At 58.3% G+C, this 57,671-nt stretch carries 51 protein-coding genes (2 of these 51 cut by a window edge); 33 read left to right on the forward strand and 18 right to left on the reverse strand.

Going from position 1 to position 57,671, the window contains the following annotated elements; genetic code table 11:
* From NKT35_RS06090 to NKT35_RS06100, 4 genes are all read right to left on the reverse strand, one after another.
* Positions 1-1,207 carry the 5' portion of a class I SAM-dependent DNA methyltransferase gene (locus NKT35_RS06090; protein ID WP_254299815.1) on the reverse strand. 569 nt of this gene lie to the left of the window's left edge, so the window shows 1,207 of its 1,776 coding nt (coding positions 1-1,207); the start codon lies at positions 1,205-1,207; its stop codon lies beyond the left edge, outside the window.
* A gap of 35 nt (positions 1,208-1,242) precedes the next feature.
* Entirely contained in the window at positions 1,243-3,660 is a 2,418-nt protein-coding gene (gene hsdR / locus NKT35_RS06095) for an EcoAI/FtnUII family type I restriction enzme subunit R (RefSeq protein WP_254299817.1), read from the reverse strand.
* 54 nt (positions 3,661-3,714) lie between these two features.
* Positions 3,715-4,101 (reverse strand): HVO_A0114 family putative DNA-binding protein, encoded by a 387-nt coding sequence (locus tag NKT35_RS24095; protein ID WP_371926453.1) that lies wholly within the window; start codon positions 4,099-4,101, stop codon positions 3,715-3,717.
* Positions 4,102-4,188: 87 nt separating this feature from the next.
* Positions 4,189-4,866, reverse strand: coding sequence for a DUF6933 domain-containing protein (locus NKT35_RS06100; RefSeq protein WP_254299820.1), 678 nt, complete (start codon positions 4,864-4,866; stop codon positions 4,189-4,191).
* A 326-nt stretch (positions 4,867-5,192) separates the two neighbouring features.
* Between NKT35_RS06100 and NKT35_RS06105 the strand changes: the two genes are divergently transcribed.
* The 4 genes from NKT35_RS06105 to NKT35_RS06120 all read left to right on the forward strand — a co-directional run bounded on the left by NKT35_RS06105 (position 5,193) and on the right by NKT35_RS06120 (position 11,206).
* Positions 5,193-8,033: a type VI secretion system Vgr family protein gene (locus NKT35_RS06105; protein ID WP_254299822.1), complete on the forward strand. Its 2,841-nt coding sequence runs from the start codon at positions 5,193-5,195 to the stop codon at positions 8,031-8,033.
* 5 nt (positions 8,034-8,038) lie between these two features.
* Positions 8,039-9,274, forward strand: coding sequence for a VRR-NUC domain-containing protein (locus tag NKT35_RS06110; protein WP_084194050.1), 1,236 nt, complete (start codon positions 8,039-8,041; stop codon positions 9,272-9,274).
* A gap of 22 nt (positions 9,275-9,296) precedes the next feature.
* Positions 9,297-10,493: a DUF3396 domain-containing protein gene (locus NKT35_RS06115; RefSeq protein WP_254299823.1), complete on the forward strand. Its 1,197-nt coding sequence runs from the start codon at positions 9,297-9,299 to the stop codon at positions 10,491-10,493.
* 215 nt (positions 10,494-10,708) lie between these two features.
* On the forward strand, positions 10,709-11,206 hold the full coding sequence (locus NKT35_RS06120; protein ID WP_254299824.1) for a hypothetical protein: 498 nt from the start codon (positions 10,709-10,711) through the stop codon (positions 11,204-11,206).
* Between the two features lie 54 nt (positions 11,207-11,260).
* Here the strand turns inward: NKT35_RS06120 and NKT35_RS06125 are convergent, their stop codons facing one another.
* Positions 11,261-12,256 (reverse strand): hypothetical protein, encoded by a 996-nt coding sequence (locus tag NKT35_RS06125; protein WP_254299825.1) that lies wholly within the window; start codon positions 12,254-12,256, stop codon positions 11,261-11,263.
* Between the two features lie 154 nt (positions 12,257-12,410).
* Between NKT35_RS06125 and NKT35_RS06130 the strand changes: the two genes are divergently transcribed.
* From NKT35_RS06130 to NKT35_RS06155, 6 genes are all read left to right on the forward strand, one after another.
* Complete coding sequence (locus NKT35_RS06130) at positions 12,411-12,725, forward strand: hypothetical protein (RefSeq protein ID WP_254299826.1); 315 nt, start codon at positions 12,411-12,413, stop codon at positions 12,723-12,725.
* A 317-nt stretch (positions 12,726-13,042) separates the two neighbouring features.
* Entirely contained in the window at positions 13,043-13,681 is a 639-nt protein-coding gene (locus NKT35_RS06135) for a TnsA endonuclease N-terminal domain-containing protein (protein ID WP_254299828.1), read from the forward strand.
* Positions 13,662-15,626 carry a TnsB C-terminal domain-containing protein gene (locus NKT35_RS06140; RefSeq protein ID WP_254299830.1) on the forward strand — a complete coding sequence of 655 codons (1,965 nt, stop codon included), beginning with the start codon at positions 13,662-13,664 and terminating at the stop codon, positions 15,624-15,626. Before NKT35_RS06135 ends, NKT35_RS06140 begins: the two co-directional genes overlap by 20 nt.
* Positions 15,626-16,672: a TniB family NTP-binding protein gene (locus NKT35_RS06145; RefSeq protein WP_254299832.1), complete on the forward strand. Its 1,047-nt coding sequence runs from the start codon at positions 15,626-15,628 to the stop codon at positions 16,670-16,672. The genes NKT35_RS06140 and NKT35_RS06145 overlap by 1 nt, the downstream gene beginning before the upstream one ends.
* The gene (locus NKT35_RS06150) at positions 16,665-18,641 is read left to right on the forward strand and encodes a helix-turn-helix domain-containing protein (RefSeq protein WP_254299834.1); all 1,977 of its coding nucleotides are present in this window, start codon (positions 16,665-16,667) and stop codon (positions 18,639-18,641) included. The genes NKT35_RS06145 and NKT35_RS06150 overlap by 8 nt, the downstream gene beginning before the upstream one ends.
* Before the next feature lie 569 nt (positions 18,642-19,210).
* Positions 19,211-20,296, forward strand: a complete 1,086-nt coding sequence (locus NKT35_RS06155; RefSeq protein WP_254299836.1) for an ImmA/IrrE family metallo-endopeptidase — start codon at positions 19,211-19,213, stop codon at positions 20,294-20,296.
* On the opposite strand, the gene NKT35_RS06160 is transcribed toward NKT35_RS06155, so the two are convergent.
* Genes NKT35_RS06160 through NKT35_RS06170 form a run of 3 tightly spaced genes read right to left on the reverse strand, consistent with a single transcriptional unit; the run spans position 20,286 to position 22,577 of the window.
* A complete protein-coding gene (locus tag NKT35_RS06160; protein ID WP_254299838.1) occupies positions 20,286-21,230 on the reverse strand; it encodes an alpha-glutamyl/putrescinyl thymine pyrophosphorylase clade 3 protein in 945 nt (314 codons plus the stop codon). The two genes, NKT35_RS06155 and NKT35_RS06160, sit on opposite strands and share 11 nt — an antisense overlap.
* Positions 21,220-22,266, reverse strand: a complete 1,047-nt coding sequence (locus NKT35_RS06165; protein ID WP_254299840.1) for a thymidylate synthase — start codon at positions 22,264-22,266, stop codon at positions 21,220-21,222. Before NKT35_RS06165 ends, NKT35_RS06160 begins: the two co-directional genes overlap by 11 nt.
* 11 nt (positions 22,267-22,277) lie before the next feature.
* On the reverse strand, positions 22,278-22,577 hold the full coding sequence (locus NKT35_RS06170) for a DUF4031 domain-containing protein (RefSeq protein WP_254299842.1): 300 nt from the start codon (positions 22,575-22,577) through the stop codon (positions 22,278-22,280).
* 1,165 nt (positions 22,578-23,742) lie between these two features.
* On the opposite strand from NKT35_RS06170, the gene NKT35_RS06175 reads away from it, so the two are divergent.
* The 7 genes from NKT35_RS06175 (at position 23,743) to NKT35_RS06205 (ending at position 33,362) form a co-directional block, all read left to right on the forward strand.
* Entirely contained in the window at positions 23,743-24,063 is a 321-nt protein-coding gene (locus NKT35_RS06175; protein WP_254299845.1) for a DUF1484 domain-containing protein, read from the forward strand.
* 274 nt (positions 24,064-24,337) lie between these two features.
* Entirely contained in the window at positions 24,338-24,721 is a 384-nt protein-coding gene (locus tag NKT35_RS06180) for a DUF1484 family protein (RefSeq protein WP_254299847.1), read from the forward strand.
* A 204-nt stretch (positions 24,722-24,925) separates the two neighbouring features.
* Positions 24,926-26,134 carry a M24 family metallopeptidase gene (locus NKT35_RS06185; RefSeq protein ID WP_254299849.1) on the forward strand — a complete coding sequence of 403 codons (1,209 nt, stop codon included), beginning with the start codon at positions 24,926-24,928 and terminating at the stop codon, positions 26,132-26,134.
* Positions 26,135-26,513: 379 nt separating this feature from the next.
* On the forward strand, positions 26,514-29,360 hold the full coding sequence (locus NKT35_RS06190; protein ID WP_254299852.1) for a carbohydrate-binding protein: 2,847 nt from the start codon (positions 26,514-26,516) through the stop codon (positions 29,358-29,360).
* A 575-nt stretch (positions 29,361-29,935) separates the two neighbouring features.
* The gene (locus tag NKT35_RS06195; RefSeq protein WP_254299854.1) at positions 29,936-31,246 is read left to right on the forward strand and encodes a hypothetical protein; all 1,311 of its coding nucleotides are present in this window, start codon (positions 29,936-29,938) and stop codon (positions 31,244-31,246) included.
* Between the two features lie 562 nt (positions 31,247-31,808).
* A complete protein-coding gene (locus NKT35_RS06200) occupies positions 31,809-32,594 on the forward strand; it encodes a hypothetical protein (RefSeq protein ID WP_254299856.1) in 786 nt (261 codons plus the stop codon).
* A gap of 144 nt (positions 32,595-32,738) precedes the next feature.
* On the forward strand, positions 32,739-33,362 hold the full coding sequence (locus tag NKT35_RS06205; protein ID WP_254299857.1) for an FMN-binding negative transcriptional regulator: 624 nt from the start codon (positions 32,739-32,741) through the stop codon (positions 33,360-33,362).
* A gap of 22 nt (positions 33,363-33,384) precedes the next feature.
* Here the strand turns inward: NKT35_RS06205 and NKT35_RS06210 are convergent, their stop codons facing one another.
* The 3 genes from NKT35_RS06210 to NKT35_RS06220 all read right to left on the reverse strand — a co-directional run bounded on the left by NKT35_RS06210 (position 33,385) and on the right by NKT35_RS06220 (position 34,723).
* On the reverse strand, positions 33,385-33,894 hold the full coding sequence (locus NKT35_RS06210; protein WP_254299860.1) for a DUF2867 domain-containing protein: 510 nt from the start codon (positions 33,892-33,894) through the stop codon (positions 33,385-33,387).
* Between the two features lie 159 nt (positions 33,895-34,053).
* The gene (locus NKT35_RS06215) at positions 34,054-34,230 is read right to left on the reverse strand and encodes a hypothetical protein (RefSeq protein WP_254299862.1); all 177 of its coding nucleotides are present in this window, start codon (positions 34,228-34,230) and stop codon (positions 34,054-34,056) included.
* 58 nt (positions 34,231-34,288) lie between these two features.
* Positions 34,289-34,723 carry a hypothetical protein gene (locus tag NKT35_RS06220; RefSeq protein WP_254299864.1) on the reverse strand — a complete coding sequence of 145 codons (435 nt, stop codon included), beginning with the start codon at positions 34,721-34,723 and terminating at the stop codon, positions 34,289-34,291.
* A 182-nt stretch (positions 34,724-34,905) separates the two neighbouring features.
* Here NKT35_RS06220 and NKT35_RS06225 point away from each other — a divergent pair, with 182 nt between their 5' ends.
* Positions 34,906-35,277, forward strand: a complete 372-nt coding sequence (locus NKT35_RS06225; protein ID WP_254299866.1) for a hypothetical protein — start codon at positions 34,906-34,908, stop codon at positions 35,275-35,277.
* Positions 35,278-35,316: 39 nt separating this feature from the next.
* Here NKT35_RS06225 and rng read toward each other — a convergent pair whose 3' ends face one another.
* Positions 35,317-36,813, reverse strand: coding sequence for a ribonuclease G (gene rng / locus NKT35_RS06230; protein WP_254299868.1), 1,497 nt, complete (start codon positions 36,811-36,813; stop codon positions 35,317-35,319).
* Between the two features lie 12 nt (positions 36,814-36,825).
* A complete protein-coding gene (locus NKT35_RS06235) occupies positions 36,826-37,422 on the reverse strand; it encodes a Maf family protein (RefSeq protein WP_254299870.1) in 597 nt (198 codons plus the stop codon).
* 245 nt (positions 37,423-37,667) lie between these two features.
* Between NKT35_RS06235 and NKT35_RS06240 the strand changes: the two genes are divergently transcribed.
* The 6 genes from NKT35_RS06240 (at position 37,668) to NKT35_RS06265 (ending at position 43,108) form a co-directional block, all read left to right on the forward strand.
* The gene (locus tag NKT35_RS06240) at positions 37,668-38,822 is read left to right on the forward strand and encodes a multidrug effflux MFS transporter (protein ID WP_254299872.1); all 1,155 of its coding nucleotides are present in this window, start codon (positions 37,668-37,670) and stop codon (positions 38,820-38,822) included.
* Between the two features lie 75 nt (positions 38,823-38,897).
* Positions 38,898-39,686, forward strand: coding sequence for a 16S rRNA (adenine(1518)-N(6)/adenine(1519)-N(6))-dimethyltransferase RsmA (gene rsmA, locus NKT35_RS06245; RefSeq protein ID WP_254299874.1), 789 nt, complete (start codon positions 38,898-38,900; stop codon positions 39,684-39,686).
* Positions 39,687-39,894: 208 nt separating this feature from the next.
* Positions 39,895-40,803, forward strand: coding sequence for a glutamate/aspartate ABC transporter substrate-binding protein (locus tag NKT35_RS06250; protein WP_254299876.1), 909 nt, complete (start codon positions 39,895-39,897; stop codon positions 40,801-40,803).
* A gap of 159 nt (positions 40,804-40,962) precedes the next feature.
* Positions 40,963-41,703, forward strand: a complete 741-nt coding sequence (locus NKT35_RS06255; protein WP_254301354.1) for an amino acid ABC transporter permease — start codon at positions 40,963-40,965, stop codon at positions 41,701-41,703.
* Complete coding sequence (locus NKT35_RS06260) at positions 41,703-42,368, forward strand: amino acid ABC transporter permease (RefSeq protein ID WP_371926494.1); 666 nt, start codon at positions 41,703-41,705, stop codon at positions 42,366-42,368. The genes NKT35_RS06255 and NKT35_RS06260 overlap by 1 nt, the downstream gene beginning before the upstream one ends.
* A 5-nt stretch (positions 42,369-42,373) precedes the next feature.
* On the forward strand, positions 42,374-43,108 hold the full coding sequence (locus NKT35_RS06265) for an amino acid ABC transporter ATP-binding protein (protein WP_254301355.1): 735 nt from the start codon (positions 42,374-42,376) through the stop codon (positions 43,106-43,108).
* A gap of 72 nt (positions 43,109-43,180) precedes the next feature.
* On the opposite strand, the gene NKT35_RS06270 is transcribed toward NKT35_RS06265, so the two are convergent.
* On the reverse strand, positions 43,181-43,435 hold the full coding sequence (locus tag NKT35_RS06270) for a hypothetical protein (protein WP_254299885.1): 255 nt from the start codon (positions 43,433-43,435) through the stop codon (positions 43,181-43,183).
* Between the two features lie 251 nt (positions 43,436-43,686).
* On the opposite strand from NKT35_RS06270, the gene NKT35_RS06275 reads away from it, so the two are divergent.
* From NKT35_RS06275 to NKT35_RS06295, 5 genes are all read left to right on the forward strand, one after another.
* A complete protein-coding gene (locus NKT35_RS06275; protein ID WP_254299886.1) occupies positions 43,687-44,463 on the forward strand; it encodes a substrate-binding periplasmic protein in 777 nt (258 codons plus the stop codon).
* A gap of 78 nt (positions 44,464-44,541) precedes the next feature.
* Entirely contained in the window at positions 44,542-45,921 is a 1,380-nt protein-coding gene (gene argH / locus NKT35_RS06280) for an argininosuccinate lyase (RefSeq protein WP_254299887.1), read from the forward strand.
* Positions 45,922-46,005: 84 nt separating this feature from the next.
* A complete protein-coding gene (locus NKT35_RS06285; RefSeq protein ID WP_254299889.1) occupies positions 46,006-47,550 on the forward strand; it encodes an EAL domain-containing protein in 1,545 nt (514 codons plus the stop codon).
* 124 nt (positions 47,551-47,674) lie between these two features.
* Positions 47,675-49,228, forward strand: coding sequence for an EAL domain-containing protein (locus NKT35_RS06290; protein ID WP_254299891.1), 1,554 nt, complete (start codon positions 47,675-47,677; stop codon positions 49,226-49,228).
* A 63-nt stretch (positions 49,229-49,291) separates the two neighbouring features.
* Positions 49,292-49,987 (forward strand): aspartate/glutamate racemase family protein, encoded by a 696-nt coding sequence (locus tag NKT35_RS06295; protein ID WP_254299892.1) that lies wholly within the window; start codon positions 49,292-49,294, stop codon positions 49,985-49,987.
* Here the strand turns inward: NKT35_RS06295 and NKT35_RS06300 are convergent.
* Complete coding sequence (locus tag NKT35_RS06300) at positions 49,984-50,895, reverse strand: AraC family transcriptional regulator (protein ID WP_254299893.1); 912 nt, start codon at positions 50,893-50,895, stop codon at positions 49,984-49,986. The genes NKT35_RS06295 and NKT35_RS06300 overlap by 4 nt on opposite strands.
* 103 nt (positions 50,896-50,998) lie before the next feature.
* On the opposite strand from NKT35_RS06300, the gene NKT35_RS06305 reads away from it, so the two are divergent.
* Together NKT35_RS06305 and NKT35_RS06310 are read left to right on the forward strand one after the other, a co-directional pair.
* On the forward strand, positions 50,999-52,009 hold the full coding sequence (locus NKT35_RS06305; protein ID WP_254299894.1) for a zinc-dependent alcohol dehydrogenase family protein: 1,011 nt from the start codon (positions 50,999-51,001) through the stop codon (positions 52,007-52,009).
* 140 nt (positions 52,010-52,149) lie between these two features.
* On the forward strand, positions 52,150-52,917 hold the full coding sequence (locus NKT35_RS06310) for a DeoR/GlpR family DNA-binding transcription regulator (RefSeq protein WP_254299895.1): 768 nt from the start codon (positions 52,150-52,152) through the stop codon (positions 52,915-52,917).
* Between the two features lie 129 nt (positions 52,918-53,046).
* On the opposite strand, the gene NKT35_RS06315 is transcribed toward NKT35_RS06310, so the two are convergent.
* Positions 53,047-53,931, reverse strand: coding sequence for a LysR family transcriptional regulator (locus NKT35_RS06315; RefSeq protein ID WP_254299897.1), 885 nt, complete (start codon positions 53,929-53,931; stop codon positions 53,047-53,049).
* 110 nt (positions 53,932-54,041) lie between these two features.
* Between NKT35_RS06315 and NKT35_RS06320 the strand changes: the two genes are divergently transcribed.
* Together NKT35_RS06320 and NKT35_RS06325 are read left to right on the forward strand one after the other, a co-directional pair.
* The gene (locus tag NKT35_RS06320) at positions 54,042-55,223 is read left to right on the forward strand and encodes a serine hydrolase domain-containing protein (RefSeq protein ID WP_254299899.1); all 1,182 of its coding nucleotides are present in this window, start codon (positions 54,042-54,044) and stop codon (positions 55,221-55,223) included.
* Positions 55,223-56,395 carry an MFS transporter gene (locus NKT35_RS06325; protein ID WP_254299901.1) on the forward strand — a complete coding sequence of 391 codons (1,173 nt, stop codon included), beginning with the start codon at positions 55,223-55,225 and terminating at the stop codon, positions 56,393-56,395. Before NKT35_RS06320 ends, NKT35_RS06325 begins: the two co-directional genes overlap by 1 nt.
* 233 nt (positions 56,396-56,628) lie before the next feature.
* Here the strand turns inward: NKT35_RS06325 and NKT35_RS06330 are convergent, their stop codons facing one another.
* Both NKT35_RS06330 and NKT35_RS06335 read right to left on the reverse strand, forming a co-directional pair.
* Positions 56,629-57,330 carry a hypothetical protein gene (locus NKT35_RS06330; RefSeq protein ID WP_254299902.1) on the reverse strand — a complete coding sequence of 234 codons (702 nt, stop codon included), beginning with the start codon at positions 57,328-57,330 and terminating at the stop codon, positions 56,629-56,631.
* A 334-nt stretch (positions 57,331-57,664) separates the two neighbouring features.
* On the reverse strand, positions 57,665-57,671 hold the 3' end of the coding sequence (locus tag NKT35_RS06335) for an EAL domain-containing protein (protein ID WP_254299903.1). The gene runs 773 nt beyond the window's last position; the window shows 7 of its 780 coding nt (coding positions 774-780); its start codon lies beyond the right edge, outside the window — the gene reads right to left on this strand; it ends in the stop codon at positions 57,665-57,667.

The raw sequence follows: 57,671 nt of genomic DNA on the forward strand, positions 1-57,671 counted from the left end.
CGTAGAACCAGATGGTGTCAGTGTGAAAGTGATCGCTGCCATCATCCACCGTACTGCCCTTGGTGAAGAACAACAGGTTGGTTTTGATGGTGGTGTACGGGGCGAATACGCCTTTGGGCAGCCGGATGATGGTGTGCAGCTTGCAGTCGCGCAGCAGCAGTTTTTTCAGCGTGCCTTTGATGCCATCGCCAAACAGAAAGCCATCGGGCAGCACCACGGCAGCACGGCCTTTTTCTTTCAGCAGTTTTTTGATGATGAGCGCCATGAACATGTCGGCGGTTTCGCGCGTGCGCAGGTCGACCGGGTAGTCGCTGCCTACACCGTCATCTTCGTAACCGCCAAAGGGCGGATTGGTAATGATGCAATCGACCTTGTCGGTGGCATTCCATTCGTTCCAGCCAATACCCAGCGTATTTTTGTGCTCAATCTGGCTGGGCACGTCGATCCCGTGCAGCAGCATGTTGGTAGTGCACAGCAGGTGGGGCAGCTGCTTTTTCTCGATGCCGTGGATCAGGTCTTCAATGGCACGCTTGTCTTCGGCACTGGACTTGGTGGTGAGCTGATTGCGGAAGTGGTCAATGGCAGCGGTCAAGAAGCCACCGGTGCCACAGGCCGGATCCATCACGGTTTCGCGTTTATCCAAGCGCGGGTTGACACGATCAGCCATAAAGGCAGTGATAGCGCGTGGGGTGTAGAACTCGCCCGCATTGCCCGCACCGCGAAGATCATTGAGCATTTTCTCGTAAACATCGCCTAGATTGGCCCGCGTTTTGAAGTCGTGGAAGTTGATGGCATCTTCCAGCTTCTCAATGACAGCCAACATTTGCGTGCCGGACTTCATAAAGTTATTTGCGTCTTGAAAAACGCCACGAATCACGGCCTGAACGGCGCCATCACTGGCGTCAATTTCTCGCAAATGTGGAAAAAGCTCATTGTTAACAAAAGCAATCAGTTCACTTGGCGCTATTTGCGGCTTCTTTTTCCCTTGCTGGTCAGAAATAAAAGCTGCCCAATTTCGCCAACGGTAAGGTTCATCGATAGGCGACAAATAACTCGCATCATCGTCCTCCCATTCTTCCTCTCGCTGGTCAAATACTTTGAGAAAAAGCATCCAGGTGAGCTGACCCAGGCGTTGGGCATCGCCGTCGACACCATCATCCTTACGCATGATGTCCTGAATGGACTTGATGGTACTGCTGAGATTCATGTATTTCTTCTCGATGCTTGGGGCCTAATGCAAGATCAAGCCTGTTTCAATTCGTTTTGGTCGTAGAGTGCCTTTTCAAGCTCTTGTACGGCCTGGGTATATTGCTCGACGCTGCCGAAAATGCCACGCCGGATCTGGGTCTTGCTGCCGAATTGGTCAAAGGGCGGTAGTTCTAACACCTTGGCGTCTTCAATATCTTGCACGCCATGGTCGGCAAATTTATCCAGCAGGGCTTCAAGCACGGCACGGGCCTGCTCACCGTATTTGCCGAACACATCGCGTTTCTTGACGTTGTTTGCGCGTTCGCGGCGGGTGAGCGGCTTTTGGTCAAAGGCAACGTGTGCAACCAGATCGAACACATCCAACTCGCTGCCATTGGCCACCGCCTGTTGCAGGATATCGAGTGGTACACCGTGTTCGGCAAGTTCTTCCAATACGGCCTGCTTGCGCTCGGCACTGTTCCAGCGGCGCAGGAAGTCGGACATGCTACCAAATTCGGCCTGCAATGTTTTCTTGATGTCGTCCTTCAGCAGAACGCGATAGTCTTCGGTGATGAGCTTGCCATCTGCATCGAGGTATTGCGAACGCTCCACCGCCACGCACACACTGACATCGTCGATGACGTACTTGACACGGCCTTCGCCGGCTCCTGCCGTATGACCGTCAGGTGGCATGTCATCACCACCCCTCGGGCCAGGGGTATAGGGTGGCGGCTCGGGTTCGTCAGGGATTCCAGGCGGCACCACCGGGTCGTCAGGCTGGGGCTCATAAATCTCCACCGGTTCGCCATCAAAGTCAGGATCGGCGAACAGGCGTGTAGCGCCCTTGAAATCCATAATCGTGAAATAGAGCTTTTGGTAATCCTCGCGCAGGCGGGTTCCACGGCCGATGATTTGTTTGAACTCAGACATCGAGTTGATGCTCTGGTCCAATACAATGAGCTTGCAAGTTTTGGCATCCACCCCCGTGGTCAGCAGCTTGGAGGTGGTAGCAATAACGGGGTAGCGTTCGTCGTTGTCTATGAAGTAAGAGAGCTGCGCTTTACCTTCGTTATCGTCGCCGGTGATGCGCATGACGTAGCGGCGGTTGCTAGCAGCCGCGGGGATGAGTTTGACCAGCTCTTGTCGCATCCGCTCTGCATGGTCTTGGTCATCGCAGAAAACGATGGTCTTGGCCATCGGGTCGGTTGCTTTGAGATATTCCCAGACCTTGCGGGCGACAAGCTTGGTACGTTTTTCTAGCACCAGATTTCGGTCGAAATCCTTGGTGTTGTACTGACGTTGTTCGACCAGCTGCCCAAGCTTGTCGAGCTTGCCTTTCTCTGGCGTGTAGCCCACTGCATCAACGTCGGTGGAGATGCGAATCACCTTGTAGGGTGCAAGGAAACCATCTTCGATACCCTGCTTCAATGAGTAGGTATAAACCGGTTCACCGAAATAAGTGATGTTGCTGATATCCCTGGTTTCCTTCGGTGTCGCGGTCAGACCCAAGTGCGTAGCACTACCGAAATAGTCGAGCACGTCGCGCCATGCAGAATCATCAGCGGCGCTGCCGCGATGACATTCGTCGATCACCACCAAGTCGAAAAAATCCGCTGGAAACTGGCGGTAAATCTGCTTCCATTCCTCACGGCCTGTCACCGCTTGATAGAGCGCCAGATAAATTTCGTAGTTTTTCTTGGCCTCGCGGTTGCTGACCTTGTGCATGACGTCGCCAAAGGGGGCAAAATCCTGCTGCATGGTTTGGTCAACCAGGATGTTGCGGTCTGCCAGAAACAGAATCCGCTCCTTGGCCTTGGCCTTCCACAAGCGCCAAATGATCTGGAATGCGGTATAGGTCTTACCGGTACCGGTGGCCATGACCAGTAGTATGCGTCGCTGTCCTTTTGCAATGGACTCAATGGCACGATTGATGGCGACGCGCTGGTAGTAGCGTGGTTCCTTGCCGCTGCCATCCGTATAAAACGGTTGCTCGATGAGTTTGACAGCAGATGCTTCAATCAAGCCTTTCCACTGCTGGTAGAGCGGCCACAGCTCATTCAAGGAAGGGAAGGCAGTGAGCGGAAGTTCACGTTCAATGGGTTGTGTCAGACCGGTGCGGTCGTGCAACAGAAAACCATCACCATTGCTGCTGATGGCAAATGGGGCGTCAAGCATTTCAGCATAGGTCAGCGCTTGCTGCATGCCATGACCAACCGAGAAGCGAGCCTGTTTGGCCTCGACTACTGCGATAGGTATATTGGGACGGGCATAGAGAACAAAGTCAGCGCGCTTTGGGCCTCCTTTGACCTCGGGATTTTTAATACGTGCAGCGAGGTTGCCACGCACCATGACACGCCCATCCGTGAGCGGTACTTCCTCGCGGAATTGATGCTGAAGCCAACCCGCCTGCACGATGGCCGGCGTGATGAACTTGGTGCAGATATCTCTCTCGCTGAGTTGGTATTTGTCCATCTCAGCGCCCCAAAATGTTCTTTTCAATATATCGTGGCTGCATACTTCTGCCCCTCAACCCAGAAGGACGAGAAATTCAGTTGAGAGTGCCTCAGGACGAACCGCGCGAGTATCCGCACTTCTGTGCATGCGAACCAGGCCGTGTCCTTCCAGGTTCCGCAGGGTGCGAGAGAGGTTACTGGCTGCTCTGCCAGACAGCTGTGACAGCTCCGCAACCGTACGTGGTTGGCTATCACGTATCAGCCGTAGTAGTTCTCGGTTTTCGTCAGATAAGACGCCTGCAAGTTGACGCCAAGAGTCAAACCAGACTGTAGGCATATTACCTGCGGTCATACTCTCGATTGAGCTATATTTTGACGAACGAATGCCAATGATGGTCCGCATGCAAGACTCCCTGTGATCGGGTGATACTATCACACGGACACAACAATCTTCGGACATCTGCTTTTAGGGGCAGAATTGCCGCAAGAGCGCCAAAACTCTGGTGAGCCTGTCGCGTTCAAACCAGTGTAAATTACGCCTTAAGGGTCAGCCCTTTGTCTCTACATACTGTAGCAAGGTCTGTTTAAAGTTCTGTTTTCTGGCTTCTCTCATCTGCTCCTGAACATTTCGCAACTGCGACTCGTGGAAGCCGGCAAAGTCACGTAGGCAGGCACGCAGTAGAGCTTCATCGGGATAGAAGTAATCGCCACCATGGGCGCTACGAATCATTCTGTTGAGATATTGCTCAAAGCCCGCAGCTTCCTCGTAGTTGTCTGGTAAGCATCCGTTATCAGCCACCGCATTACGACAACACTGCACGACTTCATTGATATGCGCCTGCACGCTGCGGTCGCTGTTCGCATGGAAGCGAAAAGCATGGTGAGTGGTCATCAGACGGTTGAACATCGTTTCGCAACTAGACTCGTCTAGCGCTCCAGTATCCTCTGCTAGCCAAAACAGGTGGTTGGCTAGACGTTCAAAAAATAGCCGCAGCAAGGTTTCGCCATCCCCCTTTTTCATCCCCCAGAACACCATGGCAAAGCGCGAGTCAGCATGCATTGCCACAAGGACGGTCTGGCGCATGATTTTGACGGCATGTAGTTGCCATATCCATGGGGTGTCACCCTCTGGCAGAGGCTGATCGTTTACCCAAGAATGGGTCACGCCGTTACGCTTGCTACTCAGCGCTGTACTGGCATCTTTAGTGCAATGGAACAGCAACATCCGAACTATCCTTTTGATTGCCTGACGGGCTCTGACTCAAAGTCGCTCACTCGATCCGTAAGGCATGAATCTTCACCAAGACGGTATCTTAGCGTATCAATGAGCGTGATGGAGGTGGCCCCCTGCACCCGTGCTGTTGCTGGCCGTGACAGTCTATCGCGACAATTTCGGATACCACCTTGAAATTGGCACTGTACTTTAGTGCAAGTCTGTCGACTTTCTGACGAGACCAGCTTGTTGACGCTTTCATGAAATCATAAAATCCCCGACTCCTTTCAGTTCAATGACATACCCTCGCCATGAGGGTATTTTTATTTGGGAATCGGATGGATTTGAACGCACTGTTGGCCAGTTTCGCCTCCGCCTTTGGCCAAGATCGACGGGTATTGACTTTGCGGCTGGGCACCGGGCAGATCTCAGCCGAGCAGCTGCTGCCGCTGAGTCTGCAGGCCGAAGAAGGTCTGTCCCAACCTTACCGCTATACGCTGACCTGCTTGTCGCCGGACACCCATATCGAACTGAAGTCGCTGCTGGGCCAGCCGGCGCGCATCGGCATCGAGGATGCATCAGGCGGCGAGTCCATCCGTTGCGGCGTGGTGAGCGAGGCCAGGCTGGCCGGTGCGGATGGCGGCTTCGCCAAGTACGAGCTGACGATCGAACCGCCGTTCGCGCTGCTGCGCCACCGCCGCACATCGCGCGTGTTCCAGGACATCACGGTGCCGGACATCATCCAGCAGATCCTCTCCGAACATCAGCAGAGCAACCCGGCCTTCGCTCGCGTGCAGACGCTGTCCATCCAGGTGCAGCCGGCCCGGCCGCGCAGCTACTGCCTGCAATATCGCGAGAGCGATTACGAATTCATCGTCCGGCTGCTGCACGAAGAAGGCTACGCCTGGCGTTTCCTCCATCAAGACGACGATGGCCCACAGGTACAGCTGGCGGTGTTTGACGATCCGCATAGCCTGCCGGCTGCCCCCTTGAGCCGCGTGCGTTTCCACCGCGCCGACGCCACCGAAGACGAAGACGGCCTGACCGAATGGCAGGCCACCCGCCAGATCGTGCCCAGCAGCGTGGCGCTGGCCAGCTACGACTACAAACCGGTCGCCACCCAGCACAGCGAAGACGGCAGCCGCATCGAACAAGGCCAAGCCGGCCAGGCGCTGCAAAGCAGCCTCACGCAATACGACGCGCCGGGCCTGTATTACGCCGGCGACGATGAACAGCTGGGCCGCTACGCCCAGCTGCGCCAGCAGGCGCATGACCTGCAGGCCAAGTCCTTCCGCGCCAGCGGCACCGTGCGCGGCTTGCAGCCGGGCGAATGGTTCCGCCTGGACGACCATCCGGCGCACGAAACAGACAGCCCGCAACACCGCGAATTCGTGGTCACCGGCCAAAGCTTCCAGGTGCGCAACAACCTGCCCAAGGATCTGGCCCAGCACGTTGGCGCCCCCAGCGACGCCGCGCCGTTCACCACCTCGCTGCAGACCCAGCGCCGCGGCATTCCGTTGACGCCGGCCTATGCCGACACGCCACTGGCCAAGCCCAAATCGCGCGGCGTGCAAACCGCCACCGTGGTCGGCCCGGCCGAGCCGACAGACCAAGTCGCCGACGAGATCTACACTGATGCCCAAGGCCGCATCAAGGTGCAATTCCATTGGCAACGGCCAGAGGAGCACGTCCAGTTCGGCGCCAATCTCGACGACAAATCCAGCTGCTGGCTGCGCGTGGCCATGCCCAGCGCCGGCGCCGGCTTCGGCCACCAGTTCATCCCGCGCATCGGCCAGGAAGTGCTGGTCAGCTTCATCGAAGGCGACATCGACCGTCCCGTAATAACAGGCGTCTTGTACAACGGTAGCCACCCTACGCCCGACTTCAGCGGCGCCGGCAGTCTGCCCGCCAACAAGACGCTGTCCGGCATCAAGAGTAAAGAACACCAGGGCGGCGGCTACAACGAGCTGCTGTTCGATGACACGCCCGGCGAAGTGCGCGCCAAGCTCAGCTCCGAATCCGGCAAGACCCAGCTCAACCAGGGCTTCCTCACCCACCCGCGCAGCAACGGCAAAGCCCAGCCGCGCGGCGAAGGCTTCGAGCTGCGCACCGACCAGCACGGCGCCATCCGCGCCGCGCACGGCCTGCTGTTGTCCACCGAAGCGCAGAATGGCGCAGGCGGCAAACAGCTGGCGCGCGAGCATGCTCAATCGCAGCTGGATGCCGCATTGAGTCTGAGCCAAGCCCTGGCCGAAACCGCCGCCGGCCAGCTTGCCGACACCATGGAAACTGGGCCGGATGAGATTGGCGACGACAACGCCAAGAGCGGGAAGAAGGACACCGGCCATCTCCAGCACCAGCTCGACGCGCTGGCGGCGTGGGAAGCCGGCAGCAATACCGACAAAGACGGCAAGACGGCGAAAGATCAGGCTGGCCAGCAACCGCAACTGGTTTTGTCAGGCCCTGCCGGTATCGCCAGCGTCACCGAGCAAAGCCAAACCTTGACTGCCGGTACTAACCTGAACCTCGTCGCCCAGCGCGACGCCAACCATTCCACGGGCCGACGCTGGATTCACAACGTGGGCAAGAGCATCAGCCTGTTCGTGGCCGGCGTGAAGGATAAGATCGGCATGAAGCTGATTGCGGCCAAGGGCAAAGTACAGGTTCAGGCGCAGAGCGATACGATGGAGCTGACGGCGGATAAGGACGTCACCATCACCTCCTGCAAGGACAGCATCACTATCGCGGCCAAGGAAGAAATCCTGCTCAACGTGGGCGGCGGCGCTTATATCCGCCTCGCCGGCGGCAATATCGAGGTACATTGTCCCGGCACGGTCAGCGTTAAAGGTTCTCAGCACAACTTGAGCGGGCCGGCCAGCCTGAACTACAGGATGCCCACCTTCGGCAAAGTCTATAGCGGTCGCTTCCAACTGCAAAACCAGAAAACTGGCGAGCCGTTGATTGGTCGGGCATACGCCATCAAGCAAGCCGGTGGCCGCACCATCAGCGGTTACACCGACCAGCAAGGCTGGACGATGACCGCCATGAGTCGGCAACCCGAAGGCATGAACTTGCAGGTCCTAGAAAAGGCTCCGGCCAAAACCGAAACCTTGCACCTGGCAGGCGGCGGTCCGCATGAGCTGGAGCTTGAAATGCGCGATGACGCTCAGCAAGGATAAATCGCATGACCACCCTGACACCTAAAATGGCCGGCAACGGCGTCACGCGTTTGGAAGAGGACCGGCAGTTTGCCAAACTGCCCGTCTCGGAAAACAAGCCCTACCTGCAACCCAAGGCTGAGGCCGCAATCAAGGCACCCAGCGTTCGCACCGGGGTAAGCAAGTCAGGCAGGACGATTACCATCAATGCGCGCCAAGTGGTGATGAGCGGTTTGATCATTGCCGATGAATGGCTGCACGAGTTCTTGTGGTACTACAAAGCCGAGGTCTGCTTTGACATGCCGGTCGATCCGAAAGGCGTGCCCAAACCTTTTCTCAGCACCACCCAAGGCAACGATCCAAACCGCCGGCATTCGTTGACGCCTTTCCCGAAAGGCATGCGCAAGGGCTGGTTGCGCCGACCGGACTTGATCATTGTGAAAGACAAGGCGGTGCGTTGGCCTGGGCGCGCAACGGCGGATCATGATGGCGTCGCGCATGGGGATAACTTACATCGCGTGGTCGAAGTGAAATTTCCCGGTGACAGCCTGAGTGATAGCCAGGCCAAAGCTTATGAGAAAATCGCAGGTGGACGTGATCGTTTCACGCTATTGCACGTGATTCCCCCAGGCGAGAAGCAGAGGCAGACTCAGCCCGTTACCAAGCCTACCCCTGTGCTCGTGCCTAGGGCCGACGGCATTCCTCGTGGCGAGAACCGTCGGGTGCCAGTGTATGGCCCACAGCCTTTGCCAGATCCGGCCTTTTACGAAACCTGGTTGGACGAGGCCAAGCAGTTGGTACACAGCTTGGCAGAAGATGGAAAAACTCTCGCTAAAGACTTGCGGCAAGCGGTTGGCCAATTGTCAGAGAAAGTGCAGAAAGAGTTGAGGCAGCATGCGCCGTGGTTGTTTACCGCGGGCCATTGGCTGCAGGACAAGGCCAGTGAATCGTGGCACTTCGTCAATGAGCAGGGACAGCGTATCGCCAGTTGGACGAATGCCCAGTTGCGCGCAGCCTGGGCGGAGATTCAACGCTGTACCGACCTGACCTTGGAAACCTTACGGCAAATAGACTGGACGCAGGTCCTGCTGGACATTGGTAAGGGCCTGCTCGCCCTGGCGGCCATCGTCGCCGGGGTTGTGGTAGTGTTCATTCTCGGTGGCTGGCTGGTGGCGGCATTGGCCGCGTTGGTCGAAATGGGGGCGGCTGCCTGGGCAGCCGTTGCCGCGATGCTGGGTGGCGGCGCACTGGTTGCCGCCTGACAGCAAAATGGAATAATAAATAATGAGCGTTCAAGAATATCCACGCATGCAGGCTTATGCGCGCATTGCCAGCCAAGCAGACTTCATCGATGGCGTGACCCCGGAGGGTCTGGTGCTGGCCAAGCTGGGACTGATTTGCACCGTATACTTCCGAAATGGTGGCCAGCGGGAAACCGGCTATAAGGTCCTAGGCTGCTTTGACCGATTCGTCGAGCAATTCGGCGAGCATCTGCAAGGCCAGTTCCATGACTTTAGTGGCCGCGGTTTTACCTCCTTGCGCAAAGACAGCATCGCCAAGGCCAAAGAAAAGCTATCTGGATCCGTAGATGAGGGTTTGGCTGTTTTCTGGGTTCTGCAAAGTGAGAAAAACGGCGAAGTCGCTGCCGAGTATTCCATTTCAGCGCTGACCTCCAATGCAGAGAGCGATCCCTATGGCGCCATGTCTTGCGTCAAGATCATGCTGCCATGGCAATTGCTAGCCGACGCGGACGGCGAGCAGAAATTCAGAGAGTGGGCAAACTACTTCTGCGAAACACTGGATGTTGACCATGGCTATGCGGGTCTGGCCTGCAATCTCCCCTATGATCGCCATCAATTCCAACCCTACGAATTTCAAATAGCGCAGCGCTATAGCGGACTGATGGTCGACTCGTCCGCGCTGATTGATGGGGATAACCTGTCAGACCACATCAAAGGCGTCAGCTGGCTGACATTGCTTGGGCCGCGCTACGTCGAGCAGCTTGGCGGTATGGACGTGCTCAAGCAGCAGCTTCAATTGCCCGACGTCAGCGTACAAGAAACCAACAACGGTAGGCTGATCATTCAGGCTGGTATATTGCCGGATGTCGGAGCACCGGAAAACGGCCACCCACCCGCCTATGTGGAGGTTAACCGGGTACTCAAGCCGATCCGCGTACCGAATCCAGAACAATTGCACAGCTGCATGGATGACGCGGAAGGTTTCACCAAAACCAACACGCTCGAGTGGTATGCACGTTTTGATGATGCCGAGCCCGTACCAACAATGCCAGCCGAGGCACCTGCCAGTGGGCTGCGCTGCGAAGGTGGAAACGCATGTCCTGAAGGCGGAGTCTGGTGGACACCGGCTCAGACCGATTCACGTCAGTCGTTTAAGAAAGGGGACATCATGCCGGCCTTTCACGACTCCAGCTACGGCGCGACAATCTGGTATAAAGAAACAAATCAATCGGTTTCATGAGGCGAGTTGCAATGAGCCAACCCGATCATCGAGTAACGGTGTCTGCAGGAGCCAACCTCGTTCATAATCATCTGGTATCAGATTGTGGAGACCAGGTTACAGCTTAACCGCAGCGACTGCTTCAAGTTTGAGTTAGTTACCACCACCATGATCTGTACAAGCCGGTTCGATACCTATCTATCGGCATACAATGCATATCAGCATAACGTGTACATATGCTTTTATTCCTCGACACCGAATACACCGGCCAATTCCAGACTGCTCCCTTATTGATTTCTCTAGCTCTGGTTGCAGAAGATGGTCGCCGCGAATGGTATGCTGAACTTACCGATAACTGGGAGAATGCAGACTGCACTGGATTCGTCCGCCGAGAAGTACTACCACACCTTCACGGCCCCCGCATGACATGGGCGGAGGCACAGACTTCACTTCAGGCATGGATGGCATCCTCACCACGCCACTGTATTGCTGCTTGTGACGCCGAACAGGATTTCCAGTATTTGCTACAGCTCTTAGGCAAACGCCCTGAAAATCTGGATCCGAAGCGGCTGGATTTGGCCCCACTGATCAGCACGGGCGTCTATCATCATGCAGTAGAAAAATACCATAGCAAGCCTGGGCACCCTTGGCACCATGCGTTGCATGATGCTCGCTCATATCGACTCGGTTGGCTTGCTTACCAGGCAACCTCAGCAAAGAACAAGCAGAAATGATCATGATGGATGTCACTGCAGACATGGCCGCACCTGCACCTAGCAGTAATAAGCTCACCACAAAACACTCTCAACTTCAATATCAGCTTCAAGGTCCTGCCACAAATCATCGAAAGGAAATTTCCCGATGGTTTGGTTTGCTAAGTGGGTCCAGCCCCACAACCACTGCAGAAGCTTAAGCATGCCATCCTGCTGTTGCCCTCGTGTTGGAGGACCGACTCGCCAGTCAGGCACAATGGGGATGCCGAGTCCGAACAGACAATCGTAGCCCTTCCTCCCGTAGATGAGGCTCTTCTTCACCCTGTCTATCGCCTTCTGGGATTGTAATTTCCCCTCATCCCTGACCGTGGTGACCGCATGGTTTAGCCGGTCTACGCCCTGGGCAAACATTTCGGCATCCAAAATACACCGGCCATTCTCCCAGATAGTGCGACTGAAAACCTTTGCGTTCAATACCCCAAAGAACTCCGCCAGTAAGCCCCTGGCCTTGAACGTATCCCCGACGACCAGCATGCAGCGGTATATCAGCTCCGCCGCGGTTCGCATGCCGTCACTACGCGCTTGATGCCGGTAAATCTCCCATATCAGGACCAAGGCCGCCAAGGCATCAAGATTCCCGGCGCCGACCAGCGTGCGGCCCTGGCTATACCACAGCAGGTTGCGCGTCCCTGCCACCTCGGCTCTTCTCCAGTTAGCTATAGCCCTGCGCAGATCTGACTCCAACTGATCGATATACCGCGGAGCCTTCCGCAGCGATATCTCATCCTCGAGCAGGACTGACCAGAGCACGCTTCCCAACTCCTTCGATGACCCGGGAGCCTCTGCCTCGACCGCCATAACCAGTTTGGACTGCGGTACCCGTCTCCCATTCTTGTAACGTGGCCACTTCTTGGTTGATCCCAATTTTGAATCATCCTGATCAGACTGTTTGCGATCAAACCTCTTCTCCAAGCCGAAAGCCGACGCTTCTCCCAACTGCCGGCGCACACCCTCGTACCAATAGCGCACCCTCAGCTCTTTAATCGACGACGGTAGGAAATATTTTTTCATGAGGCCATGCCGAAAATTCGATGTGTGAATTTCAAAAATACTACTCAATACATTGAAAATAAAGATGCATTTCAAAATTTGTGGAAATTAAGTACGCTTTTTTGTCCACCTATGATAAGGCCAATCGATGGCATAGGATTAAGCAGTCCTGGAATTGAAAGAGCGTGACGTGGCGAAACAAGCGGATATAGAGCATTTAACTGGCGAACTAAGAGATAGCCTGACCAAGCTGTATGGCCCTTTATTGCCCAGTCGCGAGCTCTGGAAGATCTTTGGTTACGCCTCGCCGGCGGCGTACCGCCGAGCACGCGCGCGCAAATTGCTTCCTGTTGGAGAATTCGAGATTGAAGGCCGCCGGGGCTACTTTGCGCTCACGCACGACGTGGCCCGCTGGCTCGCGACGCAGAGTAGTCCACGCGTGCCATCACGGTCGGAGGAGGACCAAGAGGTCCATGCTGACAAGGAATGAAAGGCCTATGGAACGAAGGGCTGGCCAGGAGGCACACCCTGAGTCGGATCCAGATCAACCAAAGCGAGAAGGAGAAGCTGAAATGTAAAAGGGTAACCAGACGGCTACCCCTTTGATGCAAAAGACGAATCTTTTGCCCTCGACAAGCAAAGTATCGTCTCGCGCATCCTAGCGGTCAAGCCATTCCCCACTGTTTTCGACCCAAAACGGTCAGTTTCCAACTGAACGGCGGATTTTCACGTCCTTTTTGGGCCAACTTTCCAACAGATGCGTGACTGCGCAGGGAGAGGTCTTGCCGGCGCAGCCGGGAGAATACGATGCGAGTACGACGAGTCGTCACCCGTAGGGGTAGGCACATCCGTGGCTATTTCCCCTCCAAAAAAATGAAGCGAATGGTGGCATGGGAGTCGCTGCTGGAACGCGATGCCCTGCTGTTGCTGGAGCTATCACCTGGCGTGGTGGCCTACCAGGAGCAACCCGAAGAATTGGCCTATTGGGACGGGGAGGCCATCCGTGCCCATATCCCGGATCTGTGGGCCTCGCTACACGATGAACGGACGCTGTTCATTGAGATCAAGCCCTCGTCCGAACTAACCCGCCCCAGGGTCAAAACGAAGTACAGCCAGATTGCCGAGCAGATGCAGGCGCAAGGTCTGGACTACCGTCTGCTAACCGATACAGCAATCCGGCAGGTCCCCCTGTTCCGCACCCTGCAAACACTGCTGTATCACTACAACCATCCCGCGAGCCCCCTCCCAACCCGCAGCCAGCTTGCTGCGGCCTTCTATCTGACCGAATCCCTCCCCTTGGCGCAATGCCTGGAGCGGTTCGGTCCCGACGTCACCTACAGCCTGATCGCGCAAGCTCGACTCTATGTCGACCTGACACAGCCCCTCGCGCCGGCCTCCCTCGTTCAACTACCTGCGGGAGAGCGCCATGCAACGATTTACTTTTAAACACGGCCTGGGCTTCCTGCAGGGACAGACTCGCTGGGAGCTCGACCGCCGGCTAGCCAGCGGCAAGCTGCAACTGCTCTCAGGCGAAGGCGAGGTTCTGACACTGACCTCCGCGGAAATCTTGCAACGCTGGCAGTCCCAAGAGTGGATCATCGACGAGGCGTCATTGGCCAACCTCGGCGAGGCGATCTATCTCGTGACGCCGCGCGATCTGTCGACCTATCCACTCAAACTCCAGGCCATTGCCCGGCGCCGCCTGCATTATCTGCAGGGCATCGATCCCGACCACACACCGTACAACAGGTCGGCCTGGGAGACGCGCATCAGTCAGCTAGCCGGCGAGATCGATGACAAGTACCCACCTTGCGCATCGACCGTATCGGACTGGTGGCGGCGTTACCGAACCACCCGCTCCATTCTGAAGCTGATTCCCTGGAATCGACCGGCGTCAGTCCATCAGCACAAACCAGGCTACCAACTGTTCGAGCAGGTCATTGCCGAGGTCTATCTCACCGACAACAAGCTGCCGAAAGTGGCGGTCTACCAGCGGATGAAAGCGCGTACCGAGGCCATCAACCAGACGTTATCCCCTGAGGAGCAGATGAGATGCCCCGGCCGCTCCACGGTATACCGCTGGCTGGAGGCGCTACAGCAGGACCTGGTCGATCTGGCTCGCGAAGGTGCCGAGGCTGTGCGCATGAAATACCGCGTCGCGATCGGCCGTGTGGAGACCCAGGCCATTTTGGAACGGATCGAGATCGACCATACCCCGCTGGATATCATCATCATCGACCTCGTGACAGGGCTAGCACTGGGCAGGCCGTGGATTACCGTGGCGATCGACCAATACTCCCGGATGATCATGGGTTTCTATATCAGCATTGGTGCCCCTTCCGCCAACTCGCTGTTGCAGTGCCTGCGGCGCGCCATCTTGCCCAAGGAGGATCTGCTCAATCAGTGGGCCGATATCAAGCACCCGTGGCCAGCCTACGGCATTCCGCAGTTGGTTGCCGTCGACAATGGCCCGGATCTGCACAGCACCGGTTTTGAACAGGCCTGCCTGGAGATGAGCATCGTGATGCTGTTCTGCGGCTCGAAAGTCTCGTGGGAAAAAGGCGCGATTGAACGGTTTATCCGGACGATGAGCGTGGACCTTATCCACACCCTGCCAGGCACCACGTTTTCTAATCCGAAGGAGCGCGGCGACTACCCGGCAGAAAAACAGGCCTGCCTGGACATGGCCACGCTGACGCGTTTGTTGGTGCGCTGGATTGTCGATGTCTACAACGTCACGCCGCACCGCGGCATTAAGGGGCGGCCGCTGGACCGCTGGCAGGAATCGGCCAATCGGACGCCGATTGCGCTGCCAACCGATCCACAGCAGTTGGAGCTGATCGCCGGCATTCCGGCGAGCCGGACGCTGTTCCACTACGGCATCGAGTTCGAAGGCCTGCATTACAACGACCATCACGTGCAGTTGATCCGCCGGCGCTTCGGCAAAAACGTTCCCGTGGAGATCAAAACCTACGAGGATGATGTCGGCCACATTCATGTACTGGATCCGGACAGCAAGGCGTATCTGCGCGTTCCGGCGCGGGACATGGAATACGCCGAGGGGCTGCCTCGGGAAATGCACCGCACCATCCGCGCCCATGCCCGCAAGCGCTTCGGCGAGCTGTGCAACACCCCGGATTTGCTGGAGGCGAAACGCGAGATCCAAGAACTGGCGCAGGCGGCGCTGCAGCACAAGAAGATGGGCTACCGGAAGTCCGGCGCGCGCCAATTCAACCTCAACAGCGAAGCGGTGCTGGAAAAACAGGATCCGCTGGTCGCCGCCAGAAAACCCGTCAAAACCCGCAAAGTCGCCGTTCCAGACACCTTGCCGGACGGACTGCAGGATGAGCTGCCGGAGCTGTCGGTGTCAGCCAAGAAGGGAGGCGCGTGATGGATCCGCTCGACCTGATGCGGCAGTTCGCCCCGAACGCCGGCTACACGTCCGACAAGGTGCTGGGCTACAAGCTGCAGTTGGAACCCATCTACCACCAACGCTTTCGCCACGCGCTGTTCCAGATCGCCGAACTGCATCACCGTCGCCGCGCGCATGGCGTGGGCGGCGGCGTGCTATTGATCGGCCCCTCCGGTGCCGGCAAAAGCACCGTCCTCCGGGCGTATGAAGCGCAGTCACCACGCAGTTTTGAGACGCAGCGCACTCGGATTCCGGTCCTCATCGTGCGAGTGCCGTCGTCGCCGACGGTACGCAGTCTCGCGGGCGCCATCCTGGAGGCCATGGGGGACCGGAAGTCGCACCGCGGCACCGCCCCCGAGAAAACCACCCGGCTGGTCGACTTCTTCTCGCAATGCGGTGTGGAGTTGCTGCTGATCGATGAGTTCCAGCATCTGTTCTATACCCCCAGCGCGACGGCATTTCGGGATGTCACCGATTGGCTGAAGAACCTGCTGGAGAGTACCGGCGTAGGCATGGTGGCGTGCGGGCTGTCGGCAGCCGAGCTGGTGATCCGCAGCAACGAGCAGTTGTCGCGCCGGTTCTCGCAGTGCATCCCCATGGATCCGTTCCAGCTCGACGATGAGGCGGATTTCTTGGAATACCGGGGGCTGCTCAAAGGCATCGCCCCCTGCCTGCCGCTGGGCTGCGAGATTCCCTTGCATGAGGCCAACCTGGCGCGGCGCATTCATACCGCCAGTTTCGGCCTGCTCGACTACACCATCAAGCTGCTGGAGGGCGCGGTTTGCGCCGCCAACCTGGCCGGCCTCAACACGCTATCGCTGGATGTGCTGGCCGCCAGCTTTCGCGAGCGGATCTGGAAAGACGTGCCCGACACGCTGAATCCCTTCCATCCCGAGTCGTTGCTACGCCCGCTCACTCGCCCCGGCGAGATGTTCTACCCACATACCCGCAAGGACCCAGTCGGCTCGCCGGTAGCCATCAAGCTGGGCCTGCATCAGAGCAAAGGAGGCGTGATCCATGCATGACAGCACCATCCCCTGGCAAGATGCCCCCAGCTTGCTGATCCGGCCTCACCCAACCCGAACCGAGGGGCCTATCGGCTACCTGTTCCGACTGGCCGAGGCTAACTTCATGAGCCTGCGAGACCTAGAACAGCTCGGCATCGCCTTCACCCCGGAGGCCTTGCGGCAGCAACAGCTGCTGCCCCCTGACCCGCTTTATCCAGAGCTGCACAGCCATGTTCGCCACGTGGCCGAGTTGGTGCGACATCAGCCCAGCATTTGGAACCGACGCTTCGCCCGGCACTGCCCGTACTGCCTGGCGGAGGAAGCTAGGTGGCGGATCGGCTGGGAGCTGCTGTTTTTCGACACCTGCCCCAGACACGGCACCTGGCTGGTGGACCATTGCTCCAGTTGCGGCGAGTCGCTGACCTGGCACCGGGACAGCCTGCTCCGTTGCAACTGCGGCGCCGATCTGCGTCAGGAGATCCCGGAAGAAGCGCCTGTGGCCGCCATTCTGCTGGCAGAAACGCTGGAACAGATGCTGTTACAGCAAATGGTCCCACAAGCGCATGGCTATCCTTTCCAAGGACTTACTCTGGGGCAGGTACAGCGCCTAATCCGCTACCTGGGTACTTATCTGAATCCGGTTGCCACGCTCAAACCACTCAAAATCATGAATGCGGGCTTGCTGGAAGTGTCCTGGCCCATCACCTCATTGGCTGCGGAGATGCTGGTTTTCTGGCCCGACAAGTTCCACGCCGCCCTCGACGCCCTGCAAACGTCCAGCGGGGATCCACAGATCAGCCTGAACACCGTGTTTGAGGAGGCTTATCGCTACCTTTACGATGGCGGACTGCGCGATGGCGTTTACCACCCAGTTCGCGAAGCTTTCGAGCAATGGGTGACGCAACGTTGGAAAGGCGGCGTAGCGAGACGGAATCGCCGGTTCACCCTCGAGGTCCTGGAAAACATCCAGTGGATTCCAGGCAAGGCCGCCGCCAACCGACTTGGCATCTCCATGGCGCGGCTGCGCTACCTGATCCGATCCGGACAACTGGAGGGGCAGGAAACCATCAGCAGTAAAGGCCGCCGCTTCCTGATGGTACGCAAAGACCGGCTGATCCAGGTGGAGGAAGAGCTCGCCGGGGAAATCACCATGACCAAGGCTATGGAGGTACTGGGCCTGGGCAAAGTGCGGATGCGACGGATCCTGAAGCTGCTGTTCCCCTCCGCCCGCCGGGTCAACGATCAGACCTTGCTGCCGTGGTGCATTTCAAGCTCGGAGGTCTACCAGTTGGCCGAGTTCGGCGAGGAACTGCCGCGGATTTACTCCCTCGACGAAGATGAAACTTCGCTGGCCGACGTGCTGCACTATTGGCAGTGGAATGCCGACGAAGTCGTGTCGCTGGTTGAGGAGGTCCAGGCCGGCAAACTGGCCGTCTGCGCCACTCTCATCGGCAAGACCGGGATCACGCGCTGGGTGTTCAAGCGCAAGGCCCTGCAGCAGTGGCGAGCCAGTCTCCCCACGGATCGAGCCAACTGGGTCACCATCCCGGAATTAGCCGAAGTGTTGGGCGTGAAGCAGCAGGTGGCGTACTGGCTGACGCAGAACGATTACATCCGCTCGCACAAGCTGGGCAACCAGAAGCACCAAGGCTCCAGGGTGCGCAAAGCGGATGTCGACCGCTTCCTGCGGCAGTACATCTTCGGCACCGAGATCGCAGACCTGACCGGCCGCTCTCCCAGAAAAGTGATGAACATGCTCAAACACTTAGCCATCTACCCGCTGCGCGGCACCAGCATCGAAGCTTGCCGCCAACTGGTATATACTCGCACCGATGCGCTTGGGCGTTTTATAGAAAGGTACCAGGTGGGGGACCCGATCAAGTGGCGGGACACGGTGCAGCGGCGACTGAAGGCCTGGGAGAGGATAATCCAGGAAGATGGGACGCCCGTACCGCCTCCGTCCCACTTTCGTCTAGAACCCCGTTGATCTGCCGTGGGGCTCATCTAGAGGAAGATGGGATCCTACAAATTTTACCCTATTAGGTTATATTTAAAAGATTAACTTCCACAATATTTGCTTGCTTAATAAACAGCTACCGTATGGTGGCTGTTTCTCCATTGGCATTTGATTTTAATTTAGACTGTCAATGCGTGAGACTTTGTTAACCTCAGTAGATTTAATGCATTAAAGTATTTTTCTTTATCTAATCGTATCACTAACTGATATATTTTTTAAAAGAAGATAACTTTGGAAATTTCATTTAAGAGTCTACGACTAAAGGCCATATGCGAAGACAAGCAGCAAGCATTAAAAAGTTACTCTGAGCCAATAGTTTCAGCGTTAATAAATCGCGTCAATGATTTACGAGCTGCAAAAAGAGTCTCTGACTTACCCTCTCCACTCTTTTTGCCGACGTCGACCCCCCTTAAAAAAAGAATTTATCTTCATCAGCCATACTTCTTAGAAATTGAGTCAGGCCATTTAGCTGATAGCATACCGCCACACTCCTGGGATGAAATCATTCGAATTAGGCTCATCAGAGTAAAGGATATAAAATGAGCGAAAGTAGTGAATTCAATCCACACTGGACCTCCTCACCAGGAGCCACTATCACGGACTTAATCAATATCAAAAATATTGAAAAGACTGAGTTAGCTAACTTTATCAATTTAGGGCTACGCGAAACTGATCAACTACTGAGAGGTGATGTTGTCATTACTGTGAGAATTGCAGAACTACTGTCTAAGCACCTTGGTGGTAGCTCTGATTTTTGGCTAATACGAGAAAGTAATTATCGAGAAGATTTGATAAAAATTGAACAACTAAAAGAAAAGGAATCCCTAACTCAATGGGCAAAAAAATTCCCAGTTCGAGAAATGAGAAAAAGAGGATGGCTAGATGATAAGCTAGACTCTCTTGAAAGCATCTTATCCTTCTTTTCAGCACGCTCAGCAGAAGAATGGGAAAATATCTACAGTAGAAAAATCGCTGCCAGTGCATTTCGGGCTTCAAAAAAACTAGATGAAGATATTTACTCAACAATTGCTTGGATAAGGCAAGGTGAAGTTTGTGCAGAAAAAATTACATGCCGCCCTTGGAGTAAGGAAATTCTTAACGATAGCATTTCACGGTTACGGAATCTAACAATTATAAAAGATCCACTAGCTTACCTACCCATCGTTCAAAAGATACTTGCCGAATGCGGCGTTGCATTCGTCATTGAAAAAACAATTACCGGCTGTCGCGTCAGTGGCGTCACTACTTTTTTAAGTAATAATAAAGCCATGATCCTACAAAGCGGCCGCTATGGAACCAATGATCACTTTTGGTTCACGCTTTTTCATGAAATCGGACATCTCATCTTGCATAGTTCTAAGTCAACATTCTTAGATTATGACTCACTTTCAAATCAACACCACCCTCACGAAATAGAAGCTAATATCTTTTCTCAAAACACCTTGATACCGCCACACTATCAAGAACAACTTATAAACTTACAGCCAAATTATAGATCCATATTAAAGTTTGCAAAAAAGATTAATATAGCACCAGGCATTATTGTAGGACAACTTCAATATCGTGGCCTTTTACCAAGACATCATTTAAATAAACTGAAAGAAAAAATCAGTATTAACCTCTGAATGCAATAAACTCACTTGGCGATTTTTGCCAATTGCATAGTGCGTCTTCCAATGGCTGCATTCCGACTTTTATATATTGATCTAATAAAATTGATTTCTCATCAACATCACTTACCTTAATAGTGGACAATGTTGAATTTTCAAACAACAATCGAGCCCCTTTTAATGGTCCAGTTGCATTACTCAAGTACATTGAACCAGCCTTTACATCCACAAGTTTTAAATTCCCAAGCAGGGACAAATAATCAAATTTACCTAATCGTCCAAATCTTTTTACACATGACAATGAGCTGTAAAAAAAATGAAATAGCTCTTCAGGGGAAGAAAGGCCTACATCCCTAGTGGAGTCCAGCATGGCTTGATGATTACCATATCCAATAATCCAATCAATGTATGATTGAATAACAAAAAAGGTGCTATTTTCTTTAGCAACATCGAGAGATTCATATTTTCTATGATTCCCAAACCCATAATTTATGCGACTATGATTCGCAATTAACCATTCTTTTAACTGAACAACATTATTGCATGTATTTCTCCATGTCCAATTATGCTCTGGACCATTTCCATAGTAGAAAAATCTAAGCGTTTTCCAACCATTTATTCGATGTTTACCAAAGTGAGTGGCTAAAAAAACTAGCCAAAATGCTTCTTCTATATTTCCCTCATCTCGAAAAAAAACCGCAGCTCTCTCCGGATCAAAAAGAGTGCTATCTGGATCCCTTCTCATTCCACACGCTTTTCTCTCTGATATAGCCTTTATATATCGACCACGCCTCAAACTTTCGACTAGTTGGCAACTAAGAACATGCCGTCGGTCTTGCTGCTCAATTCCCAACAGTGGAAATTCATATCTTTCAAACTTATCAAATCCAGCCATTATATTTTCATAATAAACTAATTCCTTATCTTTTAAATCAAATCTAAATTTCATTTTTTTCACCATTTATAAAATCAAAGAAATCCAACTCTGGCTGATCTAAAGTATTTATTTTTTTACTATCTTTTCTCTTCCGCGTCTCCAAATAAATATTATATACTTCAGGAAAGCTGATAGTACTAATTATACTTTCAGCCATCTCTACATTTCTCTTTGTTCTTCTTTTAGCTTTCGAGTTTGAGTAAAATAACAATACCCTGACTAGATCTGACCAATATCGGTCCAGATCATCTGGTATTAGAATCCGCTCTCCTCTACGTATTTTCTCTTCTAAATCTAAAACTTTTTTTATGCTCGGCCAAGGATCTCCTACAGGCATTATTGGCATTGGCATATTGGACTGATACCCCTCTTCAATATACCTTTTTGCAGATTGAAAATTTTTATCATATAAATGCAAGCTACCTGCCATATGGCGATATGTTCCAATATCGCACCCAATAGATCTAGCCATAACTTCCTGTATCATCGTAAATGCGAAAATATCATGTGGAAGCCCCATGAATGCATCACTAGATCGCATAAACACAATCAAATCTAATTTCGAGTTTCTCACAAAAAACTGTAAGCAACATGTACAGGGAACATCCTTGTAAGACCTCAGTAGATCCTTAGCATCGAATATTTGTATAACAGCTTTTCTAGTACCATCATGAGATTTAAGCTTATTTCTAACAATATCAAACTGATTTTGTGGGCCACGGAAAATTCTTGGCCCATATGCGCCATGAATTACCAAATTTTCCTCTGCAAATTGACTGTACTTTTCAATATAATATTCGATAAATTCTAACTGATCTTCTCCAGCTAAATACCATAGCAGCTCCCCTAAGCAACTAAATATAGTACCTTTAGTTTCTGACCTGCTAACTCTTGCGCGTGGATCTTTAAGATGTAATGTTGCTCCTAGTATTTCTCTATTCTCTCCCTTTGTAGCCTTAACGCTATTGACAAATTCAGCTTTCTTACTTAGGAGTTTTTTATAAGTCTTAATTAATAAATCATCTAGGCTCTCACCTACTATGTTCATTTATTTCTCCACTAAAAAAGAGTCAACTGCCTCTCCTTTTCAAACATGATAAAACTTTGCTCAGCTTTTAATATCTTACCGCATTTAATAATATCTGAGCGTTTACCTTCGAGAGCCCCTAATTGCAATGCAATTTCGCGACGCTCGATAGTAATATCATAATGAGGATATGATGCATTACATTGAAACCACGCTTTTTTTAATCCTATAGAGACAGCAAACCTATGCAGCTCATCTAAGCTATCTGCAACCAAATGGCACCATTGACGCCCCCGCCACTTGATTCTTACGTTATCGACATAAACCGTCATATCGATCCAAGATAAAGATAATAATGATTAATTATATTTTGCAGAGATCACTATGTCTACATTCAAATAAATTAATATATTTTGATTGGAATCACTGATGCATAATTTTCTATCTAATCAACAACACATCACTAATTTGGATCGCATAATTACTTCATCCTTCTCTACTAATCCTAAAATTGACATGGCACTATCCTGTGTTAAAACAACTTGCTGCCAAAGTGGATCAAACTTGTTGTAAGTTGCTTCATCCTCTAGATGAGTTATCTGAAACTAACCGCGCTCAATACGATCCACTAGGTATTGAGGCCTTTACAATTCTTTCATTTTCACACTGACCCAAATCATAATAATCATATTTTTCACCAGAACTACCAATAAAAATAAATACTGCCGCAGTTTATTTAGAGGTGCAATTTAACTTTTACCACTTCCACCATATATACCTGCAGTCTCCTTTTACTGTATTAGTTTTACCCACGACAAAACAAGGCTTAACCAACAATTCTGCTGTTGGATTTCTTCCACTTATATTCAATTGAAACTATACAAACCAGTACATTTATCCTGGTCGAATTGATCCTTAGGTTAAGTTGCACACCCATTACTATGACATAAGCAACACTTACAATTCCAGATCAATGTCAAACCTCAGTACTTATCGGTTATTCTTTACTCACCATCAAATTCATGACTATTCATTCGCTCAACGCATAACTCTCTTATTTTCATTGCACACTACACAATGAAGAAGCATGGTGAAATTGACATAGCCCATTGAATTCTCTCTATTTTTTTAATTTCCTACTTGCTTATTAGCTTGCCAGCAGTCCCTTCTCACTAGATAATGGATTCCGTGCCGTTCAATATCGGCACCGGGATTGGCGTCCCGAAGAATCTCGGCGGACTGCAGCGAAAGCTCCAGTCCTCACACCATTGCTACGTGCAATTTATGGCGGGCCTTGGTGGGAGCATCCTAGATGCGCCGGTTCCGAGATTCCGGTAACGCCAATCCCGCCATGAGCCTGCCACCCACCGATTGGCGTCGGAGATGCAGGCGAGCACCTAAATCTCGGAGAATCTTGCCATGACAAGCATTTCCCGCAGTGCGTCTCACCTTGCCGTATCCCCCAGCCCTTTGCTCCGTTCCGGGGCGTCTGCCTCTTTGTCTCAGCCCAGCCTGCTGGCCATGCATAGGCTGCATGATGCCTTTGCCGCCTTGCAGGACCAGCTAGCCCGCAAACCGCAGGCCTGCGCCCGCGTGCCGGCGGCGCAGCTGGCGCATCTGTGCCGCGACATTGAGGACGCGGTGGTGGAAACCATCTGCCACCTGGCCCACGGCCAGCTGGGCGTGCAGGCCTTGATCGATCTGCTGACTTGCCTGGGCGACGACGTGCGCCTGCCGTCCAGCCGCTTGATCGAACTGTTGCGCCCGCTGGACAAGCGGATGGAAGCGTCGCTCAGCCGGCTGACCGGCGTGCTGTAAGCCGCAGCCGCCGCGGCCCATCCGGGCACGGCGGCCGCTGAGAACCCCGTGTAGGGGTGGGCAGCGGCGTGGCGGCACCTTGGGGGCGCACTCACCCTTCGCGCTCCGCGCCGCCTGCGCATCAGGCACCTTCCGCCCTCGCCGCTTTCTCCGCTCCCGCACGGGACGCACTGACTTGCCGCTCGCCCGCGCGCCTTGGCCTTTTACCCGGCCGCTGGCCGGACTGGCGCTGGCTCGCGCCCGGGCGGGCGGACTTTCTCGCTGGAGGATACGCATGCCTCATTCCACCCACCAGACGCCCCCGGCGCCGCGCCGTGGCCCGTTTACTGCTTCTCGCGGCGGTAAAGCCGCCCGCGCCGCATCGTTAACCGCCTTGAAGCTGGCCCTTGCCCAGCTGCAAAGCCGGCTAGGCCCCGCCCGCCATGCCGATTTGCGGCTGCCGCTAGCGCAGCTGGCCCACCAGTGCGCGGACATTGAGCACGCTCTTGCCCAGCAACAGCGCGCCTTGGCCGTCAGTTGCGCCAGTTTGCAATCGCTGCTGGACCTGCTGCGGCTGGCGGACAGCACACCCTTGTCGTCCCGCCAGCTGTTTAGCCTGCTTTACCCGCTGCACCAGCATTTTGCGCAGTGCCAGCGCCAGCTGGAGGCGCTGCGGTAAACACTGTGGTTTTGGCAACACGATGCGGCCCGGTGGCCTGGCCCTTTGGCCAGTTTGTCTAGCCTGCCGCCCAGGCCGGGCCGCTTGCGCCGCCGCGGGCCGCATCGCCGCTTTTTCCGTCTCTATGCTCAATTCATGGAGGCCCACTCCGCCACGCCGCCCGCGCGGGCGGTGCCAGTGGCGCATTCAACAGGAGGCAGCAAGATGATTTACGACACGGCGCACTTTCAGGAAATGTCCCGACGCGACCACGCCTTGCGCCAGCAACTGCGCGAGGCGGGCATCAGCCATTACCTGGCCTGCGGCGCGGACAGTTTGTATTACCTGGCCGGCTTGAGCTTTGAGCCGCTGGAGCGGCCTTTTTTTCTGCTGCTGGAGGTGGATAGCGGCCGCCGCCATCTGCTGGTGCCGCAGCTGGAATACGCCCACTTGCAATCGGCCTGGGGCGTGGAGTGGCCGGACATTCACAGCTACCGCGAATACCCGGCCCCCAAGGGCCAGGACTGGCAAACCAAGCTGCAGCCGCTGTTGCCGGCGGACTTTGCCTTTGACCCCAGCGCCAGCTGGCAGCTGGCGGCGGTACTGCAAGAGCTGGGCGGCCGCGCCTGCGCCGCGCTGGAGCGGGTGCGGCTGGTGAAATCAGACTGGGAGATTGCCCGGCTGGAACGCGCCGCCGCCTACGCGGCGCAAGGGGTGAACCGGCTGCTGGCCCGCGCGTACGACGGCATGTCCGTGGCGGAAGGCTATGCCCTGGGCTCGCGCCTGCTGCGCGGCATCATCCAGCATGAGCATCACTTTGACCCGCTGTGCACCAAGGTGCTGCTGGCGCCGTGGCCGGCGCCGCTCAGCGCCCAGCCCCACGCCATCCCCCGCCTGACGCAAAAGCTGGAGGGCGGCCCGCATGTGGTGATTTGCGTGGTGCGGCTGGACGGCTACACCGCCGAGTGCGAGCGCACCTTCTTTACCCGCCCGCCCACGCAAGAAAGCCAGGAGCGCTTCACCCTGATGTGCCGCGCCCGCAGCCTGGCGGAATCGCTGCTGCGCCCCGGCACGCCCTGCGCGGTGATCGATCAGGCGGTGAACCGCTTTCTATCCGAGCAAGGCTTTGCCGACTGGCGCATCCGCCTGCACCGCACCGGCCACGGCCTAGGCCTGTCCAACCACGAAGGCCCGTGGCTGGCCGAAGGCAGCGACGACGTGCTGCAAGCCGGCATGGCGGTATCGATAGAACCCGGCCTGTATATCGAAAAAGAAGGCGGCTACCGCCATTCCGACACCTACGTCATCACGGCCGGCGGCGCCCGCTGCCTGACCCTGGACGCCGCCACCAGCCTGAAAGCCCTCACCCTCCACGCCCCCCGCCCGCTCTCCCGCGCCCAAGGCTACTTCGTCCGCAAAGCCGTATCCGCCTAAGCCGCGTCCATGCAAAACCGCCCACCCGGCCTGTGCCGGGTGGGCGGGAATCCCGCCGTAGCGCGGTTTGGCCGCAGGCCATACCCGCGACCCTATTGCTCGCGCTTGGCAAGTAGATAACCGCTCCCGCTCAACCCATGCCCCTCGCTCGATGAGAAGCGAGAGGTGTCCCCGACGTATTTTCACAGGTGGCGGCACTTCCAGTGATCCATGCAGCGCCGCTTTGCCAGCTGACTTTCTGCCTCAGCCAGGCCACGTCCAAACTGCACTTTTGACCACGCCCACATTTCGACCAGAAGCCTAGCGGCTCACCTTGCTTTTACCATTCCCCACGCAGCACATACCAAAAGCATGCATCCTATTCGCTCAGGAGCTCACCATGCACCATTCAAGCAAGCGTTTCACGCGAGCGGTTTCAGCATTGGTTTTATTGCTTATTGCCCATGCAGCCACCGCGCAAGACTGCCCCAACTGGCAGCCCAATACCCTTTATCAGCAAGGAGCGCAGGTTCTGTATCTGTCGCGCAGCTTTACCGCCTTGCGCAACCACCAAGCGCCGGCCGGCGCAAATTGGAACCCTGTCGACGCGCCTTCTCTGTGGCGCCATGGCGGACAATGCGCCAATGCAGCGCCCCAGCCTTGCGGCGCAAGCTGGCAAGAAGGGCGGATCTATCTGGCAGGTGAAATCGCTACATATCAAAACCTTCAATACACCGCGCTAACCAATCATTTAGCGCGTAGTGGAGCCAACTGGAACCCGGCGCAAGCACCATCACTCTGGAAAAAGGGAGGCATCTGCCAGCCCGTAGTTTTGACTTTGGAAGAGTTGGCTAGCCCCGCGAGCCTTTACAGCGTTCACCTCCAGGATGGCGATACGCCGCAAAAAGTTGAACAGGTATCAGGCCCGGCTTTGCAATCGCTCACCTTGCTCGGCAACAAGGTCAATGTGATAACTGGTATGGATACCGGCAGCCAGGAGCAAATCCAATTAATGATACAAGGTCGCAAACAGCGCTATCTTGCCAAGTTCAGTCAGCTCACCTTGGCTGGGGCAAACCATGGCGCTATGCAAGAGCCAGACGAAACCGGCAAGCTGGGCGGGATTTCAGACCTCACCCTTAAGTCTTCAGAGACTACGCTGGGTACCATACTTTCTGATCAGGCCGGCCCACAAACCATTGCGTTTTACTCTCCTAGCAATCGTCGCCTGCATTCTTTGCAGGCCACGCTAGACAATGGCTCAAATGCGTTCAATCTGAAAGATCAAATCACCCTGCAGAGCAATGGCCAAATCACGCTGCATACAGACAAAATCCGCTCGCAACTACAGCCATTGCAGCGCCATGAGCTTTATCTATTCGGCTATGACAGCCAAGGTGATAGCTTCAATCTTTCGTTTTACTTTTACTATGCCAACAATCGAATCCACGGTCAGCTTAAGCAGAATAACGCACAAATAGCGGCAGAATTAAAGGGGGCAGTAGTGGCGCTGAGAGGATTTGGTAATCGATTAAGCTGGGTCAGCCAACTATCCAGTGACGGAAAGTTTGATTTTGGCACAGTCCCAATTGACAACTACTTGGTTGAATTGATAGACCCCAATGAACGTCATGCGGCCAATGCCATGTTTTTAGTTACCACGCCAGGGAAGACCATTTTTGTTCCATTGGAACTTACACAGCCAGGTAGTGCTATGAAGAGCATGATTATTCCTCTAGGCCTAGACAGTTCCACTTACAAACGACCGCAACGTCATAAACATACGCAAGCCAAACCATCTCAGCCTCAACATCGAGCAGAGGAAATCGGTTCAGTGAATGTAATTGGTGGTCAACAAAATGTCACCATGCAACAGGAAAGAGAGGTGTTCATCCCTACAGGAATAAACAGAATCAACATTCTAACCAAGATTGACACAAAAGAATATCCTGGTTATAGCACAGATCCAAACAATAAGTTCAACGATTCTTGGAGTTACTGGTGGACATGCGCCGGACAGCAAAAAAATCAGGCAGGACAAGTTAACAATACTCATAGTCATACCGGCGAACTGACATATAGCCATGGCATTACGCTAGACCCTAAACGAACCTCTCCAATACAATGCCGAATTGGCGCGTCAACTGTAAATATTGGAGACAGCTCTCTGCCCACCAGTGTTGACATCCAAATTCTGGGCGCGGTTTTTTCCATAGAGAAATTCGAATACAAAAATGGATTGTGGTTAGATGACTCAAATGGTGGCAATAAAAATTACAACATCAGCCTGCCAACCAAAATGGGACAGCCATTTGGAGTAAATCGACCGTGGGAGATGGACATCACATTTAGCCCTATCAACGTGGACATCCGTAAAGTAGCACTTTACCTCAGCTATCAAAATAAACAATCATTACTCACGGAAAATGCGCCGTTTTCATTATTGCGTCCAGGATTGATACGAGTCAAATATGCAATCACTGACCCTTTACTTCTCAATCCAGCTCCAGGCCTAGCTCAGTTGCAAGCAACTCTTTTCACAGAAAAAGATGGAGTAACGCAAAGTTCTCAGCTTCAGCCTATGACCTTCCCGCTCACAAAAAAGGATACATTTCAGCCTCTATTTGAAATACGAAATGTATCCAACATGCCAGAAAACCGACGCTATGGTTCTCGTGATGATGCAACAGGTGGCGATGGCTGGCTGCGTAACGATATGCTGGCCATATTAAACTCCACAACTTTACCCTTGCTCGGCGATATATCAGGCCAGCATGCTTGGCAAAATGCCGCAGGCCGATCCATGGGTGTGCACAGCACGCACAAGGGTGGTTATGATGCTGACTTGCGTTATTGGGATGAAAACGGCCGCTGGGATAGTCCAATGAGAGGAGACAATGATGGAGCGGAAATCATACGCGTAGTGAATGCCGCCAGAGCGGAAGTGAAAAGTGGCTCAAGCACCCAGCCGAATCTTAATCGCTTGATTAACTGGATTCGCGCAAACCGTGCCGCACTCAGCGCCCTAGAAAGCCAATTAGCCATGAGATTACGAAAAATATACATAGGAGATAAAGCTTGGTTTAACAAACCATTGATAGAGGGGCGCTTTCCTGATGGCGTCAACATCCCACTACCTGGCATCAATCCTCCCAATAATCTTCTTGGTCCCTGGGTGAACAAGTCAGCCAAAATTGTACCGATGGTCAATCATAACCATCACTTCCATATTCGGCTCGTCCCTTAGCATGATACATGCCTGGAGAGAATTTAGCGTAACCTGTAAATCCCACAAGCAATGAAACATTTCACACTCATCATATTTTGCGTAATAATTAAGTAACCAAACCGGCTGCCTTACAATGTAGGGCCGCCGGTTAATCGCCCCCTGCAAACGGGATCAGCCAAGTCAAGCGCCACACACAATAGCAGATATCAAACCTGTCCTAAATGACAGTCACTTCCTCTAAATCACTAACTCTCACCCAGCTTCCCGCTCCGAATCATAAGCGGCGCTTAGGCAGGGCAGCCGCGCCTTGCCGTGATTCCCACTTGCTATTTCACATAACGAACAGTATCAAAAAGAACTAATTTCCTTATGAAGCAATAAGAGATTCACCTTGGCATATCTAAAATCGTGAACCACACTCAATCGTGCCCTGGCAGCATCTTGCAATTCAACCACCCGGGCATGGCAAACTCACACCTGCACGATTTCACCGCGGTGTGAGTTTTCCTTTCTCTTATCTGATTGACGTCACGCAGGAATGCGCTTTCAACAAACGACATTCCATGTATTGATTAACAGAGGAAAGGATTGACATGGGCAACAATGTTTACCAGCAGCCATTTTATGTTCCGCCGCGCACTTCCACGCCGTTTACCGGAAGCTGCCAGCCTGGCCAAATCATTCTGTTCAAGGACAATAACTGGAACAGCCCTTCTCTGGTTATCGATACCAATAGCCCGCAATATCCAGCCAGCAATTTCTTTTCATTTTCCGGCACATCCATGCAGGACAATGCCACCTGGATTGTTTTCAATCTGCCTGAAAATGTGGTTTGCACTCTCTGCAACAATGTCGTGCAAAACGCCAACCCCTATGACTTCTCCGGCGCCGGCGTGTGCGTTGACTTAATCGGCAACGGGCAAGTGCAAACAATAGACTTGGTAGCCTACGGCGCTAACGACTGCCTTAGCGGCGGCGTGTGGCGTAATGTCGATTCGAGCCAGGGCTGGTTCCAGCTGTTCTACGACACCGGCGAACGCGGCACTTTCGCCACCCTGTTCCTGTCCGAATGGCCGATCGGCACGCCGGTCTCCATCGCCAAATGGTGGCTGCAGGACCAAGGCTCCTCAATCAATTTCCCCAGCCTCACGCCGCCGCAATTACTGAAACTCTCAGACAATTCCGACGGCAGCGGCCAATCGGTATCCGTAGGCGCCAGCAACCCGTTTGGCACCTACAGCAAACCCGCCGTGCTGGATCTCACCGACAGAGGCATGAACGACAAGGTCAGCTCCTTTTCCTACAGCCTGATCTCGCCGGTGAAAACCGTGGTGTCGTCGGTCACCGTCAATGTGGATGCGTCCATCCAACCGGGCCAAACTTTTACCGAAACCATCCAGGGCACCAATGCCTCATCCGAAGTGCTGACCGTGACCGATACCGTCGCGGTGGGCAAGACGGTGGAAATCTCCAACACCACCTCGCAGCAATACGAGACCACCGCGGCCATTTCGGCCACCATCACCGCCACGGAGGGCATTCCGGACGTCGACTCCATCCAGGCCAGCCTGACCGCATCGTTCTCGGTGACATCCACCTCTTCGTCGTCTCAAACGACAACGAATACCAACACCCTGAATCTGCAACAGGAAATTACCTTCAACGTGCCGGCGCAATCCAGCTATACCGGCATCGCCAAAATCTCGATCGGCCAGGTGCCGCCCACCACCATCACCCAGACCGGGCAGTTCTACTACAGCCAGAATCTGCCGGGCTCGGTCAAACAAGCGGATGGCACTTACCTGCTGACTTCCCCTATCACGGTTAACGTTACCGGCGAGGTGGGTTCCAACGTTCAGTTCACCGTCCAGTCCACGCCGCTGAAGACTACGTCGCATAACTGAAAGTAACTGCTGCTAGCCTTAGCCGGCCCGCCTTTTTTCAAGGCGGGCCGGCTGTGTTTGAACGCGTCCTTTCTCGAAAACTGCCTGATTCGCTTCCTTCTCCTGCCGGGGATGATTTCACCCCACGCCACTCAGCCGATCCGCTCAGTACATTCCGCCGCAGGTTCTGCGCATGCCGTACTCTCCGCCGCCACGCGCAAACCCAGGCGGCCTCAGACAGCCTGACGCGCCCATCTTGCGGAGATAAAGCAATAAATTCATAAGCTCATTCGGCAATAAACGCCATCCCACAATAGCCTCACACACTCAGAAGAAAACCACCCACTTGGCATGCAACGATTCTTGCCCAGCCAGATTTAAGCCAAATATATAATAAAAAACCATAAATATATTCATACTCACCCAAAATCCACCCTGCGCCATATTACGATTTTGCATACTGCCCTATGGACCGGTACTGCATTCTCAAGCCTTAATTTATATTTCGCCTAAAAAGCCGCGCAGGCCAAAAAGGAGGATGGAGATACCTTAAATATCTTCGCCAAAATAAAACGGGGCTAGCATGTTCAAATCAGGAAAGTCCATCATCATCAACCCTTCCATGATAAACCAAGAAAAGCAAGCAGAACTGATCGATTCTCTCTACCCGATTCACGCAGAAATCTTTGATGGCGTCAGCAAGAATGACTTTGCCAATTATGTTATTCAATCCACTGCGCCATATACACGCATTCTGCTGCATAAAGACAAGCAGGGAAATATCGTGGGCTATTGCGCCATGCATTTCTTTGAGCAAACAATAGAAAACAAACCCGCCACCATTATCAGGATGGAAGCCGGGCTAAAACGGGAATACCGGCAGGGTAATCGCAACTCTCCGTTTGTGATTGGACAATTGCTGGCTTATCGCCTGCGCAGGCCGTTGACTAAACTTTATTATTTGGGCGCGCTGGTTCATCCTTCCAGCTTCATGCTGCTCAGCAAATATGCGCCGCAAGTGTGGCCCAGCGCCCGCTATCCCGATGACAGTCGTTATCGACGCATTGCCGCGCAACTGATCCGCGCATTCAAACTGCAGGCGGTAGACGACGCCGAGCCCGGCGTGGTGCATGTAGGCTGGCGCACCCGCGACACCCAGGCGGAGCAAACCAAATGGGCGCAGATCCGCCATGAGGCCGCGCAGTTTTACATGCGCCGCAATCCAGGCTATGTGGAGGGCCATGGATTGCTGACGCTGGTGCCGGTCAACGCGGCATGCGTGCTGTTCGCCATCAAGTCGCTGCTGGCTGACCGCTGGGCTCGCTTGCGGCAGCCGCGCCCAGCCAACCGGCAGGCGCAAGCGCACTGAAGACCTGCCAAGCGGCAACGTCCGCCACCGCTCCAAGGCCGGTGGCGGCGTCTTTTGGCGCCATCGGAAAATGCAAAGTGGTTCTTCACAGACTGCGTTTTCCAGAGAACAATCAGCGCTTCCATCGCTGCGCGAAAAACTGCCATGTACTGCCCCAATGCATTCAAAGAAACCCGCCGCAAAGTCCTGCATCAGTTGATCCGCGATTACCCGCTGGCCCAGTTGATCACAATAGGCATCGACGGGCCGATGGCCAACCCGGTTCCGTTCTCGCTCCACCCTGGCGAAGCGTCCGGCGTGCTGCGCGCCCACTTGCCGCGCCAACATCCGCAATTGGAAACACTGCTCAAGGGCGGTCAGACGCTACTGATCTTTCAAGGCCCGCAGTGCTATGTCTCGCCCAGCTGGTATCCGTCCAAGGCCGAGCACGGCAGGGTTGTGCCTACCTGGAATTACGCCACGGTTCAGGTTCGCGGCGTCGCGCGCGTGATCGACGACGCTGCCTGGGTCCGCGATCAGATCGACTACCTGACGCATCAACTTGAACACCAGCGCGATGACGCCTGGCAGGTGGAGGATGCCCCGGCGGACTTTACCGCGGGGCTGCTCAAAGCCTTGGTCGGCGTGGAGATTCCCATCCAAGCCATTGAGGGAAAATGGAAGGTCAGCCAGAACCGCAGCCCAGCCGACCGGCAAGGCGTGCGGGATGGATTGGAGGCAGAAGGGCGTTGCCCGGAAATGCTGGCGGCGATGGGCCATCGCGGCTAAACGGCCTGCGCCCGCGCGTCCATCAAGTCCGGCGTTGGTTCAGCCGCGCCGCCATCCGCCGACGGCAAGCGGCGTCAATCAGATAGTGCCAGGGCGTCACCAAGGCCATATAGCATTTGCCCAACAGATTATGGGTCCGCACCAAGGTGCAAATCTCCAGCCGCCCCGGCCGCCACTGCAGCAGCAGCCGGACATCCAGATGCGCGTCATCCTGCCCCAGCAGCGCCGCGTTCTCACCCAGATGCAGGATGCGGAACACGCCGAAACGCTGCCCCTCCTGATAGCGCTCCGGCGCCGCATCCGCGCCGGCCGTGCCGGTTTTCAATCCCAGCGGGGCGACCAGACGATTGCGCCATCGCATCAAGCGATTGGCCCAGCCTGGCATGCTCTGGCTGAACGCCTGCAACAAAGCCGCGCCGTCCGCAGCCGGAGCGGCCGCATCCAAAGGTTGCCAGCCATGGTCTTGCCAGGGATACCGCCCAGCCTCCCGGCTGAGCATGGGGACTTGGGAAAAGTCGCAAGAAAATGTCATATCAGCGCCCCTGCATCGACAATGAGGACATCCTAGCAGCTGCGCGAAAATCCGGCTTGGATAAAGAAACAAGGCCATGCCCGACAATGGGCATGGCCTTCGACGGCCGCAGCAACAGACAAGCCTGTCCGATGCCGCGAATTGCTCTCAAGCTCTTAATTATCTGTCGCGCGGGAACATGCCGGAGGTCGGTCCGATGATATCCAGTCCGTCGACGGCGATGCGGCCACCGGATACTTGCTCCACTTCCTGGCGAGCCAGCGTGGCCAGTTCCAGGCTGGCACTCAGCTGGGTTTCAAAATCGGCGGCTTGCAGGGTTTCGTTCTTCTTCATCATGACTTCCTTTCGTAGTTGGATGGAAAGGCGGCTGCTCGCCGCTCTTGTTGGATTGGCATCAACGGTGGCCGGCTGGCAAACGCGCTTCGGCGATGTCCGCCGGCGCCAGCAGGTCTTGAGTAATCACTTTGGCGCAGCGCAGGCAGGCGTCGCCGCCTTGCTGATGCCACCACACGCAATCCGGGCGGATCGCGCAATAAGCCAGCTCCTCGGTGCCGGGCGAGACTTTGTCGACAATCCGGTTCACCAAGGAGCACTGATCGCTGGCGGAGTCATGATTGGCGCATTCGCTGCCTACGCAACGCCCCGCTGTCCGGAAGACTTCGCTGGGACGGATGCCGTTCAGCTTGGCAGGATCGATCTGCTGTACCGGCACCGCCTGTTTCAAGTAAATGACGCGCCTGTCGCCCAGGCTGCCGCCCAGCATGCCGAACACTTTCTCGCCATTCATCCCAAAGTTGGCGCTGGGACACAGCCCTTTTTCATTTTCCATATCACCCGCCATATTCGGCGCCGCCGCAATAAATGACATACGCATTAAAGATGGCAACAGCTATGTCGCCAGCTCCGCGCGGCCCCTTGTTCAGAAAAATTTCAATGCTTCACTGTATGGAGACTTCGGATATTCCAGGACTGCCAGGCAGACCAATGCCATGCAGGCATGGATCTGTGCTCTTGAGTAAACTTATATTTAATGCTGAATGCATTGCAAATATTTCCACATTCAATCAATGCGCATACATTGCAAATATTGAAAATCATTGCATAAATGGCATTTTATTGCTCAGACAAAAGGAAAACATATCAAATTCAGATAAAAACGCTGAGCAAAAAAACCACACCATCGTCCCGGCTTGCTCCTGCCAGCCTGTGCGCAAGCGGCCTGTCTACTCGCGGGCCCGGCCTCGCCCAAGCGGACTTAGCCTGCTCAAAACCGGCAACGCGCCTTCACACCCGCTGCCGCAGAACGCGGCCCTCGAAACGGCGGCTAAAGAAAATGGGCAACCGCCCGCTGGCCGTTGCCCATTTTCGTTTGCGCCCGCCTAAGCAGGCGCGCTGGCGTGTCCGGCCATGCCGGACCTCCTATTACAACAACACCACGTCGAACTGCTCCTGGGTGTAGGTGGATTCCACCGACAGCGACACCGGCTTGCCGATGAAGTCCACCAGCATGGCCAGGCTCTGCGACTCTTCGTCCAGGAACATGTCTATCACCGACTGCGCCGCCAGAATGCGGTAGCCCTTGGCGTCGTACTGCCGCGCCTCGCGCACGATCTCGCGCTGCACCTCGTAGCACACCGTCTGCGCGGTCTTGATCTCGCCGCGGCCCTGGCAGGTGGGGCAGGGTTCGCACAGCACATGCGCCAGGCTTTCGCGGGTGCGCTTGCGGGTGATTTCCACCAGCCCCAGGCTGGTGAAGCCGTTCAGCGTCACGCGGGTGCGGTCGCGCGCCATCGCCTTGGCCAGTTCGGCCAGCACCGCCGCCTGGTGCTCGTCATTGTCCATGTCGATGAAGTCGACAATGACGATGCCGCCCAGATTGCGCAGCCGCAGCTGGCGGGCGATCACCTGGGTGGCCTCCAGATTGGTCTTGAAGATGGTTTCGTCGAAATTGCGGTTGCCGACAAAGCCGCCGGTGTTGACGTCTATCGTGGTCATCGCCTCGGTCTGGTCGATGATCAGATAACCGCCAAACTTCAGATTGACGCGGCGCGCCAACGCCTTGTCGATCTCGGCCTCGATGCCGTGCATCTCGAACAGCGGACGCTCGCCGCTGTAGCGCTCGATCTTGTCCACCGCGATCTGCACGTACTGCTCGGCAAACTCCACCATGCGGCCGTAGTTCTCGTTGGAATCCACCAGCACCTTGTCGGTGTAGCCGCTCACCATGTCGCGCAGCACTCGCACCGCCAGCGGCAGGTCCTCATACAGCAGGCTTTGTCCCGGCAGCGTCTGCGATTTGTGGCGGATGTCCGACCATAGCTTGCTCAGGTAGCCAATATCGGCCGCCAGTTCGTCGTCGCGCGCGGTTTCGGCGCTGGTGCGGATGATGTAGCCCTTGGGGCTGTCCGGCGGCAACAGCTTTTCCAGCCGCGCTTTCAGACTGTGGCGCTCGCTATCGCTTTCAATCTTTTGCGACACGCCGATGTGCTCTTCCTGCGGCAGGTGCACCAGGAAGCGGCCGGCCAGCGAAATCTGCGTGGACAGCCGCGCGCCCTTGGTGCCTATCGGGTCCTTGATCACCTGCACCAGCACGGTCTGGCCTTCGAACAGCATCTTTTCGATGCGTTGCGGCTCGGTGGGATGCTGGCGCTGTTCCAACACGTCGGCGATGTGCAGGAAGGCGGCGCGCTCCAGGCCAATTTCGATGAAGGCGCTCTGCATGCCCGGCAGCACGCGCTTCACCTGGCCCAGGTAGATGTTGCCGACGATGCCGCGGCTGGCGGCGCGCTCGACATGCAATTCCTGGACGATGCCTTCTTCCAGCACCGCGACGCGGGTCTCCTGCGGCGTGATGTTGACCAGTATCTGTTCCTGCGGCCGCGGCAGGTCGCGCGGCAGCGCGATCGATTGATGCAGCATATCGGCTCCCGATTAAGGCAGATCGAAGCCGAATTCGGCCAGGAGCAGCGCGGTTTCGTGGACCGGCAAGCCCATCACGCCGGTGAAGCTGCCATTGATGCGTTCGACGAACACGCCGGCGCGGCCTTGGATGCCATAGCCGCCGGCCTTGTCGAACGGCTCGCCGCTATCGATGTAACGCTCGATCTCGGCCTCGCTCAGCGGCTTGAAGAACACCTCGGTGACCGAGGTCTTGACGCTCAGCCTGTCGCCCTGGCGCACCGCCACGCTGGTGATGGCCTGATGGCTGCGGCCGGAAAAGGCGCGCAGCATGCGGCGCGCGTCGTCGGCGTTCTCCGGCTTGCCGAAGATTTCGCCATCCTGCGTCACCGTGGTGTCGGCAGCCAGCAGCGGCCGCTCCGGCAGGCCGCAAGAGGCCACCACTTTCCAGCCGGCTTCGGCTTTTTCGCGCGCCAGCCGCTCGGTATAGGCCACGGCGTCTTCGCCCGGCCGCACCGTTTCGTCGATGTCGGCATGGATGCGTTCCAGATGCAGGCCCAGCTGTTCCAGGATCTCGCGGCGGCGCGGGCTGCCGGAGGCGAGGTAAATTCGGGTGTCTTGGGTGCTCATGTCAGGCTGTTCGTTGGTTCTTTGGCTGCCGCTAGGTTACCAGAGCGGCCCTTCGGCAACCATCTCCCGGACAGTGGATTTACGTTGCCATACATTGCCCAAGCCGCGATTCCAGGCTTGGCGGGCGGATGCCGCCCGCCCCCTTGAAATGATGGAAACATCTGATTGAAATCAATTTATGCCAAATAATACACAGATCGGCATGTTAGAATCGCCGCTCGCCTTCGCTATCCAAAAAGATTTCCATGTCGCACTCCAGCCTTGCCGTCCGCCACGCCAGTCCGGCCACCGCCGCCGCCATCTTGCTGATTCTGTTCAATCCCTTGGGCATTGACCTGTATCTGCCGGCGCTGCCGGCCATGCGCGACTTCTTCCACGCCGACGCCTCCGCCAGCATCAGCGTGTTCGTGTTCAGCCTGGGGCTGGGACAATTGCTGTTCGGCCCCTTGGCCGACCGGGTCGGCCGCCGCCCGGTGGCGCTGGGCGGCCTGCTGGTTTACGCGGCCAGCGCCGCCCTGGCCAGCCGTTGCGAGTCCTTGCCGCTGTTCCTGGTTTTGCGGCTGCTGCAAGGGTTGGGCGCCAGCGCCAGCACCGTCAGCGCCTTCACCATCATTCGCGATTGCTTCTCCGGCAATGCCGCCGGCCAACGCTACAGCCTGCTCAGCGGCGCGCTCAACATCGTGCCGGCGCTGGCGCCGGCCTTCGGCGGTTGGCTGACCGTCGCCTACGGCTGGCAAGCCTGTTTCCTGTTCCTGACGGTGTCGGCGCTGCTGGCCTTCACCGTCCTGTACTGGCTGATGCCGGAAACGCTGCCGGAGCGGACCGACAAGCCGGCCGGCCCCGGCTTCGCCGCGGTGCTGCGCCATCCCGCCATGCTGCGCAACGGCGCCTGCAGCAGCGCGGCGCTGGGCCTGATCATCAGCTACGTCACCCTGGCGCCGGGCGTGCTCATCGCCCGCGAAGGCCTGTCCAGCGAAACCTTCGGCCTCTTGTTCGGCGGCAACGCGCTGCTGATCATGGCGGCCAGCTTCATCGGCCTGGCCATGATAGGCCGCTTCGGACAAAGGGCGGTGCTGAAGAGCGGCCTGGTGTTGATGCTGGCGGCGGGCGCGTTGCTGCTGATCCTGGCCGAACACGCCGGCGCCTGGCATTACATGCTGCCGGTGGCAGTGCTGAGCGTCGGCTTCGCCCTCACACTGGGGCCGGCGGCCGGCCTGGCCATGGCGCCGTTCGCCGAGTCGGCCGGCCGCGCTTCGGCCATCCTGGGCTGCGTGCAAATGCTGTTCGCCTCGCTGCTGTCGGCCGCCTTGGCCGCGCTGCCGGTGGCGGGAGAGCTGGCGCTGGGAGCCGCGGTGATCGCGCTATCGCTGCTGTGCCTGCTGGCGCAGCGCAAGGCCTGAGCCAACTGTCTGAATCGTTTGGGACATTTGCCGGCCCGGGTTACAATCCGGGCTGTACCCAGATTTGGCAGATTCATGAGCAAGCACATTCCACGCAAGCGTTTCGGGCAGAACTTCCTGCAAGACGCCAGCATCATCGCCAGCATCGTCCACGCCGTCGACCCCCAGCCGGACGACATCGTGATCGAGATCGGCCCCGGCCTCGGCGCCATCACCAAGCCCTTGCTGGCGCGCCTGAAACACCTGCATGTGGTCGAAATCGACCGCGACATCATCGAACGCCTGGAAGCCGAGCACCCGGCCGAACGGCTCACCATCCACGGCGGCGACGCGCTGGCCTTCGACTTCGGCTCAGTCAGCGACGCGCCGCTGAAGATAGTCGGCAACCTGCCGTACAACATCTCCACTCCGCTGCTGTTCCACCTGGCCACCTTCGGCAACCGGGTGCACGACATGCATTTCATGCTGCAAAAGGAAGTGATCGAGCGCATGGTGGCAGAGCCGTCCACCGCCGACTACGGCCGCTTGTCGGTGATGCTGCAATACCGCTTCTACATGGAAAACATCCTGTTCGTGCCGCCGGAAGCGTTCTGGCCGCCGCCGAAGGTGGATTCGGCCGTAGTGCGGATGATTCCCGCGCCGGGCGCGCGCGGCGTGGCCCGCGACGAGGCGATGCTGGAAAAGCTGGTGAGCCAGGCTTTCGCCCAGCGCCGCAAAACGCTGCGCAACAATCTGAAGGGCCTGGCCGACGCGGCCGACCTGGAAGCGCTGGGCATAGCCCCCGGCCTGCGCCCGGAAAACCTGCCGGTGGAAGACTTTGTCCGCCTGGCCAACCATTTAACCGATAAAGGCCTCAAAGCCTGATCGACGCAAACACAACAGCGCAAAGACGCTAGTATTCAGCAGGCAGGAAACGGGCACAGCGGCAAGGCCAAGACCTTGCCCGCGCAGGCGAGGAGAAACGCCGCGCAGGGTTGAACCGCCGCCCGCCCTGCCCGCCGATATAGAAAATCAAGGCGCCGCCGCATGCGGCGCCGCCCATCCCGCAAAGAGAGTCATAAGGAGAAACCTCATGCGCATTCGCACTTCCGTCATCGCCGGATGTACCATCGCCGCCCTGGCATCGCTGGCGGCGCAAACCGCCTCGGCCGCCGAACTGACCGGCACCCTGAAGAAGATCAAGGAGACCGGCGTCATCGTGCTGGGCAACCGCGATTCTTCCATCCCCTTCTCGTACTACGACAATAACCAAAAACCCATAGGCTACTCGGTGGACCTCGCCAACAAGGTGGTGGACGAGGTCAAGAAAGAGCTGAAGATGCCCAATCTCCAGGTGCGCTACAACCTGGTGACCTCGCAGACCCGCATCCCGCTGGTGCAGAACGGCACCGTGGACCTGGAATGCGGCTCCACCACCAATAACGCCGAGCGCGGCAAGCAAGTGGCGTTCTCGGTCGGCATCTTCGAGATCGGCACCCGCCTGTTGACCGCCAAGACCTCCGGCGTCAAAGACTTCCCGGACCTGAAGGGCAAGAACGTGGTCACCACCGCCGGCACCACGTCGGAGCGCCTGATCAAGGCGATGAACGCCAGCAAGAATATGGGCATGAACATCATCTCGGCCAAGGACCACGGCGAATCGTTCCTGATGCTGGAATCCGGCCGCGCCGTCGCCTTCATGATGGACGACGCGCTGTTGTACGGCGAAATGGCCAAGGCCAAGAGCCCGGCCAGCTGGACCGTGACCGGCAAATCGCAATCGTATGAAATCTACGGCTGCATGCTGCGCAAGGATGACCCGGCCTTCAAGAAGGTGGTGGACACCGCGCTCGCCAACACCTTCAAGTCCGGCGAGGTCAACAAGATCTACGCCAAGTGGTTCACCAGCCCGGTGCCGCCCAAGAACCTCAACCTGAACTTCCCGATGTCCGACGAGCTGAAGGCCCTGCTGGCCAAGCCGACGGACAAGCCCGCCGAATAAGCCCTCATCCGGCCGCCTGGCGGCCGCTTGGGCTATATCTTGTGACAGCAGCCGCCCGTTTGCCGCGGGCGGCGGTTTCACCCTGCCCGGCGCCAGCCGGCGGGGAGCGTGAATAACCGCGTCCCGCATCCTGCGGCGCGGCTGGGGAGTGGCATCATCATGAATTACCACTGGGATTGGTATGTCTTCTTCAAGCCGACCGGCGTCGGCAGCGAGATCTACCTCAACTGGTTCGTCAGCGGCCTGGGCTGGACGCTGGCGGTGGGCCTGACCGGCTGGGTCATCGCCTTGTTGGTGGGCATCGTGGCCGGCGTGGCCCGCACCGTGCCCAATCGTTGGGTGGCGGGCCTCGCCACCGCCTATGTCGATCTGTTCCGCAATGTGCCCTTGCTGGTGCAGCTGTTCATCTGGTACTTCCTGGTGCCGGACATGCTGCCGCAAGGCGCGCAAACCTGGTTCAAGCAAGACCTGTCGCCCACCACCTCGCAGTTTCTGTCGGTGGTGGTGTGCCTGGGCCTGTTCACCGCCGCCCGCGTGGCGGAGCAGGTGCGCACCGGCATCCAGGCCCTGCCCCGCGGCCAGCGCAACGCCGCGCTGGCGATGGGCTTCAGCCTGGGCCAGACCTATCGCCACGTGCTGCTGCCGCAGGCGATGCGGGTGATCATTCCGCCCTTGACCAGCGAATTCTTGAACATCATCAAGAATTCGTCGGTGGCGTCCTTGATCGGCCTGGCCGAGCTGTTGGCGCAAACCAAGCAGACGGCGGAATTCTCGGCCAATATCTTCGAGGCCTTCACCCTGGCCACGGTGATTTACTTCGTCATCAATATGACGCTGATGCTGACGATGAACGCGCTGGAGAAAAAACTGCGCGTGCCCGGCACGATGGGAGGCAAATGATGGATTTCAGCCAAATCGTTCCGGCGCTGCCGGGCCTGGCGCAAGGCATGGCGCTGACCCTGAAGCTGCTGGTCGGCGGCGTGGCCGGCGGCGTGCTGCTGGGCATCGCGCTGGCCCTGGCCAGGCTGTCCGGCAACAAGCTCTTGTCCGGCTTCGCCACCGCCTATATCTATTACTTCCGCTCCATCCCGCTGCTGCTGGTGATTTCCTGGTTCTACCTGGCGGTGCCGCTGTTGATCAACTGGCTGACCGGCAGCCTGGAGCCGGTGGGGGCCTTCACCTCCAGCCTCACGGCTTTTGTGATGTTCGAGGCGGCCTTCTTCGCCGAAATCGTCCGCGCCGGCATCCAGTCCATACCCAAGGGCCAGGCCGCCGCGGCCTACGCGCTGGGGATGCGCTATCACCAGGTGATGGGGCTGGTGGTGCTGCCGCAGGCGCTGCGCAAGATGCTGCCGCTGCTGTTGCAGCAGTCCATCATCCTGTTCCAGGACACATCTCTGGTATACGCTGTCGGCTTGATGGACTTTCTGAACACCGCCCGCTCCAAGGGCGACATCGTCGGCCTGCCGCATGAATTCCTGATATTCGCCGGCTTGGTCTACTTTCTGATCAGTTTTGGCGCTTCCCGCGTGGTGAAGCGCCTGCAACAAAGGTTGGCTGTATGACTGCAATGATTTCGCTGAACAAGGTCAGCAAATGGTATGGCGACTTCCAGGTGCTGACCGACTGCACCACCCAGGTCGCCAAGGGCGAGGTGGTGGTGGTGTGCGGGCCGTCCGGCTCCGGCAAGTCCACCCTGATCAAATGCGTGAACGCGCTGGAGCCGTTCCAGCAGGGCGAGATCCTTGTCGACGGCATTTCGGTCGGCGCGCCGAAAACCGATCTGCCCAAGCTGCGTTCGCGCGTCGGCATGGTGTTCCAGCATTTCGAGCTGTTCCCGCACCTGTCCATCACCGAAAACCTGGCCATCGCCCAGGTCAAGGTGCTGGGCCGCGGCCGCGACGAAGCCATGGCCAAGGGCCTGAAGCTGCTGGAGCGCGTGGGTTTGAAGGCGCATGCCGACAAGCACCCCGGCCAGCTGTCCGGCGGCCAGCAGCAACGGGTGGCCATCGCCCGCGCGTTGGCGATGGACCCCATCGCCATGCTGTTCGACGAACCCACCAGCGCGCTCGATCCGGAAATGATCAACGAGGTGCTGGATGTAATGACCGAGCTGGCCCAGGAAGGCATGACCATGATGTGCGTCACCCACGAGATGGGCTTCGCCCGCCGCGTGGCCGACCGGGTGATCTTCATGGACCAGGGCCGCATCGTTGAAGACTGCAAGAAGGACGAATTCTTCGGCGACCTGAACGCCCGCAGCGAACGCGCGCGCCAGTTCCTGTCCAAGATCCTGCAACACTAAGCCGCTGCTCGCCCGCAAAAAAGCCCGCGTTTTGACGCGGGCTTTTTCTATGTTCATCGGCGGACAGTCGACTTACCACACGCCGGCATGGAAACCCGCCGGCACCGGGTAGGCGAAAGTGCTGCCGCCGAAATTGAAGGCGCCGGACGAGGTGTTGTTGTACACCGCGCCGGTGGCCAGCGCCGCCGGGCAGTAGTTGCCGTAGATCACCGCATACGGCTTGCCGCCGCCGTTGTACACGCTCAGGGTGCCGGCATCGGCGTCAAAGGCGTGACCGATATCCGAGGCGGTCTCATCGAGGCAAACTGGGCGATAGCGTTGCGGCAAGCCGACGCGGGCAGCGGCAGTCTTGACCGCAGAATCCTTTAAATCGTCTCTTGAAGATGAATCTTTTTGAGCAGATCAACCATCGACGGCGAATGTATGTCGATTGGGTGTAATAATGTTAATAAATTAAAATATATGGAATATATATAATTTAGACTTTTTTACAACACTCCCGATTGAACAATGCAAGCAAATGCAATGACTTGACCGATTAGCGGCTACATTGCCCAAAACACAACGCTCTCATCGCCGTGAAAAAACTGATCGCCCTGTTGCTGCTCTGCCTGGCAGGCAGCGCGCTGGCCGCCGCGCCTCAGCCGAAGCGGTCGCTGGTTTTCGCCTACAACGCCTTTCCGCCCTGGAAATACTACGATCAGCAAGGCTTGCCGGCTGGTCCCTATACCGATCTGGTGCGCGAACTGGCGCGGCGCATGCATCTGCCGCTGCGTTTCCTGCATTGCCCGCTGCCGCGTTGCCTGGCGGCCATGGAGCAAGGCCGCGCCGATCTGATGATAGGCGTGCAACGCGCAGACGATCGCTCCCAATATCTGGAATACCTCGATCCGCCCTTCGCCCAGGGCAATCGCCTGGCGCTTTACCAACGGCGCGACGATCCACGCGACTTGAGCCAATACGTTGACCTGCTGTCATTGAAAGTGGGCGTGGTGGAAGGCGTGCGTTATCAAGAGGCCTTCGACAACGATCCCCGCATCCAGCGCGATGCGGCGCCCTCCATCGAGTCCAACTTCCGCAAGCTGTTGGCGGGACGGATCGATGTCTTGATAGGCAACGAGCAGCAAAGCGGCCTGCTGGCGCGCCGCGCCGAATTCGCCCCTCAGGTCCGCCGCGCGCCGCTGTCGCTGGACGACAGCCGGCCTCATCATCTGGTGTTGTCTCTAAAATCGCCTTACTACGCCGAACGAACCGAGTTCAGCAAAACCCTGCAAACCATGCTGGCCGACGGCAGCGTGGCGCGCATCCTGTCCGGCGTGCCCCTGCAGCCGACCAGCGCGACCCGTCCGCGCTGATTCGCAAACTATGCTGGCCGCAGCGGCTTGCGGCTGGCATAGTAGAGTTTTTGCACCCTCACCGCAGGACGTTACGCCATGCAAGACTCGCACGCCTGGTCCGGCCGTTTTTCCGAGCCGGTTTCCGAACTCGTCAAGCACTACACCGCCTCCATCGGCTTTGATTTCCGCCTGGCCGAAGTAGACATCGAAGGCTCGCTGGCCCATGCCGCGATGCTGAACCGATCCGGCGTGCTCAGCGACGCCGACCTGGAAGCGATCCGACGAGGCATGGCTGAAATCCGCGATGAAATCCGCGCCGGCAAGCTGGAATGGAGCGTGGACCTGGAAGACGTGCACATGAATGTCGAGCGCCGGCTGACCGACCGCATCGGCGACGCCGGCAAGCGCCTGCACACCGGCCGTAGCCGCAATGACCAAGTGGCCACCGACATCCGGCTATGGCTGCGCGGCGAGATCGACGCCACCGTCCACCTGCTGTCCGAGCTGCAAAAAAGCCTGCTGGATCTGGCGGAGCAGCACGCCAATACCGTGATGCCGGGCTTCACCCACCTGCAGGTGGCGCAGCCGGTCACCTTTGGCCATCATCTGCTGGCCTATGTGGAAATGCTGGCGCGCGACGCCGAGCGGATGCAGGACTGCCGCAAGCGCGTCAACCGCCTGCCGCTGGGCGCGGCGGCGCTGGCCGGCACCACCTATCCGATAGACCGCCATTACACCGCCCAGCTGCTGGGTTTCGACGACGTCTGCCACAACTCGCTGGACGCGGTGTCCGACCGCGATTTCGCCATCGAATTCACCGCGGCGGCGTCGCTGGTGATGATCCACCTGTCGCGGCTGTCGGAAGAGCTGATCCTGTGGATGAGCCCGCGCGTCGGCTTCATCGACATCGCCGACCGCTTCTGCACCGGCTCGTCCATCATGCCGCAGAAGAAAAACCCGGACGTGCCGGAACTGGTGCGCGGCAAGTCCGGCCGCGTGGTGGGCCATCTGATCGCGCTGGTCACCCTGATGAAGGCCCAGCCGCTGGCCTACAACAAGGACAATCAGGAAGACAAGGAGCCGCTGTTCGACACCGTGGACACGCTGCAGACCACGCTGCGCATCTACGCCGACATGATGCGCGGCGTGACGGTGAAGCCGGAGGCGATGCGCGCGGCGGTGCTGCAGGGTTTCGCCACCGCCACCGACCTGGCCGACTACCTGGTGAAGAAGGGCCTGCCCTTCCGCGACAGCCATGAAGTGGTGGCGCTGGCGGTGCGCCACGCCGAACGCCAGGGCGTCGATCTGGCCGACCTGCCGCTGGCCGCGCTGCAAGGCTTCAGTGCGCTGATCGCCGAGGACGTCTATACCGTACTGACACCGGAGGGGAGCCTCGCTCAGCGCGACCACGTCGGCGGCACCGCGCCGGCGCAGGTGAAAGCGCAGATCGCTCGGCATCGGGCCCGCCTGGCCTGAGCGCGTTTCGCATCGCCCCAAGCCCTCTCCGGAGGGCTTTTTTGTTTGATGTCGACGCCTCCGCGCCGACAGCGCGGAGAGTGGATGAATCCCTTGCAGTTGCGGCGGCAGCACCGCCTGTCGCACTTGTCCCTGGCGGCCCTGGTCTCCTTGCTGCCCCTGGCGCTGATCGTGCCCTCGCTGCTGTGGCAGGAGCGGGCCGACCAATACCGGCAAACCGTGCGACAGACGGACATGGCGCAACAAAGGCTGGACACGATTCTGGACCAGGCCGAACGCGCCAGCCTGGCCATTCTGCCTTATGCCGGCCGGCCCTGCGGAGAAGCCTCTTACCCGCTGCGGCATCAGGCGGCCGTGGTGCCCTTTGTCCGCACCGCGGCCCTGATCCGCGACGATGTCATCTATTGCTCCTCGCTGGAGGGCGCGCTGTCCATGCCGCTGCCCAAGCGCGAATTCATCGATGGCCGCCTGCAACTGCTGCCCGGCAATGTCGTCACGCCCAAAATCCCCTTGCTGCTGTATCGGCGAGATGGCGCGCATGTCGGCGCCTTGGCGGTGATAGACGGGCAGTATCTGCAGATGGCGCTGCAGGACGCCAGCGTGTCCGGCCCGCTGTATCTGCAAGTGGGCGACATCTGGCTGGGGCCGCAACAACAGGTCGGCCAAGGCCGACCGCCGCAGTCCGGCCGCGTCGTGCTGAAGCGGCCTTCGGCCCGCTATCCCTACACGGTGTGGACCAGTTACAACCAGCTGCCATGGCAAGACATGCTCTGGCAGCGCCATGCCTTGCAAACCCTGTTGCTGTCGGCTTTGGGCCTGCTGGCCGGCTTCACGCTGTATTGGCTGCTGGGCAGGCCGGTGTCGCCCAGCATGGAATTGCGCCGGGCCTTGGCCGATGACGAGTTCGAAGCCTATCTGCAACCGGTCGTCCGGCCCATGCAGGCCGGCTGGACCGGCGCCGAGGTGCTGATGCGCTGGCGTCATCCGCGCGGCGGGCTGATACGGCCCGACCTGTTCATCCCCAGCGCCGAGGAAAGCGGCGTGATCGTGCCGATGACCCGGCAGTTGATGCGCACAGTCGTGGAGCAACTGTGCCAGGCCCCCTTGCCGCCTGGTTTCCGGCTGGGCTTCAACATCAGCCGCGCCCAATTGCATGATTTGCGGCTATTCGACGACTGCCGCGAACTGCAGCAGCAGCTGGCGGCGCAAGGCGCCGGTTTGGCGCTGGAGTTGACCGAGCGGGAGCCCATCGAAATCACGCCGGCCATCGAGCGGCTGTTTCGCGATCTGCACCAGTTGGGCGTCAAGATTCTGCTGGACGACTTTGGCACCGGCCATTCCAGCCTGGCCTATCTGCACCGGCTGGCGGTGGATGGCTTGAAGATCGATCAGAGCTTCGTCGCCCGCATCGGCGGCGACGTGCTGTCCACCCATATCGTGGACAGCGTGGTGGAACTGGCGCGCAAGCTGGAGCTGCAAACCGTGGCCGAAGGGGTGGAGACGCGCGAGCAAGCGGCTTATCTGACCGGGCTGGGCGTGAATGGCCTGCAGGGCTATCTGATCGCCCGGCCTATGCCGCTGAGCGAGTTTGTCCGACGCCTGCGGGAGGACGACTCCTGGACGCCATAAAGCTCGACAATCAGACTAGACGCTGGGACTTACTGCTTAATGGTTTAAAATAAGCTTTTTATTAAATACAAATCAGAGGGCTTGCGAGGACAGCCGCGCAAGGACCTTTGGTCCTGGAGGCTAGATGAATCCCCTGCATCCTCGCCGTCAGCATCGCTTGTCCCATCTGCTATTGGCCTTGCTCGTCTGCCTGACCCCCCTGCTCTCCGCCGCGCCGGCGCTGGTCTGGCAAGAGCAGCAAGACTTGCGCCAGATCGCGCAGCAACAAACCAAGCATGGCGTCGCCATGGTGGACGATATTCTGGACGAAGCCGCCCGCGCCGCCCGCGCGATTCTGCCGCTGGCGGGCCGCGCCTGCGCCGACGCGGAGTACCAGCTGCGGCGGCAGACCGCGGCCTCCCCCTTTGTTCGCAGCCTGTCGCTGGCCCGCGACGACCTGATCTACTGCACCTCGGTATCCGGCCATGTCTCCTCGCCCATGCCGCTGCGCGACTTCACCGGCAGACGCCTGAACCTGACCCACGGCAATAAGATCACCCCTGGCGTGCCGCTGCTGTATTACCGCTTGCAGGGCGCGGGCGGCGACGCGATGGCCACCGTGGACGGCCGCTATCTGCAACTGGCGCTGCAAGACGCCAGCGACAGCAATCCGGTGTATATGCAGATCGGCGACGAGTGGGTAGGGCCGCGCCAGGCCGGCGACGGCCAAGCGCCGCTGCCCTGGACAGTTCAGGCCTCGGCGCACTCCGTCCTCTACCCCTACTCGGTGGTCACCGGCTATGACATCCCGCCCTGGCATCAATTGCTGTGGGGCGATCACGCCGCGCTGACCGTCGCGCTGGCCCTGCTGGGCCTGGCCGCCGGTGCCACGCTGTACTGGCTGCTGGGTCGGCCAGCCTCGCCTGGCGACGAACTCAAGCGCGCCTTGGCCAATGACGAATTCGAAGGCTTTCTGCAACCGGTGGTGAAGCCCGGCGCGCCGGGCTGGCAAGGCGCGGAGGTACTGATGCGCTGGCGCCATCCGCGCGAAGGGCTGATCCGGCCCGACCTGTTCATTCCGCGCGCCGAGGAAAGCGGCATGATCGTGCCGATGACGCGGCGGATGATGAAGCAAGTCGCGCGCCGGCTGCGGCGGCAACCCTTGCCGCCCGGTTTCCATCTGGGCTTCAACATCAGCCGCGCCCATCTGCATGACCCTCACTTCTACGCCGATTGCCAGGAGCTGCAGCAATTGCTGGCCGGCAGCCAGGCGGCGCTGACGCTGGAGCTGACCGAGCGCGAAATCGTCGAGATCACCCCCGAAGTGGCCGAACTGTTCCAGAAGCTGCACGGCTTGGGGGTGAAAATCGCGCTGGACGACTTCGGCACCGGCCACTCCAGCCTGGTATATCTGCAACAGCTGGCGGTGGATGGCCTGAAGATAGACCAGGGCTTCGTCGCCGGCATCGGCAGCGACGGCCTGTCCGCCCACATCGTCGACAGCGTGGCCGAACTGGCGGCCAAGCTGGGCCTGGAAACGGTGGCGGAGGGCGTGGAAACCCAGGCGCAGTTCGATTACCTGAGCCAGTTGGGCGTAGGCTGGCTGCAAGGCTATTACATCGCCAAGCCGATGCCGCTGGAAGAGTTCATTCATAGGCTGCGCGCCGGCGACACTTGGCAACAAGGTAAAGTTAATTGACTTTATTATGACAAAAGTTTACCTTGCCGGCTCCGCGTGTTCACGCCACCCATCGAGCAAATCATGAGCGCTAAAACCATAGGCATCGCCGGCGTCACCGTGCCCGGCGCCGTCGATTGCCTGTCCAAAATCCACCGCCTGTGCGCGGACCGCTTTCCCGCCCACCATCACCCGCGTTTCGTTCTGGATCAACCCGACTTCGGGGTCGTGCACCAGGCGCAGGATGACGACCGCTGGGACTGGGTCGCCGACTCCATCGTCGGTTCGTTGGAGCGGCTGGCCGGCGCCGGCGCGCAACTGGCGGTGATCCCGGCCAATACCGTGCATCTGGTGGTGGACGACATCCGCGCCCGCTCGCCCATCCCCTTGATCAGCATCCTCGACGTGGTGGCCCAAGCCTGCGCCGCGCGCGGCTTGAAGCGAGTGGCCATCCTCGGCACCCGCTGGACCATGGCGCGCCGGCTGTATCAACAGCCGCTGGCGGCGCTGGGCATGGAAGAAGTGATTCCAGATGAAGAACAGCAAGCGGCGATCCAGCGCGCCATTTTCTCCGAACTGGTGCCCACCGGCCGCGCCAGCGACGCCACGCTGGCCGCGCTGCTGGAAATCGTGGCGGCGATGAAGGCGCAAGGCTGCGACGGCGTGGCGCTGGCCTGCACCGAGCTGCCGCTGGTGCTCAACGACGCCAATTGCGGCGTGCCGGCCATCGATACCACGCTGGTGCTAGCCGAAGCGGCCTTGAACGCCGCCTGCGCTTAATCGGAAAAAGCCGCCCGGCGGTATTCGCCCGGCGGCTGGCCGGTCAGCCGCTTGAAAGCGCGTTGGAAGGCGGCGTCGCTGTCGTAACCCACCCGCGCCGCCACCTCCGCCAAGGGAAGCCGGCTTTCGCGCAGCAGCGCCTGGGCGCGGCGGATGCGCCAGACGGTGAGATGGTTGAGCGGCGTATCGCCCACACTGCTGCGAAAATGGCGGGCGAAGGCCGAGCGCGACATGCCGGCGCGCGCGGCCATGCTCTCCAAGCTCCACGGCGCGGCCAGATCGTCATGCAGGGCCCGCAGCAGCGGCGACAGCCGCCTATCCGCCAAGGCGCCCAGCCAGCCCTGCCCCTGGCCGGACAAGCAGTGAATGCGCAGCGCCTCGATCAGCAACACGTCCACCAGTTTCTGCACCACCAGCCGCGAACCCAGCGCCGGTTCGGCCTTTTCGCGAGCGATCATCTCCAGCGTGGCCTGCAGCAGCCGCGCCCGTTCCGCATCCAGCCGGACATGCAGCACCGGCGGCAAGCAGTCCATCAGGGGCGCGCCGGCGGCGGCGTCAAACATGAAGCGGCCGAACACCACGCCGCTTTCCTCGCCGTCGCCGCCGAAGCGGATCAGGCCATCGACTCGGCCATCGAACACCGTCTCGCAGGGCACGGCGGACCTGCCAGGCGCGTCCATCAGGCAAAAGCGCTGGCCGCCGCAAATGATGAACAAGTCGCCCGCCTCCAGCCGCAGCGGCTCGGTTTGGCCCGCGCCGCTCAGCCAGAATCGGCCGTGGCTGACGATGCCGAATCGAGCCGACACCTGATGGGAAAAATCTATGCCCCAGGGCGCGCGCGCTTCCATCCGGGCATACAGCGCGCTTTGCACGTGCATGGCGGAGAACAGGTTTTCCAGCAGATCCATGGCAGTTTGAGACTCAGGGTGAAAAAGCCGGCACGGCGAAGCATTCATCATATCGCAGCCTAGCGGCAAGATGGCGCTGTTGTTTTCCAACAGGACATTCCCCATGCAAAGCTATCGTTTTTCCCGTTTCGGCTCGCTCGATCATCTGCGCATGCATGATGAAGCCTTGCCTTCGCCCGGCCGCGGCGAAGTGCTGGTCAAAGTGCATGCCAGCTCGCTCAATTACCGCGACCTCGCCTTGCTGCATGGCCGCTACCCGATGAGCTGGAGCGACGGCTTGGTTCCGCTGTCCGACGGCGCCGGCGAGATCGTCGCGCTGGGCGAAGGCTGCCGCCGCTTCGCCGTGGGCGACCGGGTCTGCAACAATTTCTTCCCCGAATGGTTCGGCGGCCCCTTCCCGCTGGAGCAGGGCGCGCGGCAATACGGCAGCAATCTGGATGGCTGGCTGTGCCAATACAAGATCGTCGGCGAAGAAACGCTGGCGCGCATTCCCGACCACCTGAGCTTTGTCGAAGCCGCCGCCCTGCCCTGCGCCGCGCTCACCGCCTGGACGGCGCTCACCGGCCCTGCGCCCATCCGCGCCGGCGATACGGTGTTGACCCAAGGCACCGGCGGCGTGTCCTTGTTCGCTGTGCAGTTGGCCAAGCTGATGGGCGCGCGGGTGATCGCCACCACCTCCAGCGCGGACAAGGCCGAGAAATTGAAGGCGCTGGGCGCGGACGAGGTGATCGATTACCGCGCCGCGCAGAATTGGGGCGAGCGGGCACGGGCGCTGAGCGGCGGCCAGGGCGTGGACCGCATCATCGAGGTCGGCGGCCAGGGCACGCTGGAGCAGTCGCTGGCCGCCATCGCCGCCGGCGGCGAGATCGCGGTGATCGGTTTCCTGGACCAGGGCGGCGCGGCGCTGGACTTCATGCATTACTTCAAGAGCGGCGCCACGCTCAGGCGCATCGCGGTGGGCCACCGCGAAGGGCTGGAAGCGATGTTGCGCGCCATCGGCCAACATGGCCTGCGGCCGGTGGTCGATCAAGCCTTCTCATTCGGCGACGCGCGCGCGGCGTTTGAGCATTTCGAGGCCCGCCGCCACTTCGGCAAGGTGGTGATCCAGCACTAGCGAAATATCGCCGTCTTGTGGCGGCGGCGTGCTGCTGGTCTTGTCCAAGCAGGCAAGACCAGCATTTTTTGCATCCTGCATTTGCTATTCCGGGGAAAAATATGTTACTAAAGTAACGTGATTTTCGATTCCGAATAGTTATGAGCCGCTCTCCACGTCACGACAAGATTCTGCAACTGGTCCGCGAAAACGGCTTCATGCCGATCGAAGAGCTGGCCCGCCTGCTCGACGTCACGCCGCAAACGATACGGCGCGACATCAACCAGCTATGCGAGGCCAATCTGCTGCGGCGCTACCACGGCGGCGCGGCGCTGGGCAACAGCGTGGAGAACGAGGATTATTTTGCGCGCAAAGGAAAGTTCCAGAGCGAAAAGGCGCATATCGCCGAAATGATCGCGCGCAGCATCCCCGACCACGCCTCGCTGTTCATGAGCATAGGCACCACCATAGAAGCGGTGGCGCAGGCGCTGACGGCCACGCACAAAGGCCTGCGCGTGATCACCAACAACATCCACGTCGCCTCCATCATGTCCACCAACCCGGACTTCACCGCGATGATCACCTCCGGCACGGTGCGCGCGTCCGATGGCGGCATCACCGGCGTGGCCACGCTGGACTTCATCAACCAGTTCAAAGTGGACTACGCCATCATCGGCGTATCCGGCATCGAGACCGACGGCTCGCTGCTGGACTTCGACTACCGCGAAGTGCGCGTCGCCCAGGCGATGATGAACAACGCCCGCCACCGCTACCTGGCCGCCGACCACAGCAAGTTCGGCCGCAACGCCTTGGTGCGCATGGGCCACATCAGCGAATTCCACACCGTGTTCACCGACGCGGTGCCGCCGGAGCCGGTGGCCAAGCTCTTGGAAGAACACAGCGTGCGCCTGGTGCTGTCCGAGGCCTGAGCCTGCGCGCCATCCGCATTGCGCGAAACCCGGCCGCTGGCCGGGTTTTTCATTTTCCGCGCGCCGCCGCCACGCCAGGGGTAGCGCGGGTTCGCCAACGGCGATACCCGCGACAACCTTAACCACCGCTCAGCCCGCAAACACATGCGCCGCCATATAGTCGATGAACACCCGCAGCCGCGGCGGCATCGCCGGTGTGGCGGGCCAGAGCAGATACATATTGCCGCTGCGCCGCACCGGCGGCGTTTCCAGCGCCGCCAGCGCGCCGGAAGCCAGCTCGCGGCGGATGGAAAAATCGGGCAAACAGGCGATGCCTAGGCCGCGCGCCGCCAGCTCGATCAGCGCCTCGCCGGTGTTGCAGCTGGCGCTGACCGGATGATCGGCCTCTTCGCCCTCCGCCAACACCAGCGGCCAAGGCAGCAACTTGCCGCTGCTGGGAAAGCGGTAATGCAGGCAGCGATGGCGGGCCAGGTCGGCGGCGATGGCCGGCACGCCGTATTCCGCCAGATAGCCCGGCGAGGCGACCAGCCGCATCTGGTAGCTGCCCAGACGCCGCCCGGCCAGCCGCGAGTCGCCCGGCTCGCCGCCGCGCACCACCACGTCGAAGCCTTCCCCTATCACGTCGACCAGCCGGTCGCTGTAATCCAGATCCAGCGCCACCTGCGGATAGGCGCGCATGAAACCGGCCAGATGCGGCGTCAGCAAGCCGCTCTCGTGCGGCACGCCCACTTTCAGCCTGCCGCTGGGTGCGGCCAGTCCTTGCTGCAGCTCGCGCTCGGCCGCCTCCACCTCGTCCAGTATGCGCAGGCAGCGCGCCAGATACTGCTGCCCTTCCGCCGTCAGCGCCAGCCGGCGGGTGCTGCGATGGATCAGTCGGACGCCCAAGCGCTGCTCCAGCCTTTGCAAGCCCTTGCCCACCGCCGACGCCGACAGGCCCAGCTGGCGCCCGGCCGCCACCAGGCTGCCCTGGCGCGCCACCTGGACGAACAGCTCGATCCCATTCATTTTTTCCATGGCTGTATCCATTACGGAATTTTCTTCCGCTTTAAGCGGCATGCTAAACCATTTATCCGTCATGCGGCGGCCTTTAGCATGGTTCCACCAATACTTTCTGGAGTGGAATCATGTCTATCGCTTTATCCCCTGCCCTCGACACCGCGAAACTGGACCTCGTCCTGGAGCGGGCCTTGGCCGAGGGCCGGCTGGTGGGCGCGGAAGCGCTGCTGTCTGTGCATGGCCGCGTGGCCTATCGCCGCGCCGCCGGCTGGAGCGACCGCGAGGCGGGCCTACCGATGCGGCCAGACGGCTTGTTCCGGCTGGCCTCGCTCAGCAAGCTCTATACCAGCGCCGCCGTCATCCGCCTGGCGGCGCGGGGCGCGCTGCGGCTGGATGCCGCGGTCAGCGATTATCTGCCTTACTTCGTCCCGCGTTTGGCTGATGGCAGCCAGCCGGTCATCACGCTGCGCCAGCTGCTGAGCCACACCGCTGGACTGGGCTACGGCTTTCTGGAGCCGGCCGGCGGCGGCGCTTACCGCGCGGCCGGCGTGTCGGATGGCCTGGACCACACCGCGCTGAGCCTGGAGGAAAACCTGCGCCGCCTGGCCGCGCAGACGCTGTGGCAAACGCCCGGCCAGGGCTGGATTTACTCCCTGGCCACCGATGTATTGGGCGGCGCGCTGGAAGCGGCGACGAGCCTGCCGCTGCAAGAGGTGATCCGCCGCGAGGTGAGCGCGCCGCTGGGCCTGGCCGATACCGACTTCCACGCCGTCGACCCCGCCCGTCTGGGCGCGGCCTATGCCGAAACCGGGGACGGGCCGCAAAGAATGGGCGCAGCGCATCGCCTCTTCATGTTGCCGGAGCTGGCCGGCATCGCCTACGCCCCGGACAGAGCGCTGGATAAGCAAGCCTACCCCTCCGGCGGCGCCGGCATGGTGGGCAGCGCGGCGGACTTTCTCACATTGCTGGAAGCGCTGCGCGGCATGCGCGAGGACTGGCTGCCGCGCGCCTGGATACAGGAGATGATGCGCGACCAGATCGCCGGCATCGACATGGAAGGCTGGCCGGGCTGGGGACACAGCCTGGCCGGCGCGGTATTGCGCGACCCCGCCGCCGCCGGCCTGCCGGCAAGCCCGGGCAGCTGGCGCTGGCTGGGCGCTTACGGCCACAGCTGGCTGGTGGACCCGGCGCGCGGCGTCAGCTTCGTCGTCTGCACCCATACCGCGCTGGAAGGCTCGGTGGGCGCGTTCAGCCAAGAATGGCTGCGCGCCGTCTACGCCGCGCTGGACACGGACAGGAGGGCCGCCTGATGCCTGCCGCCATCTATCTGCTCAGCCTGTGCATCTTCGCCATGGCCACCTCCGAATTCATGGTGGCCGGCATGATGCCGTCGCTGGCTGCCGCTTTCCACATTTCGCTGGCAGAGGTGGGCAATCTGGTATCCGCCTTCGCCGCCAGCGTGGTGGTGGGCGGACCGCTGCTCACCTTGCGGCTGCGCGCGCTGCGGCGCAAGCCGGCCTTGCTCGGCCTGTTGGCGCTATTCCTGATTGGCCAGCTGATAGGCGCTTCCGCTGACAGCTATGCCCAAATGCTGGCCTCGCGCATCGTCTGCGGCGTGGCGCAATCAGCCTTCTTCGGCGTGGCGCTGGCCCTGGCCGGCGAGCTGGTGGGCATGGAGCGCATCGCCCGCGCCGCCGGCCTGGTGCTCAACGGCCTGATGCTGGCGTCCGTCGCCGGCCTGCCCATGGCCACGCTGTTGGACCAGCGCTGGGGCTGGCGCCTGTCCTTCTGGCTGGTGGCGGCGCTGGTGGGGCTGGCGATGCTGGGCATCGCCGCGCGGGTGCCGGCCGGGGACAAGCCCGCCGGACAGCTGGCCGGCGAGGAATGGCGGGCGCTGGCGCGGCCGGCCTTGTGGGCGGCTTATCTGTCCAGCGGCCTGATCATCGGCGCGGTGTTCGCCGCCTTCACCTATCTCGCGCCGCTGTTGTTGCGCGTCAGCGGTTTTTCCCCGGCGATGGTGCCGCTGCTGTTTGGCGTCTATGGCGCGGCGACGGTGCTGGGCAATCTGGTCACCGGCCGGCTGGCCGACCGCCACACCCGACGGGTGCTGCAGGGCGGCGTCCTGACGCTGTTTTTGGTGATGCTGGCCTTGGCGCTGGGCGCGCAATGGCAGGCGCTGGCGGTGGCCGGGGTGTGCTTGCTGGGGCTAGCCGGCTTGCCGATGAATCCGGCGATGGTGGCGCGGGTGGTGCGCGCTGGCGGCGCGGGGCCGATGGTGAACAGCCTGCACATGGCGGTGGTCAACTTGGGGCTGATGTTCGGCGCCTGGGCCGGAGGCCTGTGCCTGGACGCCGGCTGGGGATTGCGCGCGCCGCTGTGGCTGGGCGCGGCGCTGGCCCTGCTGGCCTGGCTCAGCCTGGGGCTGGACCGGAGCGGCAATAGCTGGCGAGCCAAGGCCCGCCCGGCGGATGTGTCGGTTTGATGGAAGCGTAGGTTGGGCTGAATAAAATGAAGCCCAACGTTTACCGAGAGAGTAGAGCCATAAGATATGACTTCACCGTGCGCGGTAAACGTTGGGCTTCGCAGGCTTAGCCCAACCTACGGTCCTTTGCAAAACCTTATCTGCCGGGCGTCGCGCCACGACCAACTCATGCCGGCGCGATGCCCGGCCGTTGAACGCTCCGCCTTGATAAGATCGAGGCCGGGTATCGCACCCTACGGCCCTTTAGCGGGTCCGCAGGATTGACTTGTTATGCCTGCGATTGGCTGCGGCTTAATGCTGTCGTAGATATACGAAGCGATTAATGAACCAGTGACGCCAAGCAGAATGGCAAAAACGCTTGAAATAGCTAGTGCAACCAAAGGCTTGGCCTTTACGAAGTCGAGTGCCCGATAGTAGAGATGCTTACGAATTTTACGTATTTCACTCTGCACGGTCTTTATCATTTGAGTTGAAACACGTTCGTTCCGGAGGCGTTCCTCGCACTCTGCGCAAACAACGGGCTTATTGCACGATTCGACTAGATCCGACTTGATGCCATTCATGTCGAAAAGGCATCCGCGTGTTTCATCGTGAGTGAAGCTTGGCGCTTCGCCGAAGCCCGGAATTTGATTTCCTGAACGTCTGTAAAGCAGGCTATACGCGTATAGAACACGAAAGATGGCGTTTTCTAGCGGGATGCTCTCCCAAGCAAGAAACTCCTTAATTTGGCTAAACGAAAAAACAATCTGGTTATCGCCAAGCCGTCTTGAGTACCAGTTATCTTCAATTGGCACGTTGACAATTGCTATTAGAAAGTCTGCGCCAGCGTGCGCCGGAAGCTGGGCTTTCAGTAGTGCATCGGAAAAAACCCAGCCGTCACTATCCGAATCGCAGCGTAAGGCGAAGTTTTCAATCTCACCGGCCAACTCAAACACATCAGACTCCCAAGCGGAAACTCGGATAAGGTCTAGGTGTAGTGGTAAATGACCAATAGTTACGAGCTTTATTCTTACTTTGTCCATGTGCTAAACGGCTCAATAGGCATAACTTGTAATTAGCCACCCGAAACGTCAGGTGAAAACCACCAGATTGTGGTGCATAAAAATTATGCCGTCAAAATTTTGATATTAAAATCATGGCAATGCCAGCCCGTGTGATTCTTGCAAGGACCTAAACTCGGACGAAACACACCACTTGCCTGGAGCGGTGTCTTGCACCACGGATCATTGATTGATGTTTTGTGAGTTGGCCACAGTACGCGGGCGCGCCCTACAGC

Source organism: Chromobacterium sp. IIBBL 290-4 (assembly GCF_024207115.1).
Lineage (GTDB): Bacteria > Pseudomonadota > Gammaproteobacteria > Burkholderiales > Chromobacteriaceae > Chromobacterium.

Bases quoted from the DNA above. Each gene is read 5' to 3' on its own strand.
- hsdR (WP_254299817.1), bottom strand. From the start codon at position 3,660: ATGGACAAATACCAACTCAGCGAGAGAGATATCTGCACCAAGTTCATC.
- NKT35_RS24095 (WP_371926453.1), bottom strand. From the start codon at position 4,101: ATGTCCGAAGATTGTTGTGTCCGTGTGATAGTATCACCCGATCACAGG.
- NKT35_RS06100 (WP_254299820.1), bottom strand. From the start codon at position 4,866: ATGTTGCTGTTCCATTGCACTAAAGATGCCAGTACAGCGCTGAGTAGC.
- NKT35_RS06105 (WP_254299822.1), top strand. From the start codon at position 5,193: ATGGATTTGAACGCACTGTTGGCCAGTTTCGCCTCCGCCTTTGGCCAA.
- NKT35_RS06110 (WP_084194050.1), top strand. From the start codon at position 8,039: ATGACCACCCTGACACCTAAAATGGCCGGCAACGGCGTCACGCGTTTG.
- NKT35_RS06115 (WP_254299823.1), top strand. From the start codon at position 9,297: ATGAGCGTTCAAGAATATCCACGCATGCAGGCTTATGCGCGCATTGCC.
- NKT35_RS06120 (WP_254299824.1), top strand. From the start codon at position 10,709: ATGCTTTTATTCCTCGACACCGAATACACCGGCCAATTCCAGACTGCT.
- NKT35_RS06125 (WP_254299825.1), bottom strand. From the start codon at position 12,256: ATGAAAAAATATTTCCTACCGTCGTCGATTAAAGAGCTGAGGGTGCGC.
- NKT35_RS06135 (WP_254299828.1), top strand. From the start codon at position 13,043: ATGCGAGTACGACGAGTCGTCACCCGTAGGGGTAGGCACATCCGTGGC.
- NKT35_RS06140 (WP_254299830.1), top strand. From the start codon at position 13,662: ATGCAACGATTTACTTTTAAACACGGCCTGGGCTTCCTGCAGGGACAG.
- NKT35_RS06145 (WP_254299832.1), top strand. From the start codon at position 15,626: ATGGATCCGCTCGACCTGATGCGGCAGTTCGCCCCGAACGCCGGCTAC.
- NKT35_RS06150 (WP_254299834.1), top strand. From the start codon at position 16,665: ATGCATGACAGCACCATCCCCTGGCAAGATGCCCCCAGCTTGCTGATC.
- NKT35_RS06155 (WP_254299836.1), top strand. From the start codon at position 19,211: ATGAGCGAAAGTAGTGAATTCAATCCACACTGGACCTCCTCACCAGGA.
- NKT35_RS06160 (WP_254299838.1), bottom strand. From the start codon at position 21,230: ATGAAATTTAGATTTGATTTAAAAGATAAGGAATTAGTTTATTATGAA.
- NKT35_RS06165 (WP_254299840.1), bottom strand. From the start codon at position 22,266: ATGAACATAGTAGGTGAGAGCCTAGATGATTTATTAATTAAGACTTAT.
- NKT35_RS06170 (WP_254299842.1), bottom strand. From the start codon at position 22,577: ATGACGGTTTATGTCGATAACGTAAGAATCAAGTGGCGGGGGCGTCAA.
- NKT35_RS06180 (WP_254299847.1), top strand. From the start codon at position 24,338: ATGCCTCATTCCACCCACCAGACGCCCCCGGCGCCGCGCCGTGGCCCG.
- NKT35_RS06185 (WP_254299849.1), top strand. From the start codon at position 24,926: ATGATTTACGACACGGCGCACTTTCAGGAAATGTCCCGACGCGACCAC.
- NKT35_RS06190 (WP_254299852.1), top strand. From the start codon at position 26,514: ATGCACCATTCAAGCAAGCGTTTCACGCGAGCGGTTTCAGCATTGGTT.
- NKT35_RS06195 (WP_254299854.1), top strand. From the start codon at position 29,936: ATGGGCAACAATGTTTACCAGCAGCCATTTTATGTTCCGCCGCGCACT.
- NKT35_RS06200 (WP_254299856.1), top strand. From the start codon at position 31,809: ATGTTCAAATCAGGAAAGTCCATCATCATCAACCCTTCCATGATAAAC.
- NKT35_RS06205 (WP_254299857.1), top strand. From the start codon at position 32,739: ATGTACTGCCCCAATGCATTCAAAGAAACCCGCCGCAAAGTCCTGCAT.
- NKT35_RS06210 (WP_254299860.1), bottom strand. From the start codon at position 33,894: ATGACATTTTCTTGCGACTTTTCCCAAGTCCCCATGCTCAGCCGGGAG.
- NKT35_RS06215 (WP_254299862.1), bottom strand. From the start codon at position 34,230: ATGATGAAGAAGAACGAAACCCTGCAAGCCGCCGATTTTGAAACCCAG.
- NKT35_RS06220 (WP_254299864.1), bottom strand. From the start codon at position 34,723: ATGGAAAATGAAAAAGGGCTGTGTCCCAGCGCCAACTTTGGGATGAAT.
- rng (WP_254299868.1), bottom strand. From the start codon at position 36,813: ATGCTGCATCAATCGATCGCGCTGCCGCGCGACCTGCCGCGGCCGCAG.
- NKT35_RS06235 (WP_254299870.1), bottom strand. From the start codon at position 37,422: ATGAGCACCCAAGACACCCGAATTTACCTCGCCTCCGGCAGCCCGCGC.
- NKT35_RS06240 (WP_254299872.1), top strand. From the start codon at position 37,668: ATGTCGCACTCCAGCCTTGCCGTCCGCCACGCCAGTCCGGCCACCGCC.
- rsmA (WP_254299874.1), top strand. From the start codon at position 38,898: ATGAGCAAGCACATTCCACGCAAGCGTTTCGGGCAGAACTTCCTGCAA.
- NKT35_RS06250 (WP_254299876.1), top strand. From the start codon at position 39,895: ATGCGCATTCGCACTTCCGTCATCGCCGGATGTACCATCGCCGCCCTG.
- NKT35_RS06255 (WP_254301354.1), top strand. From the start codon at position 40,963: ATGAATTACCACTGGGATTGGTATGTCTTCTTCAAGCCGACCGGCGTC.
- NKT35_RS06260 (WP_371926494.1), top strand. From the start codon at position 41,703: ATGGATTTCAGCCAAATCGTTCCGGCGCTGCCGGGCCTGGCGCAAGGC.
- NKT35_RS06265 (WP_254301355.1), top strand. From the start codon at position 42,374: ATGATTTCGCTGAACAAGGTCAGCAAATGGTATGGCGACTTCCAGGTG.
- argH (WP_254299887.1), top strand. From the start codon at position 44,542: ATGCAAGACTCGCACGCCTGGTCCGGCCGTTTTTCCGAGCCGGTTTCC.
- NKT35_RS06285 (WP_254299889.1), top strand. From the start codon at position 46,006: ATGAATCCCTTGCAGTTGCGGCGGCAGCACCGCCTGTCGCACTTGTCC.
- NKT35_RS06290 (WP_254299891.1), top strand. From the start codon at position 47,675: ATGAATCCCCTGCATCCTCGCCGTCAGCATCGCTTGTCCCATCTGCTA.
- NKT35_RS06295 (WP_254299892.1), top strand. From the start codon at position 49,292: ATGAGCGCTAAAACCATAGGCATCGCCGGCGTCACCGTGCCCGGCGCC.
- NKT35_RS06300 (WP_254299893.1), bottom strand. From the start codon at position 50,895: ATGGATCTGCTGGAAAACCTGTTCTCCGCCATGCACGTGCAAAGCGCG.
- NKT35_RS06305 (WP_254299894.1), top strand. From the start codon at position 50,999: ATGCAAAGCTATCGTTTTTCCCGTTTCGGCTCGCTCGATCATCTGCGC.
- NKT35_RS06310 (WP_254299895.1), top strand. From the start codon at position 52,150: ATGAGCCGCTCTCCACGTCACGACAAGATTCTGCAACTGGTCCGCGAA.
- NKT35_RS06315 (WP_254299897.1), bottom strand. From the start codon at position 53,931: ATGGAAAAAATGAATGGGATCGAGCTGTTCGTCCAGGTGGCGCGCCAG.
- NKT35_RS06320 (WP_254299899.1), top strand. From the start codon at position 54,042: ATGTCTATCGCTTTATCCCCTGCCCTCGACACCGCGAAACTGGACCTC.
- NKT35_RS06325 (WP_254299901.1), top strand. From the start codon at position 55,223: ATGCCTGCCGCCATCTATCTGCTCAGCCTGTGCATCTTCGCCATGGCC.